We start from the raw sequence: 57,671 nt of genomic DNA on the forward strand, positions 1-57,671 counted from the left end.
AAAACACCTTGCCAAATAGGAGCGTCAGGACGCAAGAAGCCCTCGCCGCACGAACTGCGCAGCGAGGGCTTCTTGCATGTCCGAGGACACCAATTTTGATTTAGCGTAGTTCCCTAAAGGGCGACAACGCAGGAGACCCGGCAAGGCCGGGAGCACTTTGCCTCGCAAACATTCCGCAGCCGCGAAGCGGCGAGGACGTTTGAGAGGCAAAGTGCGTAGGCCTTACCGGGTCTCCGGTGGGAGTTGAGTCCCTTTAGAACTTGTCGTGGAAGGTACGCGAAATGACCTCGTCCTGCTGCTCCTTGGTGAGCGTGTGGAAGTTCACGGCGTAGCCGGAAACGCGAATGGTCAGCTGCGGGTACTTCTCGGGGTGAGCCTGAGCGTCGAGCAGCGTCTCACGGTTGAAGACGTTGATGTTCAGGTGGTGGCCACCCTTCTCGGCGTAAGCGTCGAGCATGTGGACCAAGTTATCGGCCTGAGTCTCGGAAACTTCAGAAACCTTCATAATGTGTCTCCTTCGATTAATAGGCGCCGGCCGAAACCGGCACGCTAATCAGTAATCGTTATTGTTAGTATAGCACTAACAATAGTTACTCGCCCAGCTGATCAAGGTCGATATCGCCAAAGAACACCTGGTCCTCCTTGCCGAGCGCACTCGGGATGATGGAGAAGGTGTTGGAGATGCCGTCCTGAGCATCGCGGAACGGGAGCTTGGAAACCGAAGACAGCGAAGCGATGGCGCCGTGGCTATCGCGCTTGTGCATGGGGTTAGCACCCGGGGCGAACGGCTGGCCAGCCTTGCGGCCGTCGGGCGTGGAGCCGGTCTTCTTACCGTACACGACGTTGGAGGTAATGGTCAGAACCGAGGTCGTGGGCACGGAGTTGCGGTAGGTGTCGTTCATGCGGATGTACTCCATGAACTGGTGCACAACGTCGTGAGCGATCTGGTCGACGCGGTCGTCGTCGTTGCCGTACTTGGGGAACTCGCCCTCGGTCTCGAAGTCGACGATGATGCCGTTCTCGTCACGGACGGGGTGGACCTTGGCGTACTTGATGGCGGACAGGGAGTCAGCCACGACGGAAAGGCCAGCGATACCCGTAGCGAACCAGCGGTGCACGTGCTTGTCATGCAGAGCCATCTGGATGCGCTCGTAGCAGTACTTGTCGTGCATGTAGTGAATGATGTTCAGCGAGTTGACGTACACGCCAGCGAGCCACTTCATCATATCGTTGTACTTGGCCACAACGTCGTCGTAATCGAGCGTATCGCCCTCGACGGCGCGATACTTGGGGCCGACCTGCTTCTTGGAGACCTCGTCAACACCGCCGTTGAGTGCGTACAGCAGGCACTTGGCCAGGTTGGCGCGGGCGCCGAAGAACTGCATCTCCTTGCCAATGCGCATGGAGGACACGCAGCAGGCGATGCCGTAGTCGTCGCCGTGGTAAACGCGCATGAGGTCGTCGTTCTCGTACTGGATCGAGGAGCTGGCGACAGAAGTCTTGGCGCAGAACTTCTTGAAGTTCTCGGGCAGACGGGTCGACCACAGAACGGTCATGTTGGGCTCGGGGCTGGTGCCCATGTTCTCGAGCGTGTGCAGGTAGCGGTAGCTCATCTTGGTAACGAGCGTACGGCCGTCAACACCCATGCCGCCGATGGACTCGGTGACCCACTGCGGATCGCCGGTAAACAGGGCCTGGTACTCGGGGGTACGGGCAAACTTGACCATGCGGAGCTTCATGATGAAGTGATCCACGAACTCCTGGATCTGCTCCTCGGTGAAGGTACCGTTGGCAAGGTCGCGCTCAGCGTAGATGTCGATGAACGTAGAGGTACGACCGATGGACATAGCGGCGCCGTTCTGCTCCTTGACGGAAGCGAGGTAGGCGAAGTACATCCACTGGATGGCCTCCTGCGTGTTGGTAGCAGGGTTGGAAATGTCGAAACCATAGGTCTCGGCCATCATCTTGAGCTCGCCGAGGGCGCGGATCTGCTCCTGCAGCTCCTCGCGATCGCGGATGTTGTCGGCGGTCATAACCGTCGGGGTGGAAGCCTTCTGGGCCTCCTTGTCCTTGATCAGGTAGTCGACGCCGTACAGGGCAACACGACGGTAGTCGCCGATGATGCGGCCGCGGCCATAGCCATCGGGCAGACCGGTGATGATGTGAGCCGAGCGGCAAGCACGCATCTCGGGGGTGTAAACATCGAAGACGCCGGCGTTGTGGGTCTTGCGCTCGAAGGTGTAGCGCTCGACAACGTTCTCGTCGACCTTATAGCCGTGCTGGCTGGCAGCCTGGCAAGCGATGCGGATACCACCGTTGACGTGCAGAGCGCGCTTGAGCGGCTTGTCGGTCTGGAGGCCGACGATGGTCTCCTTCTCGCGGTGGGCGTTATCGATGTAGCCAGCGGGGTGGCTCACGATACCCGTGACGGTCTTGGTGTCCATATCGAGGACACCGCCCTGCTCACGCTCCTTAAGCAGCAGGTCGAGAACCTCGCCCCACAGCTCCTTGGTACGCTCGGTCGGGCCGGCGAGGAACGACTCGTCGCCCTCGTAGGGGGTGTAGTTCTTCTGGATGAAGTCTCGGACGTCAACCTCTCCCGTCCAGATGCCTTCCTTGAAGCCTTCCCATGCCTCCTGCATTGTGTAACCACGCTCCTAGTTACGTGTAATGCGGCGCTCTCTCACACCGCTGCTTATTGAATTCTTGAATTATCGGCTTGCACTACCGGCTTCTTCCGTTCTTCACCACACGTTGGTGCAGAGAAAAACGTTTGTCCACCTTGGAACTGCAACCCAAAACCCAAGATTTCACCCGTTTGAGAAGGATAACATAGCCACCCCCTTCATCAGGGCTGTTATATGTTTCTTTTTTTATACCATTAGGGCGTTTTTAACAAATCCGCAGGAAATGCGAGCGCGAACAACTACCGTTCACCGATTTCTTTGGTATTTTTCCTTGCCTTTGTACGACGTTCACTCTAGCTGTTATGTCAGCTTTATCAGGGTAAAGTACCCCAGAGACCCTTCAGAAACTGAAGGGCGGCCACGGGATTTCCCCCGGGGCCGCCCTATGGCGTGGCTAGTTATTTAGCTTTGATTGCCGTTTGGCATTAGGCGACTGAGGCGGCCTTGTCGGTTGCTGCCTTGCCGTTGCCCTGGCCCTCAAAATGCTTGTAGCACCAACTGGTGACCAGCGGGGTCAAAATAGCCGTCACGATTGCGCAGGCAGCAACCTGTGCCGTAGCCGTCGCGAGCACAGCGCCACCGTACATGGCCCCGTTGACGCTTGCCATGGCAGCAGGCGTGGCCACATTGGCTCCGGCGCAGCTCGAAATGGCCGCACCTGCGACACCCGTGCCGCCCGTGAGCTTATCGACCGCGATGACGGGAATTGCAAAGACCACCGAGCAGATCACGCCGAGCAGAATACCGGGAAGACCGCCATTAATGAGCTGGCCAAAGGTCATGGTCGAGCCCATGGCAAAGAAGACGAGCACGATGACGGCGGAAAGTGCCGGCGCCATCATCTTCTTAAAGCTGGGGAAGAGGTTGCCCAGAATAATGCCGACGACGATCGGCAGGATGGCACCCACGAGCGACCAGCCAATCGGAGCCTGGCCGGCAGCGCCGAGCACGATCATCGTGACCGGAGGGCCGACAACGAGCGTGGTGATTGCGACAGCGCCGCGCTCGGCCTCATTGCCCATGGTGCCCATCAGACCAGCGTACATAGCGTTGTTGGCGCCGGTGCAAGCCGCCAGCATCACCATGGCAGAGATGCCAAACAGGTTGTCGTTGAACACATAAAGGATGAGCAGCGACACGGCAACGACCACGATTTGCTTGACGGCGATGATGATGGCACCGCGGGCAGCGGCGGCAGGGGCGCTCTTAAACGAAATCGTCGTACCGACGATAAGCAAAAAAGCGCCCACGAGCGGGCCTGCACCCTGCTGGGTCATGCCAAGCGTAAAGCTGCCGAGCGTTTTGAATAGGTCGGGGAATAGCGTGTTGAGCAGGCAGCCCAGCAAAAGCGGCACCAAAATATTGGCACCCGGGATGGAGGACATCTTAAAGAACGGCTCCTTTGCCGCCGGCGCCTCCACCGCAGTCGATTCACTCATATATATCTCCTTTGGATGCATGCGAATCGTAGCCGCACGCGCCTATGTCAGAAAGAAGGCGACGGTCCCGAGTCGCAGGAGCCGTCGCCGAATAATCGTCGTGGGGTATTACCCGTCCAGGACGATGCCGCCGTCGCAGTCGCCGATCTCGCCGTTCACGAAGCTGGCGAGGTCGGAAGCGAAGAACAGCACCATCTGCGCAGGCTCGCTGGCCTGGGCGGCGCGGCCCAGGGGGATACCGTTGATGATGCGCTGAGAGTTCTCGTCAGAGAGAATCGAGGTCATATCGGTAAGGGTGAGCGACGGGCATACAGCGTTGCAGCGGACGCCGAACTTGCCGCCCTCCTTGGCGACTGCCTTGGTTAGACCGTTAACACCGGCCTTGGAGCTGGCGTAGGCAGCGGTGCCGAGCAGGCCACCACCGATCTTGCCAGCAACAGAGCTCACGTTGACGATAGTGCCGGCATGGGCCGCCTTAAAGTGCGGGTACACGGCGTTCATCATAGTGAAGGTACCGTTGAGGTTGATGTCGATGGTGCGACGCCACTCGGTGTCATCGATCTCGTCGAACTTCTTGGTGCTGATGACGCCAGCGCAGTTGATCAGGATATTGGTTTGCGGCAGGTCCGTAAAAATCTGCTCGACGGTCTCGCGCGCCTTGGGTGCATCGGCGACATCGAGCTGATAGAACTTGTTGCCCTCGCCAAGCTCGGCCACCGCGGCCTCGCCCTTAGCAGCGTTCCTTGCGATGAGCGCGACATGTCCGCCGCCCGCGACGATGCCCTTGGCGATCTCGAGGCCAATGCCCTGAGTGCCGCCGGTAACGATCGCGGTTTTGCCCGTGAAGTCAAATGCCATGACTCCAACCCCCTTGATTCAGGTGTCTCCTTGCGGGAAGTTGGAGCATCGCACGTGGCGATAAATGAGTCCCAGTCGTCATGGTGGTGACAACCCCTCGCCTAACCGCGTGCATAATAGTTCTTTGAAACGCTTCAGCAATTGAATGATTTTAAGTCTTTATGCGCTCTTTATATTGCCTAGCGGCCAAGTAATTTTTTGGGACATGTCCCAAAATCTACCGCATAGGGTACGCGTGCAAGGGTATCATCTTTCACCGAAAATAGTTTCTAGTGTTAGGGGTTTTCGGTGGAAGATACCGATTTCCATGAGCTTGGGCGTCAGCTCTTAACTGAGTTTGGCAGCATGCATCAGCGCATTTCGCGCTTTGCGGACAAAGCTCTCGGCGGCGAGATGGCTGTCATGCGCGCTCTCATGCTCGCCGGCGGTTCGCTCACGCCGAGCGAACTCGCTGATCGCGCCTGGGTCTCGAGCGCCCGCATCGCTAACATCCTGCGCGCCCTCGAAACCAAGGGCTGGGTCGAGCGCGAGCACTCAAAGACCGACCGTCGTCGCGTACACGTCACGGTGACCGACAAAGGCCGACAAGATCTCGAAATCAAACGTCGGGAATTCGAGAAACGCACCGCGGCCTTCCTCGAGCAGCTCGGCGAAACAGATACCCAAGAGATGGTGCGCCTCCTAAGGCGTGCCAACGAAATTATCGATCGCAATCAAGAAAGGAGAGATGCCGAGTGAGGATTCTCAAGCTCTTTAAAAAGCATATCCTGGCGCTACTCACGGCTATCGTGCTTATCGTAATCAGCTGCAATGCCGACCTGGCGCTACCTACCTATATGAGCGACATCGTCGACGTGGGTGTGCAGCAAGGCGGCATCGCCTCACCCGTGCCCGACACCATTCGCGCCGAATCGCTCGACGACCTTGAGCTCTTTATGAGCGCCAAGGATGCCAAAGCGGTAGAGGCCGTGTTTAGCAAGGCAGACAACAACGGCATTCGGACGTACAAGGGCACCGAGGAAGAGCGCACCGATGGCGGCAAGATTGCTGACATTATGAGCCTGCCCGAGACCGTCGTCCTTTCGCTCAACCAGGGCATCGACGCTGGCTCCATGGGCGACATGATGGGCACGTCCAACGAACAAGACAACAGCACCGCCCAGGCCATGCCCTCCCCCGAGCAGATGGCGGCGATGACGCCCGAGCAGCTCGCCGAGATGCAGCAGAAGGCCGCAGCGGCGCAGAACATGCAAAAGCAAATTGATGCCGACGGCGGCAAGATCACCATGAAGAGCCTGCGTCTGGGCATCGAGGGCGGTCTGGTAGACCAAAGCAAGCTCGTCGAGGGTGCCAACGAAATGGCAGACAAAATGGGCTCTATGTCGGGCTCCATCGTCACTCAGCGCGCCGTGAACTATGTGCAGGACGAGTACAAGGCGCAGGGCATCGACCCCGCCGACGTGCAGAACGCCTACCTGGGCCGCATGGCGACCACGATGTTTGGCCTGTGCCTGGTGTCGCTCGTTGCCACCATCCTGACCGGCGCCGTGGCTTCGCGCACCGCCTGCTCCATCGCCCGCGACCTGCGCCGCGAGACCTTCAACAAAGTTATGCACTTCTCGCCGGCCGAGGTGGGCAAGTTTAGCCAGGCCTCGCTCATCACCCGCTGCACCAACGACATTCAGCAGATCCAGATGGCCGCAACCCTATTTATCCGCATGTGCCTGATGGCCCCCGTCATGGGCATCGTCGCCGTCATGCGCGTCCTGGCCAACCACACCGGCCTTGAGTGGACCATCGCCGTGGCCATCATCGCGGTCTCGGCCGTCGTCGGCGTGCTCATGGGCCTCACCATGCCAAAGTTCAAAAAGATGCAGAGCTTTGTGGACCGCGTGAACCTTACCGCCCGCGAGCTGCTCGACGGTCTTATGCCCATCCGCTCGTTTAACCGCGAGGAGCATGAGCTCGAGCGCTTTGACAAGGCCTCGCTCGATCTGATGACCACGCAGCTCTACACCAACCGAGCCATGAGCTTTATGATGCCGCTCATGATGCTCGTCATGAACTGCATCACCGTGCTTATCGTCTGGTTTGGCGCGCAGGGCGTCTCGGACGGCGTGATGCAGGTCGGCAACATGATGGCGTTTATCTCCTACACCATGCAGATCGTCATGGCGTTTATGATCCTCACCATGGTTTCGGTCATTCTGCCCCGCGCCGAGGTCGCCGCCGAGCGCGTGGAAGAGGTCATCACCTGCCCCACGAGCATCAACGACCCTGCCTCGCCCAAACTGCCCGCAGCCAGCGCGCCGCGCGGCGAGCTCACCTTCCGCGACGTGAGCTTCCAGTATCCCGATGCCCGTGCCGACGTCATTAGCGGCGTAAACTTCACCACGCACGCCGGCCAGATGCTCGGCATCATTGGCTCCACGGGCTCGGGCAAGTCCACGCTCGTGCAGCTGATTCCGCGCCTGTACGACGTCACGGGTGGCAGTATTTCGCTCGACGGCATCGACGTGCGTGACATGACCCTTTCCGAGCTGCGCCGACGCATTGGTTACATCCCGCAGCAGGGTCGCCTGTTCTCGGGCACCGTCGAGAGCAACCTCAAGTTTGCCGGCGACATGGTAAGCGACGAGGACATGCACCAGGCTGCGCGCATCGCACAGGCCGAGGACTTTATCGCCGAGCGCGAGGGCGGCTACGACTCCCCCATCAGCCAGGGCGGCTCCAATGTTTCGGGCGGTCAGCGTCAGCGCCTGGCCATCGCCCGCGCGTTGGCCAAAAAGCCCGAGGTCGTGGTGTTCGATGACTCGTTTAGCGCCCTCGACTACAAGACCGACGCGCGCCTGCGCGAGGAGCTGGCCAAAAACGTTACCGACGCCGCACTCGTGGTCGTGGCCCAGCGCATCGCGACCATCATGCACGCCGACCAGATTATCGTGCTCGACGACGGTCACGTGGTGGGCACCGGTACGCACGAGGAGCTGCTGCACAGCTGCCCAGCGTACCTGGAGATCGCACAGTCGCAGCTTTCCGCCGAGGAGCTGGGGCTTACCCAAGAAGAAATTGCAGCCGTTATGGAAGGAGGCGAGCACTAATGGCGGACGAGACCAAAACTCAGATTCCCAAACCCACCCGCCGGCGCGGTCCCATGGGCCGCATGGGTGGCATGGGCCGCGGCGAAAAGGCCAAGGACTTTAAGGGCACCATGAGGCAGCTACTCGGCTATATCGGTCAGCACAAGATTGCCGTGTTTGCCGCCGTCGCCTTTGCCGTGTGCTCGGTCATCTTTAACATTGTGGGACCCAAGGTGCTCGGCCAGGTTACGACCAAACTGTTCGAAGGCCTGGTCTCCAAGGTCAATGGTACCGGCGATGTCGACTTTGCCTGGATCGCCAAGACGCTCGGCTTTTTGCTCTGCCTGTACCTGGCAAGCTCTGCCTGCAGTCTGATCCAGGGCTGGCTCATGACCGGCGTCACGCAAAAGATCTGCTACCGCATGCGCAAGGAGATCGCCGCCAAGATTGCCGTCGTGCCGATGAGCTACTTTAACGGTCACAGCAAGGGCGACGTACTCAGCCGCATCACCAACGATGTCGACACGCTGGGTCAGTCGCTCAACCAGAGCGTGACGCAGCTTATTACGTCCGTCACGCAGATTATCGGCGTGCTCGTCATGATGCTGTCGATCAGCCTGCCGCTCACCGGCGTCACCGTGCTCACGCTGCCGGCAGCCGCGATTATCCTGACCGTAATGATCCACTTCTCGCAGCCGTACTTCCGCGAGCAACAGCAAGTCCTGGGCACCGTCAACGGCATCATCGAGGAAGACTTTGCCGGCCAGAACGTCATTCAGGTGTTCGACCGCGCCGAGGCCTCGATCGAGGAGTTCGACAAGGAGAACGACCGTCTCTTTATTAGCGGCTGGCGCTCGCAGTTCCTGTCGGGCCTGATGATGCCGCTTATGAGCTTGGTGGGCAACATGGGCTACGTGGGCGTCGTCGTGGTGGGTGCGCAGCTCGCGCTGACCGGCAATGCCACGCCTGGCGATATTCAGAGCTTTATCCAGTACGTTCGCAACTTTACGCAACCCGTGCAGCAGCTGGGCAACGTAAGCAACACGATGCAGTCGATGGCCGCTGCCACCGAGCGCGTCTTTGAGTTCCTGGCCGCGCCCGAGGAGGAGCAGAAGGCCGACGCGCAGATTCCCGAGAAGCGCCCCGGCCACGTGGAGTTTGACCATGTGAAGTTTGGCTACACGCCCGACAAGACCATCATCCACGACTTTAGCTGCGAGGCGCAGCCCGGCCAGACCATCGCCATCGTCGGTCCCACCGGCGCCGGCAAGACCACGCTCATTAAGCTGCTGCAGCGCTTTTACGACGTGGACGGCGGTTCGCTGCGCGTCGAGGGCGTCGACGTGCGCGACTGGGACCGCGCGGCGCTGCGCGGCGAGTTTGCCATGGTGCTGCAGGACACCTGGCTGTTTAACGGCACCATCCGCGAGAACATCCGCTACGGACGCCCCGATGCGACCGACGCCGAGGTCGAGGCCGCCGCACGCGCCGCACGCTGCGACCACTTTATCCATACGCTCGCCGGTGGCTACGACTTTATGATCAACGAGGAGGGCACTAACCTGTCGCAGGGTCAGCGCCAGCTCGTGACCATCGCCCGCGCCATTTTGGCCGACCGTCCGGCGCTGATTCTGGACGAGGCGACCTCCAACGTCGATACCCGCACCGAGGAGCTCATCCAGCGCGCCATGGATGCGCTGATGCAGGGCCGCACGAGCTTTGTCATCGCGCACCGCCTGTCCACGATCCGCAACGCTGACGTCATCCTGGTCATCCGCGACGGCGACATCGTCGAAAAGGGCACGCACGACGAGCTGCTCGCCCAGGGCGGCTTCTACGCCGACCTGTATAACTCGCAGTTCGACGAGGCGGCGTAGAATCGGCCGCAGGGAGCGGATGACGCCCGAGAACGGGGGCGCAGGACAACCTGCGCCCCCCTTTTTTGTTCTGCGGCCCCTCAAACCGCCTCCCCTGGGACCTGATTGACAGCTCCTCCCAGGCTCTGTGTGCAAAAAATGGCAATTATGAGTACTGTTACCTTTTTAGCAACAGCCACAACAGTCCCAAATGCCGTTTTCACGGCTTACACGCGTCCCTAAATTGATCAAACAGCCCTATAGCGGACTTATATGTGTTTGTATTAATGAACATATTTTGCTGTTATGTCTATTATTTTGCGAAGACAATATGCTACTAAGATGGCAACCGTACTCATATTTGGCATTTTTTGCCCACGGAGTGTTTCCTGGGGAACCGGCAACAGCCTTAGGGTTCCGCGTGGCGCAGCTCCCTCCCGGCATCCGCCGACGTTTGCCCAGATAAAACCTGCCAAAATAAACCTGTCCCTATTTGTTAGGTTTCGGGGTGACAAGGACTTGCACTTTAGCGTGCGACAGCGGATAATGCCGAGCATTCGACAATACGCTTATTGCTCTTTCTATAGATTGAGGAGGCCCCTATGGCCATGGAATTCAAACGCAAGTTGCCGATCCCCATGGAGATCCGCGAGGAAATGCCGCTTTCTGCCGAGCTTACCGCCAAAAAGCAGGCATTTGACGCCGAGGTCGCCAAAGTCTTTACCGGCGAGGACGCACGCAAGGTGCTCATCATCGGCCCGTGCTCTGCCGACCGCGAGGACTCGGTACTTGAATACATGAACCGACTGGCCAAGACCGCCGAGGAGGTCAAGGACAAGCTCATCATCATTCCGCGCGTCTACACCAATAAGCCGCGTACCAAGGGCACCGGCTACAAGGGCCTTCTGCACAACCCCAACCCCGAGGCTCCCGACGACCTGCTCGAAGGCGTCAAGGCCATCCGCCATATGCACCTGCGCGTTATTAAGGAAACGGGCTTCTTCACCGCCGACGAGATGCTCTATCCGTCCAATTACCAGTACCTCGTTGACCTGCTGAGCTATGTTGCCGTGGGTGCACGCTCGGTCGAGAACCAGGAGCATCGCCTGGTGTCGAGCGGCATTTCGGTACCCGTGGGTATGAAGAACCCCACCGCCGGCTCCACCACCGTTATGCTCAACTCCATTTACGCCGCGCAGGCGCACCAGAGCTTCATCTTCCGCAACTGGGAGGTCGAGTGCGACGGCAATCCGCTCGCGCACGCCGTTATGCGTGGCTACATCGGTCTCGACGGTCGTACCTACCCCAACTACCACTACGAGCACCTGGAGCGCCTGGCCGAACGCTACACCGAGCACGCCGGCTATGCCAATCCGGCAGCGGTCATCGACTGCAACCACGACAACTCGGGTAAGCGCCCGCTTGAGCAGTATCGCATTTGCAAGGAGGTGCTCGACAGCTGCCGCCGCAACGAGTCCATCTCCAAGCTGGTCAAGGGCTTTATGATCGAGTCCTACCTGGAGGACGGCAACCAGCCGGTCGACGGCGGCGTCTTTGGCAAGTCGATCACCGATCCGTGCCTGGGCTGGGAAAAGACCGACTACCTCATCCACGAGATCGCGGAACGGATTTAGAGTTACGGCGTTTTACCAAACGCTGTAACCGGCCGACGCTGCGCGGGCCGCACCTGTACAATCTGACGTTCAACCTCAAGGGCGCGACCAGAAGGTCAGCGCCCTTTCGTTTCACGTCACCTTGCCTCAAATGCGACCCGCTCGCTGTCTGTCCTCTACCTGCGGCGTTGTCTTGCTCCGGGGTAGTCGTTGGGGACGCTCTTGTTTGACTAGTCGTTTAGGAACGTCCCCAATGACTATCCTCGTGACCCCTCTTCCTCCGTCCCCGAGGGATCGAGGCTCGTCTGCCGAATGGTTGCTGCAGCGGCGGTGCGCCCATGTCACACTCAGAGGTGGCCTGACCCAACTTGGAAGGAGCCTCCATGAGCCTTGACAACGTAACTCTGCGCGCCGCCACGCTTGATGACCTGACCGGCATCGCCGCCATCTACAACCAGCTGTGGTGCAACACGCTGCGCAACCGCGGCGACGTCGAAGCTGCCGATTTCTGCGCGCGCTTTAACATCGCCATGCAGCTGCAGCGCTCCCCCATCGCGCTCGTCGCCGAGGCAGAGGGCCGCATTATCGCCGCCTGCTGCATCGGCATCTTCGAGGACGGCAAGCCTCGTACCAATCCCACGTGGGTACCCTGCTACGACGAGATGTTCGCCCAGGCAACCGAGATGGCCAAAACCGCCGACGCCAAGCTCGAGGGATCGCTCTTTGGCGATAGCCGCGAGAAGGCAACAGCCGACCGCTTCGCCGCCACGGGCAACGAGTATGCCCAGGGCCAGCTCAACCTGATCATCATTGTGCCCGAGTGGCAGGGCAAGGGGCTCGGCCGCGCGCTCATCGACTTTGCGCGCGCAGAGCTCGCCCGGGCAGGCTGCACCAAGTTCTTCCTGATGAGCGACTGCAACTCTGACTGGCAGTTCTACGAGCACCTCAACATGAAGCGCATCTTGGAAGATCACAGCCAAGACACCGGCGACGGTTTTATCGTCTACATGTACGGAGGCGACACGCAGGACTAACCCGCGTGCCGCCTCATGGGCTTTCTCTAAAACAGCCCAGACCAATCAGCCAAGACGAGCTAACAGGGCGCGCTCTCCTCGACAATAGGGACATTCACCCCGCGAAGCATGATATAGATGACCGCGCGGGCGCTCAACCGCCTCGGATGGATGCAGGTCGAGCAGGCGCGCCCATGTGCACGCATCAAGGCGCTCTTGTGCTTTACCAAAGAGCGACCGGCGGAAAGCCTCGCCCATAAGGTTGCCAAAATCATCGAGCTCAAGAGCGTACTTTGGGACAACATATCCAATCATCGTCCCCACTAATGGGCTACGCCCATTGCGCACGCAGCTGTTGAGCGACGGAGCGGGCGGAATGTCGTCGTCATCCGGGTCAAAAATGTCCAGGTCCAGTTCGCCAGAACTGTACGGATGTATTCCGCGGTTGAGCATCTTGAAGATATGGACCGCGAGTCCAAAGTCATCCGTCTGAGGTGTAAACACCGGGGGCTTTCGCAGACGCCGCCAGGCTCTCGAAATCGCTGATGCCGGCTATCTCCATGAGCTAAAGCACTCGGAGGCAATATAGCCGGGAGCGGCGCATGCAGTCCTATGTGTCACATCCGAAAGCGTAAAGCTATACGAGCGCCTTGATCGTATCCATACCCGCACGCGCCGAAACCTCGCAGCCCTTCTGCCCGTTGAGCACGCACTCGAGCAGTTTATCGTATGCGCGCTGGGCTTCGGGGGCCAGGTGCGCCCCGTTAAACATGCCCTCGGGTCGCACGCTTCCCTTCGAATCGATCATACAAGCCCCCAATCCGTTTGGTTTCCCCAGATTGTGAGCCCGCACACCCAAGCCGCACGGCCCGCCGTTCAGGTGAAACTACCACACGAAAAGTCCGCCGACCGTTGAAGTCGGCGGACTTTCGTGTGCGGACAATCAAGCCCTGTTCACCATGGAACTGCTATTTACAGCGCGCCTTGGGCTGCTGCTGGGTGATACAGTGGATGTTGCCGCCGCCGTAGATGACCTCGCGGGTCATAATGCCGATAACTTCGCGGTCTGGGTAGGCGGCCTGGATGTCCTTGAGCGCCTGTGCATCGTTGGGGTCGCCGAACTGCGGCACGAGCACCGCGCCGTTAATGGGCAGGAAGTTGAGGTAACTGGGCTCAAAGGCGTCCTCGGGCGTACGCGGCAGCACGCCCTCGACGGGATCGATTGTAGAAGCCTCCTCCTCGGTCATGTATACCGAGGTCGCCGGCATAATTACCTTGTGCACTTTGAGCTTGCGGCCCTTGGCGTCGGTTGCCTCGGAAAGAGTCTTGTAGGCCTCCTGGCACTCCTTGTAGAACTTGTGGTTGGGATCGTCGGTCCACATGCAGCAAACCTCGCCAGGCGCGCTAAAGCACGCAACGTCGTCCACATGACCGTTCGTCTCAAACGGGTCGATGCCGTCCTTGATCCAAATAACCTTCTCGATGCCCAGGTACTCGCTGAGTTTTGCCTCGATCTGCTCCTTGGTGTACTGCGGATTGCGGTCCTCGTTGAGCAGGCACATCTCAGTGGTCACCACGGTGCCCTGGCCGTCGCAGTTAAACGAGCCCCCCTCGAGGATGTAGTCCTCCGGACGATAACGGTTGACCTGCTCGAGCTGTGCCACCTGTAGGCCGATGCTCGCATCCTTGTCCCAGGGGAAGTACAGACCGTCAATGAAGCCGCCATACGCGTTGAAGTGGAAATGCGATAGCGCCACATCGCCCTTGTCATTAACGATGAACGCCGGACCGGGGTCGCGAATCCAGGAGTCGTTGTACTCCATGTGGATTACGCGCACGTTCTCCACGCCGTCAAAGATCTCGCACACCGCGGGGAAATCCTCAGCGTTGACGCCCACCGTAATGGGCTGGAAGCGTGCGACCGTTTTAATGATCTCGGTAAAGACCTTCTGAGCGGGCTTGGCACCGCAGCGCCACACGTCGGAGCGATGCGGCCAGAGAATCCAGGTGCGCTCCTGCTCCTCGTACTCTCCGGGCATATAGAAACCGTCTTTTTTGGGCGTTGATTCGCTCTCGTAAATGGTCTTCATGTTGGCTCCTCACTTTGGGTCGAACCTGTTTGATGACACCCCCATTGTGCTGCGGCGACAACGGCGTCTCAATGGGCCTTGGGTACCCATTCGGCAGCCAAAAGTCGACCGTTCACTGACCTAAAGTTCTAGTGGACCGGCACGCATGCCATACTGGCTAGATGGCACGAAAGGACTCCCCATGACACATGCGAACAACGCAGATAACCAGAACGTTGAGCTCTTTGCTCAAGATTGGGCCGCTCTCAACGAATGCGCACTGTGGACACATGAGCAGGGGTCGCTCAGTGCACTGCAGGAAGGCCTACTCAAACGCATCGCAGACGTGATTGTGCACCGTGTCTCGATGTTCGATATCGCCCAGACGGGGGCTCACGGACAAACGCAATTTGTTCGCCCCGTCGCATACGGAATGTCCGCACAGGCGCTTGATGATTATTACGAACGCTACGCCGCGTATGACTACACCATTTGGAGCTTTGACACGCGGGTGGTCGATGTATATCGCGATCTGGACCTGGTGGATGTCGAGCGCCGCAATGGCACGCCCATCTACCTGGAATGGATGCAGCCCCTGGGAATTTATTATGGCTGCACGGCCACACTGGCGCACAAGGCCACGCCGCTCGGCTCGATTACGCTGTTCCGCGCCGAGCAAGACGGCGACTTTACCGATTCGGAGCTCGAGATCCTCCACCAGATTGCCCGGCACCTGAGCTTGCATCTGCATCAGCTGCTCCCACACGGGTATGCCGAGGGCGCAGATGAAAGCCCCGCCAGCGTGCTTGCCATCAAGGCCGCTCTGCTCCCCCGCGAAGCCGAGGTCCTCAAGTTCATACTCACCGGCAAGACCAACCACGAGATAGCTGTTGAGCTCTATATCTCCGAGTCGACCGTCAAAAAGCACGTCAACGCCATCTACCGCAAACTCGGCGTCAAAAACCGCATGGGTCTCATGGCGCTGCTGCAGCCGTAGTGCACTCCCCCTCGGGACAGCATGGATCCACTTTGGTTTACAAACGGCGGATGAGCCAGTTGTAAATGACTTGGCCGATAACAGATGATGTTGACCAACTGTTATCGGCCAAGCGGATATCAACATGCAGCCTTTGTTTGCAGAAAAACCTGAGACCCTAAAGGGATGAAATCTAATAAAAGGTCCTCGGTAATTACCATAATCTTGTAGTAGTGTTTTCCACAATCTTATAGTAGCCCAGTTCAGAAGCGTTATTTATAGAACCGATATCTCGGACCCTAAATAACAATAACCACCACAATGGGAACTGTCCCCATTGTGGTGGCTTGCAGGCGAGTTGACTTATTCGACTATCGCGCGCCGGCCGTGTCCGAGTCTAGAGCGTGGCAAGTCGCTTGGATTCGCGGACGGCGAGGGCGATGGAGATAAGACCAGTGATGGCGTCAGCCGCCACCAAGGCAAACCAGACACCCTGAACGCCCATCATGTTGCCAAGCAGGTACATAAGCGGCACGGAGCAGATCACGTAGCGGAGCAGACCGGTGAACGTGGCGATACCCACCTTCTCAACCGCCTGGAAGTACATCGACATGGTCATGGCAAGATAGCCCAGAGCCACGGCCAGGATAACGATGCGCGTGGCGTTGGCGGCAACCTCGACGAGCGCCGGGTCGCTACCAGCAAAAAAGGCGCAGACCGGCGTTGCGGCCACCCATAGCACAGCAGACACCGCAGCAAGCGTCACGACCTGGTACTTAAGCGTGCAGGAGAGTGTTTCCTTGAGGCGCGCCCACGCCTTGCCGCCGGCGTTGAAGGCGGCAATGGGCTGCAGGCCGTACGAGAAGCACTGGGCGACCATCATGGTAATGTAGAGGATGTAGCCGTTGATCACACCAAAGGCCGCGATGTAGAGCGAACCCATGTCGCCGCCGAGCTGGCCAAGCAACGAGTTGGCAACGGTGTTGAAGATGAACGTGGCAGCTTGCACCAAAAAGAACGGGAAACCAATCTTGATGATCTGGCCGCAGATGGCCATGTCGAGTTTGAGGTCGGCGGCGCTGATCTGGAGCTGCGACTTCTTACCGCCGATGAACCAGAAGATACCGATGGCCCAGATACCGATGGAAAGACCGTAGTACACGCCAGCTCCCATAACGCCAAGCTTGAGCACAAACGTGGAAAGCGCAAGCCAGCAGATAGCGACGATGGCAGACACGGTCATGAGGTTGGCCTGGATCTGAACCTTCTCGTCCACACGCATGACGGCGGTGACCATCTGACCAATGACCGTGAGCGGTAGCAGCACGGAGAAGGTGCGCACGCCGGCAACGGTATCGGCCATGATGTCGGGCGTGGCGCCGAAGAATGCGCAGATGGGCTCGGTAAACACAGCCATCACCACAGCAAGCAGCACACTCACAATCGTGGTAAGCCAAAAACCCTGGCTAAACGCCTTGCTGGCGCCCTTAATGTCGCCGGCACCCAAAAGGTTGCCCACCACGGCGGGCACGCCGGTGCCAAACAGGTTGCCAAAGGCCAGGTTAATGTACTCGACCGACATGATGATCGAGACACAGGCCAGGCCGTGTGCGCCCAGGCCCCAACCCATCACGAGGCCCTCAAGGACCACCATGATAATCTGGGCGAGCATACCCTGGCCGGTGATGATGGTGTACTTGCGCACCAGGCCGGGAATCGGCTGCGAGGCAAGCTCACGCTCCTCCTCAACAGCGGCGGTTGCTTCTTCTGCCATTGTTCTCCCCTTTCCATGAGAGATTGATGAATGGATGAATGAATGGATGGGCGGCACGCACGGGCTGTGGCACCGCCCGGCGATGCAGCAGCCCCGCTAGGCCTCGTAGACCACCTTGCCGGCAATCATCGTGAGAGACGCCGTGGCCTCGAGGACCTCAGCCGGTTCGCAGTCAAAGAGGTTGCGGTCGAGCACACAGATATCAGCCTGTTTGCCGCATGCGAGCGTACCGATGCGATCCTCGGCATGCATGGCGTAGGCGCTGCCGTAGGTGTAGGCGCGCAAGGCCTCGGCCATGGTGATGCGCTCCTGCGGGAACCACCCTTCTGGGTTGGAACCGTCCTCGAGCATGCGGAAGGCTGCGCCGTACACCTCCTCCATGGGCTCCAAGCCCACAACGGGGAAGTCGCTGCCCAAGTGCACCACGGCACCGCTGGCAAGCAGGCTGTGCAGGGGCCACGAAAGCGCTGCACGCTCGGGGCCCACGGCATCGTCCTTGGCAAGGTCAGCCATATCGAGCAGCATGTGCCACGGTTGCATGCCGGGGCATATACCAAGCTCTGCGTAGCGCGGCAGATCCTCGGGCTGAACCGTCTCGTTGTGCTCCATGGAGTGGCGGCAACCCCGCTTACCATGCAAGCGCTCGCCCTCCTCAAAGCAATCGAGCACAAAACGCACCGAGCGATCGCCGATCGTATGGACGCGCGTGTCAACGCCCCATTCCTGCGCCCTGACAATGGCGGCACGGATGCGCTCTGGATCCTCCGCGGGCTCACCGCAGGTATCGGGCGCGTTGGAATAGGGTTCAAGCATCCAAGCGGTGTGGTCGGAGCACACGCCATCAAGAAACCGCTTAAAGCCGTGCCACTCGACCTGCGTGCCAGGGAAGTTGTACTTGGCCTTGATTTGATCGAGCGTCATGCTCTCGTTCTCAAACAGATCGGTGTACAAAAAGACGCGCAGCGGCAATTCGTCCTTGGCATTAAGATCCGCAAGCACTGCATACGGGTTTTCCATGCTCACAAACGTAGGATTGACCATGCCGACAGTGGTGATGCCAAAGCTGTTAGCGCGCTTTGCCGTCTTGGTAAACGAAGCTTCCGCAACGTCCATCGCGGGGTCGTAGACCTCATCCATAAAGAAGGAGCCGGCATTGTTGGAAAACACGCCCGTCAGGTTGCCGTCGGCATCCTTAAGGATCTTGCCGCCTGCGGGATCGGGCGTCTGCGAAGTCACTCCCACCTTGTTGATGGCACAGGTATTGGCGCTAAAGGTATGCAGGTCAACCTGCTGCAGGAAGACCGGGCGGTCGGAGATGTATTCATCGATCATCGCGGCCGTGGGCATCTCGGGGATATCCCACTGGAACTGAATGATTTGGCAGCCCAGAATCCACTCATTATCGGGATGGGCGTTCGCAAACGCTACAACACGCTCCATCGCCATCTCAAAACTGGTGCAATCGATAAGGTTGACGGCAAAATCGGGGTCGGTCATAAACGCACCCTGAGCAAAATGCGTGTGCGAGTCAATCAGGCCAGGCATAACGAGCTGGTCGCCAAAGTCGCGCACCTCAGTATCGGGGCCGATAAACGGCGCCAAGTGGGCATCGTCACCGCAGGCAACGATCTTATCGCCACGCACGGCAACGCCGCCCTTAAACGGTTCGATCCCATCGCCGGTAAAAACGGCATTGCTCTTGATTACTACATCAGCCTTCTCCATGTGAGCCTCCTCAGACGTTTTAGGATGTAACGCGGGTACACCGCCCGCGCTGGCTTTCGGTCGGGAGCAAAGCACTCCCGCATCGGCGCGTGCCTGTAAGCCGTACTCAGATGTCTGTCTCACGTCCGCGGCTTCGCGCTATATCCATTGATACACAGGGGCAAACCCATGCCAAGGTCAGGGGCCGCAAACGGTCAGTTTAAGCCGGTTTACACTTTTTACCTGCGGGTTTATTGTCTGAGATTAATGCCGCTTCATTACGCCCAACGGCGCCCGCCTTATCGGCAAGGCTCGCATTCAAGGAAAAATAGGGCTAGGAACGCCAAAAGGCATCTATGAGGTCATCTCGGTTGGAGACACCGCTTTTAACGTAGATGCGATGCAAGTGCGCCTTGACAGTGCCAGGGCTGATGACCAACTCGCTGGCGATGTTTTGGGCGTCGTTGCCCTTCAGCACCAGCGTGAGCACCTCCTGCTCGCGCCGCGACAGCTTATGGGCATCGGCATAGATCACAACGCGTGATGCTAGATCGTCCCCAGAGCGTGCGCTCTCGGCCGCCACGTCCTCATCGGCACGCGGATGACGGGCATACACGCGCAGGATATGGCTAAACTGGCAAAAGAGTTGGACCGCGCATACCACGAGCAGCACGTTTTCGGAGATATTGCGCTCGGACAGATACCACAAAAAGAGGCTGATGACGGGGTTTTGAGAGTCGGGGCGGCAGAGCAAAATCATGTAGGTGTCCTCGGCGATTACGCAAAACGCAAGAACGAGTGCCACCTTCCAAAAGAGCTTTGAGCGGTCGAGGTCGAGTTTCTCAACACGCGTGGCCCTGTGCCGGTAATGCCAGGCGGCATAGGCAAGACATCCTACATTGCCCAGGTCACGCGTGAGCCAAAAGAGATACTGCTGCACCTCTCCGGCAGCACCGCTGCGAGGCACCAGCACCAATTGCAAGATTGAAAACGGCACGATAGCAAGTCCGAGCATGCGCGACGTCGGTCTTTTGCGCAAGCGCGCAAACATCCACAGTACCACGCAGGCATAGATGGCAATACCGAGCACGCAGCGCAGCAAGGGGTGCTGCAACGGCTCGCTAAAGGTAACAGCGTATTCGTATTTGAGCCGATTGTACTCGTCAAAAAAAATGACCGACATATCGAGCATGTAGAGCAAAAAGCCCGCCGCGGCCACCAGGCTGTCGCGACGGCGCGTCATGAGCCAAACCACCAATGCCACGGCACTGGTCACCAGAGCCACACCCATGATAATCGTGGTGTAGATATAGAACGCGAAACTCATGCCCGCCTCCCCTGTCTAGATGCCGTGAGGATGTTGACAGATTCTTTGCCGCAAGATTAGACTCACCGATTAAACGTACTGTATCGTTTAGATAAACAAGCTGTGTCTCACCGATGAAAGGAGATGCCATGGCGCCTATCGCACCGCTCAAAATACTCGTTGCCCCTGCCGCCAAGGCCATCGTCCACCTGTGCGACTCACTTACCTACAATGACGTCCCCTGTGTCGTCGAAGAGCGTTCGGACAGCTGCCCCTATCTGGGCCACGTCCCCTTCTTTGCGCCCAAGCTCGTTTCCGATTCTGAGCGCCACAAGCAGTAATCCAACATACAGCAGACACCGCGCAGGTCGCGGCGTTACCGCTTTGGCGCAACGTAACCTGACCCCCTTGCACCAACGCCGGGATTATCGACACTGCGGCCGCGACGCGATATGAGGCGCGAGACCTCGCCCAGCAACACGCCGATCACCACACCCATGAGGATCGGCAACTTTGACATCTCGGCGGGCGAGCTGTTAAGCGGCACGATTGTCGCAACAATCGAAAGCACGAGTTCTACCACCGGCACCGCAAGCGTTACCGCAAGCACCTTGCCCTCGAAGGGCGCGCGAAACACACGCGGGCGGTCGTCGTATTTACGCAGGCGCCAAAACGCCGGGAACATCGGGATATAGCTCATGAGCAGAAAGACGACGTTCATCGAGAAGAAGACCCAAAAGACGTCGGAACCCTCACCCAGCGGAATCTGGAGCAGCAGCACCAGGCTGGCGAAACAGCCGTTAATGAGCGCCGAGCCGTTGGGCATGCCGGTCTTTTTGGACACCAACGCAAAGGGACGCGGCATGTTGCCATGGCGCGCGGCATAGCTCGCTACGTTGTTAACGCCAAAGCTCCAGCAGATCATATTGGCGGACAGCGTCACCAAAAAGGCCACGCCCACGACCATCGTCAGCGGGTGGGTGCGCCCCACCATAGCGGCGACTGCGTCCACAATGCCCGAATCGAGTGAAAGCTGCTCGGTGGGAACCGCGGCTCCAATGCCGATGCCGCAAATGATGTAAATTGCCGCAATGGCAACGCCACCGGCAATAACCGCCTTGGGGATATCGCGCGAGGGGTTCTTCATCGTGCTGGCAAAGGTCGCGACCACCTCAAAGCCCATAAAGTTGAACAGGATAATCGATAGGTACGTCAACGAATTGGTGTCGCCCAGATCTGGAATGAAGGTCTTAAACGACATGTCGTTGGCAAAGCCGTTATTGCAGGCAAACCAAATACCGACGATTCCCACCACAGCGGTAATGAGCACCTTGATGACGGCGCCGCCGTCCATAACCCAATCGGCCTCCGCCACCGGCTGCATTGCCATGACCGTGACGCCCCACACAAAGGCAATCTCGATGGCAATTCGGATCCCGAGTGAAAACTCGATACCCCACACCGCATTAATGACACTGGGGAACATGCAGGCGATACTTGCCACCCACAGCGGAAAGTTAACCCAGTAGCACCAAGAGCAACGGGCGCCCCAACGGTCGCCCAGGCCCAAGCGAACCCAATCGTACAGGCCGCCCTCGGAATCAAACGCCGTACCCAGCTCGGCCACCACCAGACCATAGGGAAGCAAAAACGTAATGATAAGGAAGATCCACCAGAAGAACTGCACGTTGCCCATGGCAGATGCCGGAGCCGACGCCTCGATGGTAAACACGACGCAGATAACCGAAAGGATAACCTCGATCAGGGAGAACTTTTTACCTGCCATGGCGCGCTCCCCCTGCAGCAAAAAGGATGGCATCTGTACCGAAGGCGCAGCCCAAGGTAGGGTTGCAGGCCGCGTCACCGGTACAGGTGCCATCCCAAAGAAAGGAGAGGATGCAGATGTTGGACCAACGCTCGCGGAACAGGCGCGTGTAGATGACGATACGCTGGTACATAGATACTCCGATCAAAACGGCCGCGTTCGCGACCGGGAACTTTCGGCAATTGAAGACGCGTCTGACCTGGGAAATTCAAGCGAACAATTGGCCTAACCCGCAAAAAATCCCAGGCCAGACGCGTATTCAATCAAAGAAAAAGGCACTCCGATGTGGAGGCAACGGAGTGCCCAAAGAAAACCCAACCGACCAAGACATCAAGCAGCAGCCCATCAATGCCCCGAGATGGGATGACACGCCACCTGTCCGATTGATCGGCTGGATTTCCGAGGTGCGGCAGATTGCCCTGAAAGAGGAGGGCATTGACCTTAAGGGTCATGCCCGACGATTGGAGGGCAAGGTGCCGCGCCTCGGGAAGACAGACAGTTACGCCGAGGGCTCCTGCTGCGTAATGCAGTGGATATTGCCGCCGCCGAAGACGACCTGCTCGGACTGAACGCCGACGCACTTGTAGACACCCTCGCCCCAGACCTCGTCATAGATCTTCTGGAGCGTGTCGACGGCCAGCTGGTCGTTCTCGTCGCCGTACTGCGGGACGATAACGCCGTGGTTGGTGACCAGGTAGTTCATGTAGGAAGCGATCAGCGGCTCGTCGGGAACGCGCGGCTCGGCGTTCTCGTCGGCGTCGATGGTGTCGCAGGAAGCCTGGTCCATGAACAGCGGGTTCACGGGCATGCAGAGCTTGTAGACCTTCATCTTGCGGCCCTTGGCGTCAACGGCGTTGGAGAGGGTCTCGTAGGCAGCGTGGCACTGCTCGTAGAACGGATACTCGGGATCGTCGGTCCAGATGCAGGCCATGACGCCCGGGGCGATGAACGTGGCGACGTCATCGATGTGGCCGTTGGTCTCCTCGGGGTCGATGCCCTCCTTGACCCAGATGACCTTCTCGACACCCAGGTAATCCTTGAGGTGCTCGTCCATGTAGGCGCGAAGCTCCTCGCTCCAGGGCTCAAACTTCTTGTGGTACTTGGGCCAGATGGACTCGGGATCCTCTTCCTCCTCCAGAACCGCAGAGCAGGTGCGGCCCGGGGAAAGCAGGCACTGGTCAGTCACGACAAGGGTGCCCTCGCCGTCGACGGTGATGGAGCCGCCCTCGAGGATCATGTCATCGGGACGATAGCGACGGCAGCCGGAGAGCTCAGCCATCTTAAGGGCGATCTGCTCGTCCTTGTCCCACGGGAAATAGAGGCCGTCGACGAGACCGCCGTAGGCGTTGAAATGCCAGTGGTTGGCGCGCTTCTCGCCCTTGCCGTTGATGACGTAGGTGGCGGCGGTGTCGCGGAACCAAGCGTCGTCGGTGGTCATCTCGATAACAGTAACGTTCTCGTCGTCCTCGAAGACGGCCTTGCAGTTGGCGTAGTCGGCCTGGTTGGCGCACATGGTGACCGGGGTGAACTCGGCGATGGCGCGAGCGATGGCGGCATACTGCTTCTGAGCCGGCTTGGCGCCGTGGGCCCAGGTGTCGGTGCGGTGGGGCCAACCCATCCACACGCGATCCTGCGGGGCGAACTCAGCAGGCATAAAGAAGCCGTCGGCCTTGGGGGTGGACTCGGACTCGGTGATCGTACGCATAAGATTTCCTCCAAATCGAACGATCGCTTGCCGCGGGCGGGTTACCCGCGGCCTAAAACCAAGAGATAGTGGGCGCCCGTCCCCCGGCAAAGGTCGGGGCGCCCGGTGCCAGTTTTCACGGAGTCGCACCGGCAAGCGACGACGTAGCCAAGTGCGCGGAGACAAACGCACGAAGGATACGAAAGAGAGATTGGAGCGGGCGGTGGTTACCGGAGCTATCGCTCGCACCCGCCCCAAGGAATGGTTAGCAAATTTGTCGCTTTGGGCACGCCCCCGAAGAGGCTAGAGTGCCCGGAGTCGGGAGCGACAAGCCCGACGAAGCGTACTTTGGTACGCGAGGAGGGTTGGAGCCCCGAATCCGGGTGCTCTAGTCCTCTTCGGCCTCGGCGGCCTCCTCAGCGAGACGCTGAGCAGCCAGCTCAGGGGTGAGACCCTTGTACTCGGTCTCGCGACCCTTGGCGCTGACGACGCGGACGACCTCGCCGATGAGCACAAGCACGATGAAGATAACGATCATCGGGACCTTGTCGCCAATTTCATCGACGGAGAACGGAACCAGCGTTGCAACGATGGCCAGGATCAGCTCGATGCAGGGGATGGCCAGCATAACCTTCATCATGGCGCCCTTAAACGGGAACGTGAAGATGCGCTCGCGGTTCGGGTCGTTCTTACGAAGGTTGAGGAACGCCGGGAACATCGGGATGTAGGTGAGCAGCAGGAAGACGACGGAGGTGCCGAAGAGCATCCAGAAAACACCGTTGGAGATGGCGTCGATGGGAACGAGCTGCAGGCAGAGAACCAGGGAGGCAACGACAGCGTTGACCAGGTTGGCGCCGTTGGGCATGTCGTCATCCGAAATCATCGAGGCGAAGACCTTGGGCATGTTGCCATGCTCGGCAGCGTAGCGAGCGACGGAGTTGACGCCGAAGGACCAGGCGGCCATGTTGGCGAACAGGGTGATCAGGAAGGCGATGCAGATGACCTTAAAGATCATGGAGTCGCCCACCATGGTCTGGACTGCGACGATCATGCCGTAGTCGGGATCGATGGAATCGGCCGGCACGGCGGCGCCGATGCCGAAGCCGGCGAACAGGTAGATGACGGCAATGGACAGGCCACCGACGATGATGGCCTTGGGGATATCGCGAGCGGGATCGGCCATATCGTCGGTCATGGTGCAGATGACCTCGAAGCCCATGAAGTTAAAGATGATGATCGACAGGTAGCCGAGAGCGTTGGTGTTGGTGAGCTCGGGCAGGAAGGTGGCAGCGGACATGTCGTTCGCAAAACCGTTCTCCATGGCATACCAAATGCCCAAAGCGCCGACGATAACGGCGACGGCGACCTTGATGATGGCGCCACCGTTAAGGACCCACTCGGAGTCGGCCGCCTTGGAGCGACCCATAAGGTAGACAATCCACACAAAGGCAAGATCGATACCCATCTTGGCGATCAAGTTGAACTCGACGCCAAAGACCATGCCCAAAATGTCGGGGAACATGGTAGCCAGCGAGGCGATCCACAGCGGGTAGTTGACCCAGTAGTAGTACGAGATGCGGGCGCCCCATTTGTCGCCCAGGCCATCGCGTACCCAGTCGTAAATGCCGCCCTCGCCGTCATAGGTGGTACCGAGCTCGGCGACAACCATGCCGTAGGGAAGCAGGAAGGTCAGGATCAGGAAGATCCACCAGAAGAACTGCTGGTTGCCAATGGCAGCAGCAGGAGCGGCGGCCTCGCAAACGAAGACGACGCAGATGATGGTCGAAATGACCGTCAAGAAGGATAGCTTTTTCTTTCCGTCGCTCATGATGAGCTCCTTCGCTCAGTCTTGGACAGATCCGAGGCCCTAAGGTATTAAGGCAATTGCTTGGGCCTCGGTGAGCGGGCGACAGGAGACGAGCATCCGCCGCCCGCAAACGTGCTTTTAGAAGCCTTGAGGCTTAGAGCTGCTCGAGAGCCTCGAGAGCGGCGTGGAGCTCAGCCTTGGCGGAGTACTCGACACCCTCGTCGTTGAGCGGGGTGCGCTTGCCCAGGGCGGCAAGGAGAGCACGGATGGAGTGCTTGCGGTTCTCGGCCTCGACCCAGCACAGGGAGCGCTCGGGATCGTCCATGACCTCGTCGACGACCTCCTCGTTGCGGGTGGCCGGCAGGCAGTGCATGAACTTGGAGCCTGCGCCGGCGAAGTTCATCATGTCCATGGTGACCTGATACTTGGGATAGAACACGTCCATGTAGTTCTCGCCCGAGACCTCCTCGTCGTACAGGCCATACCACACGTCGGTGTAGATGAAGTCGGCGCCCTTGATGCACTCGATGTCGTCGGAGATGACGACCGAGCCGCCGGAGACCTTGCAGTTCTCCTCGGCGATGGCCATCATCTGCTTGCCGAACTCGGCGCGCTCCTCGACGGTGCCAACGTGCAGGCCGCCGTCGGGGATCTGGTGGCCCTTAGGTCCAAACTGGACAAACTTCATGCCGACCTTGGAAGCGATGAACATGAGGGAGACGCAGACCTGGGTGGCGTCGCCGATGAAGGCCAGGGTGCAGTCCTCGATCTTCTTGCCCTCGGGGAGGTTCTCGAGCATGGTCATGAGGTCGCCCATCTCCTGCGTGGGATGGTTGAACTCGGACATGCCGTTGATGACGGGCACAGCGGAGCCCTCGGCGAGGCCGACGACGTCCTTGTGACGGTCAACGCGAGCCATCATGATGTCGAGCAGCGAGCCCATAACGCGAGCGGTGTCGCCCAGGGACTCGTGACCGCCGAGCTGGATGGTGCCAGGGCCATAGAACTGAGCATGGCCGCCGAGGTCGGTCATAGCGGTCTCGAAGGAAAGACGGGTGCGGGTGGAAACCTGCTGGAAGATCATGCCAAGGCTCTTGTTGCGGAGCAGGTGCGGATAATAACCGTCAACCTTGATGGCCTTCTTCATTGCCAGGCCAAGATCCTCGATAGCCAGGATCTGCTCTTTGGTGAAGTCGTTGGTGTCGATGAAATCCTTAGGCAGTGCCATGTCGATTTCCTTTCCGCCGGTCTTGCCGACTATTACTATGAGGCGCTCGAACATCACGCCTCGTGTTGACAAGACCATCATTCACCCGTATGCAATTTTTACCTAGTTTATTCGGGATTAAAGACCGTTCACGGAGTTACACCCCCTCTAAACCAATATAAACCCGCAGGTAGCCAGCTTGCAGGGGGTTTACTATCTAGAACCGCGAACGGTATACGGCTATGCTGTATCTCGGCGCCTAATCCGCAATGTAACGAAGGGTTGAGACGTCTATATCCCACAAGATATACAGGACTCGGCCATAGATAAATGAGATGGGACGGTGGCAGATGAACACTCTGATGTTCTTCTATACCCTAGCGATACTCCTGATTTGTATTGTGACGGCAGTGCTTTCGCTTGCCGCCTATGCCTCGTCTCGTCGACGGTTCTTTATCTATGGCAGCGGCGTATTTATCTGCTATGCCATCGAGATGACCGAGATCTTCTTTTTTGAATACACGTTGCAAAACCAGAGTTTTCCAGCCAGCGACTATTACTCAATTACCATGCCTGTGTTGCGGACCCTTGTGGCGACCGCTTCACAAGCTTTTATCTGGCTCATTGCCATGGACTTGCTCGACAAACATTCAAAAAAGCAGTTTGTTATTCCCGTCGCAACGTTCTTCCTAAGCGAGCTGCTGATCATTGTCGCTGTCCCCTACGGCCCCATGCATCAATGGCTCTACTACACGATCCGTCAGGCATTCCTTGTATTTGTGGGGCTCTATATCTTTTGGACGGCGCATAAAAGCACGCAGGTCGAGCTTAAGGCGCGCGTCAACAATCAACGAAAGCACCTCATTATCGGCGCCATTCTGGTCGGGTGCATCGTTGCCGAGGATTTCTACAACATCCTTGTTGTTCCCATGAGCCTGGCACCCTCCTGGCTGCAACTGTACCTATCCGAGCGCAACTTTAGCGAGAACATCTTTGCGTGCTACTTTGCGATTCTGCTGATTATCTATGCCTATCACGTGCTTTCGATCCGCATGCAGGAGGCACCCGAGGAAAAGAACGTCAGCGATCTTGATCGACACATCGAAGAGCAGATGCCCTTCTATCGCAACGCCTACAAACTCTCCAACCGCGAGACCGAAGTCATGCGCCTGGTTGTGCTGGGCAAATCGAACCAAGAGATAGCCGACGAGCTATTCCTTGCCGTGGGCACCGTCAAGACCCACATCCACAACATCCTGGTCAAAACCGAGCAGCAAAACCGCACGACGTTGATCCTCCACTTTTGGAAGCGATAACCTGCCAAAAAGGGACAGGTTTATTTTGGCAGGTTTTATCTGGGCAAACGCCAACCGCCGCGAGAGAGCTGCCTTCTCTCGCGGCGGTCTTCTAGCAGAAAAACCAAGTGAGTAGGCTTTTTGCAGAAGCCCGAGCACACGCCAAAACGATATAGCTCTGACCTGCGGTTTTATTGAGTATTTGTCGCGATGTGCTCGGCAGGTTCAAAAAAGTCTGCTCACTTGTATCTGAGACGCACCAGGTTGGCAAAAACCGCCGCGAAAGGGTCCCTGGTCCCTTCGCGGCAGTCATACACCTCCGATTTTGCGACGATTTTGCCCGCTTGTTACTCGCTGTAACGGGTAGCAATAGCGGCTCGCACCATGCCGGCGCTCATGAGGTACGTCACCAAGAAGTAGCCGCCGTAGGCTGCCAGGAAGATTGCACAGGTGAGGCCCACGGTGCCGCCGATGCTCATATTTCCGAATATGCTCACCAGCTCGATGATCACCTTAAGTGCCACAAAGGAGTGCGCCAGGCCCACTGCCAGCGGGAACAGGAAGAATACCGCTTGCTGCGCCATCACCGAATGGCGAATCTGGCGGTCGTCACAGCCGATCTGTGCCAGCACACGATAGCTGCGGCTGCCGTCGGCCACATTGGAGAGCTGCTGGATCGACAGAATCGCTGCACATGCAACGACCAGCACAAAGCCAATGTAGATGGCTAGATAGCTAATCATGCCGTTCATCTGCGCTGCTTGCGTGTACATCTCGGAACGCTTGATGAAGACTCCCCATCCCCCGGCTCCTTGCCGTCAACGAGCAGAATGTCGAGCATGGTGTATTTAATGCTCTCGTCTGCCTTGGTCACATCCATCCCCTGCTTGTAGTTAACGAGCAGATTACTGGAATACGGCTGCAGATTAAGCTGGGACAGCAGCTCATCGGCTACGACCACGGTACCGGGATTGCTGCCCATCGCCGAGTTGGCGATGGCAGCCGTATCCTCGTCCGACTTGTCGCCAGCGGGCTTGAGCGTATGCCCGCCCAAGGTAAGGGCATGGCCGCCAGCCATATACTTGGTGTACAGGTCGCCCAGCTCACCGCCCATATCACACGTGAGCAGATACTGGTTCCGGCCAATGCTCACCGGCTCCTCGCCCATCATCTGGCGCAGTTTGTTGTACTGGCTCGCCGGCGTCACAAACAGACCCATCGCATCGGCGTTGCTTCCCTCGAGCGCCTTGGGAAGCTTTTTGCCCATGGCCTTGCACATCTCACCCGCCACCACCGAGGGGCCCGAGCCGCCAAGCGGATAACTCAGATACGAATCGATCTGCACATGCTCACCGGCAACATCGGCAATATCGACCTTTTTGCCGGTCTCGTCGTTGTTGTCCGCCGACTTGCGCTCGCCATGCCACGCAGCGTACAAATCGACCGTTGCATCGGCCAGCACCATGCGATCGGCCTCAGACGGATTGGCATACTCCTTGTAGTAGTCGAGCGTTTCGGGCGTGTAATAGACATACGTCTGAGACACGTCAACAGGGTTATAGCGCTCCAGGTTTTCATTCATCACGTTGGCAATTGACATACCGCACGTCACCGAGGTGATGGCCAAAAACAGGAGCATCGCGATGACACCCATCGAAAAGCACACCGCGTTGACCTTGGCCGCAAGCTGGCGCACGGTAAACATGTTGAGGCCGCGCCAATACACGCCGCGCAGGCTCTGCAGCAGCTTGATGAGCATGCCCGAGAGTCCCCAGAACAGGGCAAAGGTGCCCACGGTAACCATAGCGGTCGTAATACCAAACTGGTTCATGGCCTCTTGCAGCTTGCTGTCCGTCGCGGTTAGCGGGAACCCATCACGTAGCAGACGGTAATAGGCCACGCCCACAAGCACCGCACCCACGGCAAAGATGGCAATCGCGATCCAGGGGTTGCGTGTCTTGATGCTCTCGTTGCGACGCTCGGCACCCATAAGCTCGATGAGTTTGGTACGACGCACGGCGCGGAGGTTCAGCAGTAGCGTGAGCACAAACATTACGAGCATGCAGGCAAGGGTCAGATTGAACGCATGCATCGAGAAAAAGAAGTGGAAATCGGCGATCTGCGTCTTAAAGAGCGAGGCCGTAAAGAACGTCATGAGCTGGGAGAGTCCCACACCCAGCACAATGCCGGCGACAAAGGCCACCACCGAGACAATCACCGTCTCGAGCGCCATGATCGTGGCGACGCGCCCGCGCCCCATGCCGAGCACCTGGTACAGGCCAAACTCCTTTTTGCGGCGTTTCATGATGAAGTTATTGGCGTACACCATCAAAAAGGCCATGACACCGGCCAAAAAGTACGTCAGGTCGCCGAGCATACTGCCCATAACCTGCGCCAAGCCCTCTTCATCAATTCCGGCGATGTCGACCTGCATCGAGATAGTGTTAAAGGCATAGAAGACCGTGACGCCCAGGGTGAGCGTCAAAAGGTAGACGAGGTAGTCGCGGCCGGCGCGGCGGACGTTGCCCCAAGCGAGTTTACAGAGCATCGGAGCCCTCACCGCCCATCATGGCAACGACCTCCATAATGCGGTCGAAGAACTCTCGGCGGTCGGTGTCGCCGCGGCGCAGCTCGGTGAAGATCTTGCCGTCGCGGATAAACAACACTCGGCTCGTGTAGCTGGCGGCAAAGCTGTCATGCGTGACCATGAGCACGGTGGCGCGCAGGCGGCGATTGAGGGCCTCCAGGCTCTCGAGCAGCAGGCGGGCGCTCTTGGAATCGAGGGCGCCGGTGGGCTCGTCGGCCATGATCATGGTGGGGTCGGTGACGAGCGCGCGAGCCGCGGCAACGCGCTGCTGCTGACCGCCGGACATCTGGTAGGGATACTTGTCGAGCACCTGACTGATGGACAGGCGCGCTGCCACATCCTGCACGCGGGTCGAGATCTCCGCCGAGTTCATGCGGGCGATGGTGAGCGGCAGGGCGATGTTCTCGCGTGCTGTGAGCGTATCGAGCAGGTTGGAGTCCTGGAAGATAAAGCCGAGCTCCTCGCGGCGGAACTGCGAGAGCTTGGCCTGCTTCATGCGCGTAACGTCCTGCCCGTTGATGCGAATGGTACCGCTCGTGGCACTATCGATGGTCGACACGCAGTTGAGCAACGTCGACTTGCCCGAGCCCGAGGCGCCCATGATGCCCACAAATTCGCCGCGGTTGACGGTAAAGCTAACGTCGTTGAGCGCGCGGGTCACATTGCCCAGCGCGCCATATACCTTTTCGAGATGCGCGACCTCCAGTACCGGGGTCGCCATGTGCGTGGTTTGCATACCGAGTCCTTTCTTGCGATTAGTCTACGGCATCTATAGTCGCAAGAAGCCGAGTCGGCTACCATCGATATGGCTTACGCTTGCCTTACCGTTGTGTAAGGTACGGGTAGCTACCCTGTCACGTGTTGATGTTGAGAGAGGACTCCTGTTGAAGACTGTTCATGTTGCCGCTGGGATCATTCGCAAGGAAGGATCCGATGAGCTGCTTGCCGTGCAGCGCGGCTACGGCGACATGCAGGGACTTTGGGAGTTCCCGGGCGGCAAGCTCATGCGCGGCGAGACGCCCGAGGACGCCGTACGCCGCGAGCTCATGGAAGAGCTGCAGGTCAAAGTCACCAACCTGCGCGATTTCTACACCGTTGAGTATGACTACCCCGATTTTCATCTCTCCATGGAGTGCTACTACTGCTCGCTGGCCGATGAATCCGATGAGCCCCAGAAGCACGACCGCCAGCTCGATATCCGCTGGATTCCGCGCACCTCACTTGCCACCGTTGAGTGGATGCCCGCCGACAAAGGGCTCATTGATGCCCTGATTGAGCTGAAGGAAGACCGGCTTGAGGCCAACAGCACTGCCAACGACGCCAAGGCCACCGCGACCGACAAGCCCGCCACCAAGCCCAAGCGCGCACCTAAGCGCCGCAGCAAAAAGCGTCCCAAGCCCGGTCTGCTCGACGGCATCGACACCTCGGACCTCTCCGCTGACGAGCGCGAACTGGTCCGCCGTCGCGCCGCCATCAAAAAGTCCATGAAAGGCAACAAACGCGCCAACACCAAGCCCGAGCTGCTCGTACGACAGCGCCTGCGTGCAGCGGGCCTTACGGGTTATCGCTTGGAATGGAAGGTTCCTGGCAAGCCCGACATCGCCTTTCCCGGCCGCAAGATCGCCATCTTCGTCAACGGCTGCTTTTGGCACCGCTGCCCCAAGTGCAACCCTAGCCAGCCCAAGCGCAACGTTGAGTTTTGGGAGGCAAAGTTCCGTCGCAACGTCGAGCGCGACCGCGCTGCCGTGGCAGCACTCACTCAAATGGGCTGGACACCCATAACCATCTGGGAATGCGAGCTCAAAAAAGACTGCATCGACGCCACCATGGAAAAGGTCATCGAGCAGGTGCGCGCCGCAGAGCCGCAGCGCTAACAGCGAGCATTCACACGCTCCGCACGTCCGCGCCACGTCTACGCCACAAACCTTAGAAAGCCCTTAAGCTCAAAACCTTTCAAGAGTGTTACTCGATAGCTTTTACCTGCGGTTTCATCGGAACACCAAACCAGATTAAGCCTTTCTTTAGCGCTTCTTTGCAGCAGCCGCGGCATAATACTGCCAACGCACGGGACCTAGCAGCACACCCCGTGCGCAACCTTTTGGTGGACATCGAGGAGGCCGCATAAGCATGCATTCTTCCAATGACGCAACACAGCAGCCATCCCTAAAACATGCAGACCTTTTCTCCTTCCCCCCGACACAGAGAAACGGTCTCCTCGACTCCCCAACCACAAAAGCCAAACGCTCAACCAACCAGAGCCACAACTTGCGAGCATCGTTCGAAAAGCTCCAAGCATCCCTAAACAAGGCGTTCCCCGAACAGGCAAGAGCAATCTAAGCCCATCGCGCTTTATACTGATGCCATGCGAAACATGGATCACATAGAATTGCACCACGGAGGACGCGAGGAAGCGTTTCCCGAGACCGCCGAAGACTGGCCCTATATTGCCGAACGCGCAGAATTCGCTCGCTATCCGGGCAATTCCGTCCCCTGGCACTGGCATTCCGAAGTTGAGCTTTTCTACATGGAACAGGGAGCGATTGACTATCGAACGCGCGCGGCTCATGAGCATGTACGCTTTGAGGAAGGGTCCGCCGGCTTTATCAACGGCGGCGTTTTGCACAGCACGCTGCAATCACCCAATTCGGCACCAGCCATTCAAATGTTGCATATCTTTCAGCCGTCGATGCTCGGCGATCCCGCGGGACGCCTTCAAAAGCGCTATATCAATCCTTTGCTGCAATGTCGAGGCGTCGATGTGCTCAAATGGTCGCCCACCAACCCCGACGATATGCCCTTTATCGATTTGCTAAAGAGTTCCTTTAACCACGACCTTCAACGGCCGCAGAACGAGATGGCGCTTCGGAATAGCTTGTCAGAGCTCTGGATTCAGATTTACGCCAAGGCCGAACCGCTCTTTTCCTCCGACAACGCCTCTTGGATGACCAACCGCGACGTACAGTTCAAGGCAATCCTGGACTATATCCGCGCAAACTATGCAGCCGCTGTAGATGTGCCCCAGATGGCATCTGCAGCCGGCGTAAGCGAAAGAGAGTGTTACCGCATTATCGAAGCTTGCGCAGGAACGACCCCGGCGGCATATCTGCGCGCATACCGCGTAAACCGTGCTTGCGAACTTTTGGCACACACCACGCGAACGGTCCAGACAGTCGCGCGCCAATGCGGCTTTGCGACAGCAAGCCATCTTGGCCAGGTATTTAAAGAACAAATGGGATGCACTCCTTCGAGCTATCGAGCAGCGAGGCAGAATCTCGATAGCACCAGGCAGAAATCCCGCTAGCCCTTCTTCTGTCACTGCATCAAACTTGCAGGCAAACAACAGAGAGGAGCAATCATATGAAGCACTTTGACCATATCGTATTTGACGTTGATGGGACATTGGCAGATACAGAAGAAAGCGTTCTATCATCGCTTGTCCAGATTGTCCAAGAAGAGACCGGCAAAACGCTCCCCCGACACGAGCTTGAATTTGCCCTCGGCATACCCGGCAAGGATGCCCTTGAGAAACTTGGAATCTACTCGCAGGCAACGTTGAATCGCTGGTGCCAAGTTGCCGCCAGTTTTAAAAGCACCATCAGCGTGTTTCCAGGCTTGCTTGAAGTCATCGCAACACTCGCCAACAACGGCTGCAAACTTGGCATCGTCTCCTCACGTGCGCGCGACGAATACACAGACGAAATTGCACCCCTTGGCTTCGATAAGTTTTTTGAACACATCATCCTTGTCGAAGACACAACCGAGCACAAGCCTTCGCCCGCACCCATGCTCGAATATCTCCGACGTACGGGCGCGAATCCTGGCAACGTCGTCTACGTTGGCGACACCGTCTACGACGAACAATGCGCAACTTCAGCAGGGGTCAGTTTTGCCAGAGCGGCATGGGGATCACACCAAGACATCCCAAACGCCACCTACAACCTCAAAACCCCCAACGACCTACTAACCATAACAACCAAGTAACCCCCGCGCCCCACCCTTTCAGCCCCAACGCCACAAGGGCGATTGAACAGGACAGCTTGGGCGGGCCCCGCACTTAGTTTCCAAAATCATTCCGCAGCGCGAAGGCTTCTTATTATTTTCCGCCCAACGCCACAAGGACGACGACCTCGAGTAGGTCAACCTGGGAGGGACGAGGGCTTAGTTCCCCAATCTTTCCGCAGGGGGCAAAAAGCCTCGCCGCACGAAGTGCGAAGCGAGGCTTTTTGCATGCCCGAGGACGATTGGGGAACTAAGCCCTCGTCCCTCCCCGGGATATGTAGCGAGTCGGAGTACCCTTGCTGTTACTCTGCTTTGCCCACAGAGTTGAGGTTGGTCATGCGGATCTTAACCAGCTCGGTGATCTCACGCATGCCCTCCTTGGCCGGCTTCTTGGGGTCGAAGCAGGCAGGGTTCTCGGCCATGTAGGCCATGAAGCCCTTGGTGTAGGCCTGACGCAGCTCGGTGGCGTAGTTAACCTTGCAGATGCCGTTCTTCACGGCCTCGGCAACCTGCTCATCGGGCACACCAGAGGTGCCGTGCAAGACCAGCGGCACGTCGACGGCGTCGCGGATGGCCTTGACCACGGACTGCTCGATGTGCGGATCGCTCGTGTACACGCCGTGGCTGGTGCCAACGCCAATGGCCAGCGAAGTGCAGCCGGTGCGCTCGACGAACTCCTTGGCCTCGGCAGGATCGGTGTAGGGGCTCTCGCCCTCAACCGCGGGACCGTCGTCCTCCTTGCCGCCAACCTTACCGAGCTCGGCCTCGACGGGCACGCCCATGGCGCGGCCAGCGTCGGCAACGGACTTGGTCAGGGCGATGTTGTCCTCGAAGGACTCATGCGAACCGTCGATCATGACAGAGGTGTAGCCAGTGCGGAAAGCCTGCATGCAGCGGTCATAGCCATCGCCGTGATCGAGGTGCAGGGCGACGGGCACGGAAGCGCGCTCGGCGGCAGCCTTGACCATGCCGTAGAAGTAGTCCAGGCCAGCGGTCTTAATGGTGCCCGGGGTGGTCTGCATGATGACGGGGGACTTGGTCTCCTCGGCAGCGGCTAGAACGGCCATAACAAACTCGAGGTTCTCGACGTTGAAAGCGCCAACAGCGTAGTGGCCGGCCTGAGCGTCCTTGAGCATCTTTTCGGTGGTAACAAGTGCCATGAGCGTTTGCTCCTCTCCCTCGCCCGCATCTGGACATCGGGCGTACGTGTCCGCAAAGCCTATTCCTTGCGTTTTGCTGCGCCCATTGTATGAAAATCAGTGGCTTTGCACGTGCGAGATATTGAGCCCATGCAGGTCAATACAGTCATTTTTGAAAAGTAAACGGAAGGAATTGGAGCCGAGTGGGCGTGTTCGATATTGAGTTTTGAGCCTTGAGCGTCTTTCTTTTATAGAAAAGATAAGTAATCGAAAGGCGTTTTCTTACTTAAAAAGAAAATGAACGAAAATAGATTCAACACAATTCCTGCAAATTAATGTGAGAATGGAGCAGCTATGGCCCATGCGACAACCCGAGCCTTCGCCGATGAGCGTCGTGCCGCCATCATGGAGATGCTCGAGCATAACGCCTCGGTGCAGGTGGCAGAAATCGCCCAGACCTTTGGCGTGTCCTCCGTCACCGCCCGCGCCGACCTGGACGCGCTCGCCGAATCCGGCAAGCTGCGTCGCACGCATGGCGGCGCCGTGTCGCTCCACAAACGCCTAACTGTCTCCACGCAAGATCGCCGCATCAACGTAAATGTCGCCGCCAAGCAGGCCATCGCACAAAGTGCCATCGAACTCGTCGGCAGCGGTGACACCCTGCTCGTCGACTCGGGCACCACGGCGCTCGAGTTCGTCCGGCTCCTCGATCAGCGCGATGGTATCACCGTCATCACGGCCGACATTACCATTGCCGATTACATCGACGAGAGCATGCCCTCAGTCGATGTCGTCATGCCGGGCGGGGCGCTGCGCAAAGGCCATCGTTATCTGTACGGACCGCTCACTATGCAGGCGCTCCAAATGGTCCACGCCGATCTTGCCGTCATGTGCCCTGGAGCTTTTGTTCCCGGCTGCGGCTTTACGACCGACTTTCCGCAGATGGCCGAGACCAAAACTGCCATGATCTCCGCCGCCCGTCAAAGCGTCGCCCTCATGGACGCCAGCAAGGTCAACGGACGCGGCATGTACCGTTTTGCCGAGCTTGCCGACGTCGACACCATCGTGATGGATAGCGACTCCGATACCGCCGTCGCCACCTCAATCGCCGAGGCCACCGACGACGCCCGCCCAAATCTCATCATCGCCGGCGCTTAAACAAAAACCACCACAAAGGTCTCCTTTGTGGTGGTTGAGCATCAAAAGTGAACGTGTCGCTACTTGGAAAGCTCGTCGGCGAGGGCCTCGATCTGAGCGCGCGAGGCGTCGTTGAGCGAACCCAGGACGGTCACCTTATTCTGCGTCAGCGTGATGTCTTTCATGCCCTCGAGCTCCTTGGTCATAACCTTAGCGGCGGCAGGTGCCCAGGAACCGGCCTCGACGAGCGCCACGGTGCGGTTCTGGTAGGCATGCTCGGCGAGCGTGTGGATGAAGGTGCTCATAAACGGGAAGATCTCGCCCTGATAGGTGATGGAGGCGAGCACCAGACGGTCATAGCGGAACGCGTCCTCAACGGCCTCGGCCATGTCGTCGCGAGCCAGGTCAAAGACGGAAACCTTCTGGCCGCGAGCCTCAAGCGCAGATGCAAGCTCCTCAACGGCAGCCTTCAGATGGCCGTAGACGCTCGCGTAGGCAATGGTGATGCCCTCGTCCTCGGGCTGATAGCTCGACCAGGTGTTGTAGGTGTCGAGGTAGTAGCCCAGGTTCTCGGTCAGCACGGGGCCGTGGAGCGGGCAGATGATCTGGATGTCCAGATCAGCGGCCTTCTTGAGCACGGCCTGCACGAACTTGCCGAACTTACCAACGATGCCAAAGTAGTAGCGGCGAGCCTCGCAAGCCCAACCCTCGGGATCCTCGATGTCGTTAGCGCCAAACTTGCCAAAGCCGTCGGCACTAAAGAGTACCTTGTCGGTAGCCTCATAGGAGAAGAGCACCTCGGGCCAATGCACGTTGGGGGCGCCGACAAACGTTAGGCTGTGGCCACCCAGGTCGAGCACGTCGCCCTCTTTGACGACCATCTTGCGCTCGGGATAATCGGTACCAAAGTAGTTGACCATCATACGGAAGGCGCCCATGCTGGCCACGATCTGGGCCTGGGAGTAGCGCTCCATAAAGGCGGCGATGCCAGCGGAGTGGTCGGGCTCCATATGATGAACGACCAGGTAATCGGGCGTGCGACCGTCGAGCACGGCTTCGATGTTACCGAGCCACTCGTCGACAAAACCGCCGTCGACTGAATCGGCGACAGCAATCTTTTCGCCCAAGATAACGTAGCTGTTGTATGCCATACCGTTCTCGGACACATCGTACTGGCCCTCGAACAGGTCAATGTCGTGATCGTCGACGCCAACGTAGCGGATATCCTTGGTGATCTCCATCAGGCAAAGCCTCCTAGATAGACAAAAGAGCCCGTCTATCATAGCACTCGGCTACATCCCAACAGCTATCTACCGACATCCTTACCGATTGTTATTGATGTTCAACATATCACCGTTGACCTGCAGAAACTATGCGCGCGGTGCCGCCGTACTATGTCGAACGATGAGCTGACCGGGAATACGAATGGCAACAGTTTTGCCCGCCGTACCCGCCTCGGGAACCGCATGCTCGAATACCTCGCGTCCGCGCTGATGTAGATCGAACCGCACGGTCGTGAGCTCGTTATGCGCGACAAAATCATCGAGCGAGTCATCGACGCCCACCACGCTCACGTCCTCAGGCACGCGCAGACCGCTATCACGCAGCGCGGCAATCGCGCCATTTGCCATCTGATCGTTTGCCGCGTAAATCGCCGTCATGGCGCGGTCATGCTCGGCCAGGTACCTGCCGGCCTCGTAGCCGCTGTTGGCAGACCAGTCGCCCTCGAGCGGCTCTGCCGGCTCGATGTGTTTACGCTCGAGCGCATCCTGCCAACCGGCGCGACGAAATTGCTCGTCGACCGAGAACGACGGGCCGCCAATATAGCGAATCTGCTCGTGCCCCAGCTCAAACAGATGGTCCATAAGCAACAGCGAGCAGCCGTAATGGTCGGAATCGACTGTGGTCACGCGCGGATGCGCATACATGGTAACGATGACCGTGCCAATGCCCGGCAGTGGATCAAACGTCTCAAAATCGGGCGCCATGCGGCTCATGCCGATGATGATGCCGTCCACGGGCAGCGCAGCCATACGACGCGTTGCCTCGGCAAGCGAGAATTCCTCGGTCTTGGACATCTCGACCAGCGTGATGGCACAATTATGCTCGCGAGCAGCGCTGGCGATGCCGTCGATCATTGAGAGGTTGCCAAACTTGGTGACATCGTTGATGCACAGGCCGACCGAATGGTAACGGCCATCGCGCAGCGAGCGACCGGCATAACTCGGACGAAAGCCGAGCTCTTGCATAGCGGCCTGCACGCGCTGGCGCGTCTGCTCGTTGACGTTAGGGAGGCCGTTGGCAACGCGCGAAACCGTCTGCTGCGAAACACCGGCAGCGCGGGCGACGTCGGCCATGGAAACCGGACGCGTACCTGTATCGTTGGACGGACGCCTTGCCACAGGATCACCTTCACCCTTGCGAGATCTGAATAGCGTGAATGCCAGCCCGGGCAGAAATACATCCCGCGCCGAGGCCCGCTATCGTCGGACGCATGTTAACGTACTCTACTTTTTCTATCTGCATCTCTTCTGCTTTATAAGTCCATACGGCAGTACCGTTCACGGCTGAATTTCTACCGATTACCAGATTCTCAAAAAGTGATAAGTGTTGTGTTATGAGTACGTTAACATAGCCCGTAACGTGCGGCATCGTAGATGCTGAGTTTATGCCGCTTCAGATTGTTAACGTACTCACTACGACGGAAAACTCGTCAGTATGCGCCAAGGAAAGGACCCTCATGACCACCCCCGACGAAAAGACACTCGCCACGCTCACCAAGCTGTTTGAGGAGGAGTTTGGCCCCATCGGCGATCGCCAGGTGCTCTATGTGCACGCGCCCGGCCGCTCCGAGATCAGCGGCAACCACACCGATCACGAGGGCGGTCACGTTATCGCCGGCTCGCTCGATGTCGCCGTCGACGGCATCGCCGTGGCAACCGATTCCAACAAGATTCGCGTCGCCGACGAGGGCTATCCTACGTTTGAGATCACGCTCGACACGGTAGACATTCAGGTGTCCGAGAAGGGCACGTCCGCAAGCCTCGTGCGTGGTATGGCCCATGAAATCGCTGCTCTGGGCGTTGAGCCCCACGGCTTCGACTTTGCCTTCACCTGCTCCGTCCCCTCGGGCGGTGGCCTTTCCAGCTCTGCTGCCGTCGAGGCCGCGTACGGCCGTGCCATGGAGACGCTCTGGGGCGCGCCCGCCATTGAACCCGTCGCACTCGCCCAGATGAGCCAGCGCACCGAGAACAACTACTACGGCAAGCCCTGCGGTCTGATGGACCAAGCTGCCGTGTGCCTGGGCGGCCTCGCCTACATGGACTTTGAGGACCAGGCTCAGCCTAAAACCCAGAAGCTCGAGCTCAACTTTGAGGACCACGGCTATGCGCTCGTGCTCGTTAAAGTTGGCGCCGACCATGTGGCAGCCACCGACGACTACGCCGCTGTTCCGCGCGAGATGCAGGACGTCGCCGCCGAGTTTGGCAAGGCACGCCTGTGCGAGGTAAACGTGGCGGACTTTGACGCCAAGCTCCCCGAGCTGCGCGCCAAGCTGGGCGACCGCGCCTGCCTGCGCGCCGTTCATTACTGGTACGAGAACGGCCTAGTCGATAAGCGCTGGGCGGCCCTGAACGTCGGCGACATTGACCAGTTCCTGGTCCTGACGCGTGAGTCCGGCGCCAGCTCCGCCATGTACCTGCAGAATGTTGTTGCCAAACTGGGTGCCGAGCAGCCTTCCATGTACGCGCTTGCTCTTGCCGAGCATGTGCTCGACGGCCGTGGCGCCGTTCGTATCCACGGCGGCGGCTTTGGCGGTACCATCCAGGCCTTCGTGCCGCTCGAGCTGGTCGACACCTTCATTGCCAAGATGAACGGCTGGCTTGGCGAGGGCTCTGCCCGCCACTACGCGATTTCTGACAAGGGGGCTTACGCGGCATGGCTGTAATGACTGATGTGCGCGAGGCCGCGCAGGGCCTGATTGAGTATGCCATCCACCGATCGATGATCGGACAGGACGACCGCATCTGGGCCTACAACACCATTTTGGAGTGCATCGGCGCTACGGGACCGGCGCTCGATATGGCCTGGGCGCTGCAGAACGAGAAGCTCTCGCTCTTGCACCCCGATACGCTCCCCGATTTTGACCTGGAGGGCACGCTTGCCGCGCTTTCCGAGGCCGCCGTTGCCAACGGTGCTGCCGAGGATACGGCATCGGGCCGCGATCGCATCGCCATGCGCATCATGGGTGTGCTGATGCCGAGGCCTTCGGTTGTAAACGAGGAATTCAACGGCCGTATGGGCGTCAACGAGCCCCGTGCCGCGACCGACTGGTTCTACGGCCTGTGCTGCGACGCCGGCTACGTGCGCCGTGCCGCCATCGCGCGCAACATCAAATGGAGCACCCCCACCAACTGGGCCGATCTTGAGATCACCATCAACCTGTCCAAGCCCGAGAAGGACCCGCGCGACATTGCCGCGGCCGGCGCCGCAAAGAACACGGGCGAGAAGTATCCCGCCTGCCAGCTCTGCATCGAAAACGAGGGCTATCCCGGACGCTCCGCCGCAGCCGACGGTGGCGCTCACCCCGCCCGTCAGAACCTACGCGTTATTCCCATTCAGCTTAATGGCGAGCGCTGGGGCTTCCAGTACAGCCCGTACGCATACTTTAACGAGCACTGCATTGCCATGAGCTCCGAGCATCGCCCGATGCACGTTGACCGCAAGGGCCTGACATGCCTGCTCGACTTTGTGGACCTGTTCCCACATTACTTTATCGGCTCCAACGCCGACCTGCCCATCGTAGGCGGCTCAATCTTGTCGCACGACCACTTCCAGGGTGGCGCGCACGAGTTCCCCATGATGCACGCCGCCGAGGTCTCGCAGTTTAGCGTGCCCGGTTTTGACCAGGTCAGCGGCACCGTGCTGCAGTGGCCGCTCTCGGTGCTGCGCCTGCGCACGCATGACCGCGCTCAGCTGCTCGACGCTGCCGAGAAGATTATCCTCGCCTGGCGCGAGTGGACCGACGAGTCGGTGGGCGTCATCGCGCACACAGCCGATGGCGTGGCGCACAACACCGTGACGCCCGTCATCCGCCGCGTGGACTCCCGCGGCAACGCCGGCGGCGAAATTTACGAGGCCTACCTGGCGCTTCGCTGCAACATCACGACCGACGAGCATCCGCTGGGCGTGTTCCATCCGCATGCCGAGTACCACCATATTAAAAAGGAGAACATCGGCCTGATCGAGGTCATGGGCCTGGCAATTCTGCCGCCGCGCTTGGTTCCCGAGCTCGGCGCTGTCCGCGAGCACCTGCTGGCGGCCAAGGCCGATGCCAGCTACGATCTCGCCGGCTCGCTCGAGGGCGATGATCTTTGCCGCAGCCACGCCGCATGGGCGGAGGACGTCTTTGCTCGCCGCGCGAACGAGCTTACGGCGGATAACGCCATCGACATCCTGCATGAGGAGGTCGGCGTGGTGTTTAGCCACGTGCTCGACAACGCCGGAGTCTTTAAGTGGGACGAGGACGGACGCGCCGCCCAGCAGCGCTTTATCGACTCACTGTAATGATCCCTTGGGGACGGAGGAAAACAGATCATTCCGCCTGCAAGACAACGGCGCCCGCCGGCAACATCGCCGACGGGCGCCGTTTTATTGGCTAGTCATTGGGGACGTTCTTAAATGACTAGTCAAACAAGAACGTCCCCAATGACTACTTGCGACCAAGGCAACGCCGATGTCTTGGCATTGTCAGCGAAAACGCCCCTAAGCGAGCAAGGTGACGTGAAAGAGGAGGGCATTGACCTTCTGGTCATGCCCGACGATTGAACGTCAGATTGCCGCTTAGGGGCGTTTGCAGCGTCGAGCCGCTACGGCGTTTGGTAAAACCGCGTAACCCTACAGTTCAGTCACGACAACGTTGTTGTAGATCTCGTCCCAGCGGTCCATGACCAGGTGGCCGGTCTTGGGATCCATGGCGTTAAGCTTGCCGCAGGTATTGGCGGTCTTGAGCACCGTGACGTCGTCGGCACCAGCAGCAATGGCATGCGCAAAGCCGGCGATGGTCGAGTCGCCGGAACCCGTCGCATTCACAGCCGCAATCGCGGGCGTCTTGGCGCGGAACGCGCGACCCCCATGGAAGCCCACCGAACCGGCAGCGCCCATCGAAACGACAACCCAGGGGATACCGGCAAAACGGTCATCGGCGGCAAGCGCCTCGCGTAGGGCATCGACATCTTCGGTCGTAAAGGACGTACCCAGCAGGCCGTTAATCTCGGTCAGGTTGGGCTTTACGAGCTCAGGCTTAGCGTCGGACTCCAGCGCGGCCTCCAGCGATGCACCCGAGGTGTCGAGCAGCACCTTGGCGCCCGCCTCCTCGGCGATCTTGACGAGCTCAGCATAGTAGCCAGCATCGACGCCACGCGGCAGCGAGCCCGAAAGCGTCACAACGTCCGCCTTCGCTGCAAGCTCGGCGAACTTGGCCGTAAAGGCCTCGAGCTCGGCCGGGGCGATCTGCGGGCCGCTCTCCAGCAGCTCGGTCTGATTACCCTCGTGCAGAATATTCAGGCAAATGCGCGTCTCACCGGCGATGGGCACAAAGTCGTTCTTGACGCCGTCGGCATCCATAAGCTCGGCCATATAGGCACCCATGTGGCCGCCGAGCAAACCGGTCGCGAGCACATCGTCGCCCAACTGCAGCAGAACACGGCTCACGTTGAGGCCCTTGCCGCCAGCGGTCTTTTCGGGCGTCACACGGTTAACGTCGTCGATGATCAGCTTGTCGAGCTGATAGCACGTATCGATCGACGGGTTCATGGTAACGGTCAGAATCATGTTGAACTCCTGTTCCGGGGCGGCATGACCCGCCCCAAACATACGATAGCTCGTTAAAGGATCTCGATCTCAAAGCCGCGGGTAACGGTCTCCCCCGGCTTGGCCACCAGGCAGCCACGCTTGTGCTCCAGAATATCGTCCTCGTCGGAGCAGGTGGACAGGCCGCCCCACGGTTCCACGGCCACAAAGTCGCCCTCGGGCTTGCTCCACACAATCAGGTACGGCATATCGGGGAACGTCAGGCGCACGCCCTTGTCCTCGGTCTTCTTGGTCAGCGTAACCACGCGGCTCTCGAGCACGTCGAAGATGGTCTCCGCGAAGTCGAAGAGTTCGTGGGTCAGCGGCAGGTTCTGGCCGATCATGGGGTTCTTGCTGCGATGCTCAACATCAATCAGGCCCGTCGAGGGAACGGCAGTACAGAGCTCGGCGGCCTCGCGTTGCTCAAAACGGAGCTCGTAGTCGTCATAGGACTCACCCTCGTCAAGCGGGCACTTAAAGCCAGGGTGACCGCCCACAAAGAACGGCATGTCCTCGGTGCCCTCATTGGTCACCTCGTACGACACGGCCACCTTTGCCGCATCGATCGTGTAACGAGCAACGATCTTAAACGGATACGGGTACTGCTCGAGCAGCTCGGCATGGTCGGCAGAGCTTAGGCTCAGTGCAACCATGTTGTCGCTCTGTTCCTCGAGCTTCCACTCCTGTTTGCGCGCAAAGCCGTGGCGGGCGAGCCTAACCTCGCGGCCGCCCATGGTCATTGCGTGACCGTCGCGAAGGCCGCCGCAGATCGGGAAACAAATGGGTGCCTGGCCCGACCAGACCGCCGGGTCACCCTGCCACAGGTACTCACGGCCGTTGGCCGCAATAGAAGTGAACGATCCGCCAGCCGTGCTCAGTGCTACGCGGATAGAACCGTTATCAAGAACAAACTCCATAGGAGCCTTCCCTTTCTTACGACAGCCCGCCAAGTCAGTGGGGCTGATAGAAAACCGGCCCGCGCCCCCTCACAGAAACGCGAGCCGTCAATTGAAAAGCTGCAGAATGCCGGGGGCCGCCAAAACGAAGCACTCAAGCCAAGCAAGCAAACGTGTTATCGGAGCAACTTGCCATACCAGAACGCTTCGCAACAACAGCGGTAACCCCACAGGTCACTCAGACATCAGCGAGAAGCCAGCTGGCGAGGCAAGGTGCCGTGAAGCGAGACGGCATTGACCTTCTGGTCATGCCGTCGAAGCTGAGCGGCAGATTGCCCGCCAGATGGCTTCGCAGCGTCGACCGGTCCGGCGTTTGTTAAAACGCCGGAACCCCCTTAGTCGTGATACTCGCCGCGGTCCCACTTCTCGAGGAACTCGTCAAAGAAGTGCGGGTCAGCCTGAGCCTCGGCGTCGGCCTTATTGCAGGCGTCGATCTTGGCAATCAGGGCGTCGTGCTCGGGAGTCTTCTCGTAGGGCTCCTCCAGGAAGGCAAGCATGATATCGGCCATCAGGAACTCGCCGGTGATCTTGCCGCCAAAGCCCACGATGTTGGCGTTGAGCTCGCGACGGGCATACAGGGCAGAGGTCATGTCGCGAACCAGGGCGCAGCGAGCGCCGGGAACCTTGTTGACGGCGTTGGTGATGCCGATGCCGGTGCCGCACAGGGCCACGCCAAAGTCGGCCTTGCCGCTGGCAACAGCCTCGCCCACGGCCTTACCGTAGATGGGATAGTGCGTACGGGTGTGGCTGTAGGTGCCGCAGTCGAGCACCTTGTAGCCAGCCTGCTCCAGGCGGTCGGCCAGATAGATCTTCTCGTCCGTAACGATATGGTCGCAACCGATTGCGATGGTCTTCTTCATCAGAACGTCCTTTCGTCTGAATTCACAAGTTGAGATAGAAGTTCGAGTTCTCGGTGGCTCTCGTTAGGCCATCTTGTTGAGCATGTCGACACGGATCTGGTGACGGCCGCCGGCGTACTGGGCGCGCAGGAACTCGCGGGCGATCTTCTTGGCGACCTCGGTGCCCACAACGCCCGGGCCCATGGTGACCATGCGCGAGCCGTTGTGCTCGCGGGTCATGTAGGCGGAACGCTCGTCGGAAATGTTGGCGACGACCATGCCCTTGATCTTGACGGCGGCCATATAGGAGCCGACGCCGTACTTATCGAATGCGAAGCCCTGGGAATCCTTGTGCTCCAGCAGGTCCTTGGCAACGGCGGTCGCGGAATCGACAAAGTCCGCAGCAGGGGTCTCGGAATAGTCGACGACCTCGTGACCGTCAGCGATGAGCATCTCCTTGATGGACTCCTTCATCGACATACCGTCGGCATCGGAAGCGATTACAACCCTCATGACATCCTCCTTGAGAGATACGCAGGTGCGTAGTTTCTGTTTGGAAGTGTTGAATCGCGCTCAGGTCCGGGCATCTGAATGTGCGGTTCTTCACTGTTCATGTTTATTTGAACACATTCGAACATAGGTTGCAACCATTATTTGTTTAACTTTGTTCTTTTTTGAACAAATACCGTTTACGGTTGATTGCCGACCGTTTGAGCCCGGCGCAGACGTAGCGACCATGTCTTCAACAAACAAAAGGGCGGCCGAGAACGTGTCTCGGCCGCCCTTCTTACGGTTGATCTTCCAAAGATCGCTTTGCCGCCTACTCAGACTGCCCGCTCTTCTTGGCATGTTTGGACGGAGCGCTCAGAAAACGTCCCGTTAAATAGTTCGCCGGGCCGGAAATATCGATCCCCAGCAGCGTGTGCCCCAGCCACAGAAACGCCGCGAGCACCAGCAATGGAATAACGCACGAAGTCACAATCATCACGATGACGCCTTCGATCAGATCGGTCACCTGTTGCACAATCTCATCGGTCATCTGTTTGGCGCCGTTGGTCACCGACGCGACAAGACCCGAGGCACCGTCGGCAAGCTGCTCAAGCACGTTCTTGGATTCTGTGGACTCGGACTTTTTCTTGCTCGTTTTGGAGCTATTGCCGTCTGCCGCACCCGCAGCGTCGGCCGCCTTTTGCTCGGCCGCTTCGATGCTCACCCGATACGTCTCGTCGACCTTTTGCGACACCCATACGCTTGCAGGCACCAAGGCCATGCCGATCACGGCAACCACCAGCACGCGGGTCGCCACGCGGCGCAGGACAGCGCTCGTGCTCCAGCGTCCGTGAATGCCAAGCGAGACCGCAAAGAGCACCAGCGCAAACGGGATTAAGATGCCCAAGCCAACCGACCACAAAATCGTGAGCAAGTATTTCTCGAGGTATAGCACGGCAAGCACGATACCAAGGTTGCCTGAAAGCTGTGCGAGCTGCTCAGCGACCGGCGTACCCGTATCACCCGGCAGCGCGGTAATGCCCGCAGACAGCGCCACGCACGAGGCCGTGAGCGCCAGTACGTTACCTTTCTTTTGGTCGATAACCTCGATGGTGGAGTCCCAAGTCTTGGTATCGGCAAAATGCGGACGAGCCACAAAGCCCGACAGCAAGGCCAGTACCACGAGCGCAACGATGATACCGATCTGCAGCTTTTTGTTTGCGCACACGACATCGGACAGGCTGGGCTGCAGCTCGGTTACCGTCGTGTGCTCGGTTATCTGGACAGGACGCCCATGAGCCATCTCGTGCGCGTCTCTTTTTTGTATTGACCCGTTATCCGGCATTTGGATACCTCCTCAGTCCGGCGTTTAATGTGAAAGGAAGTATACCCACCCAGCGAAAAACCGAACGGCAAGACGAACGGGCACCAAGACTGTCCCCAATGACTATTTCGGGATGAGTTGCGGTGGAATAGGGATTGTTTTGCGCCCGCCGGTCCCTATTCAGTCCCTATTTCACCGCAACTTGGAGGAGTACAGAAAAAGCCCTGCCGCGGGTAGCGGCAGAGCTTTTGGAAGGGGACTTGGTTGTGAGAGCTCGTTAGGCGAGCTTAGCCTCGAGTGCGGCGATGCGCTTATAGGCATCGATGGTAAAGCGGGTCTGCTTCTCCAGGATCATGGTGGTCATGAGAGTGTCCTGAGCGTGAGCCATGATGAAGGTCATCTCCATCTCGCCGCCGCCGGCCTCCTGCGAAAGCAGCTTGGTCTGCGTGTCGTGGGCGCCGATAAGTGCATCGCTGGCATCCTTGTGCAGCTGCTCGGCCTTCTCAAAATCACCCTCGCGAGCAGCATCGAGCGCTGCAAGCAGATCGGTCTGGGCGTCGCCCGCGTATGCGACAATCTCAAATCCAACCATCGAGATTTCTTCTTTGGTTGCCATATTGCGTTCCTTTCACATATGAACCAACGGAGAGCATCGCGTCCGGGCATACGCGCTGCGCTGTGTATGGCAGGAACATTAACATTCAAACAAAAAAGAACAGCGCAAAACGTAATTTCGAGCTATGAACGGTTGCTTTTCACCCGTGAACGGTTTTTAAACCAATCTGAACATTCTCAAACACAATTAGCGGCAACCCAAACAGGTCCGCACCCTAGCGTATATCGCGCACCGTATCGCCCTCGACGAGCACACCCGGAAACAGCATGTGCTCCACACCGGGTGCAGCGCCCTCGGCGCCGGCAATCTTGTCGACCGCCCACATGCCGACGCGCTTGTTGTCAAAGCGCACCGTAGTCAGGCGACGATCGGGCACGATATCGCCCAAACTATCGTCAACACCCACCACGCTTACGTCCTGGGGCACGTGCTTCCCGCGCGACTCGAGCCCGCGAATGCAGCCGTAGGCCATGGCATCGTTGGAAGCATAAATGGCTGTGCAGTTCGAATCGTCCGCAAGCACCTGGCCGGCGGCATATCCGCTCTGTGCCGTCCAATCGCCACGGACGAGTCGCGGCGGCTCAATACCATGCGCGCGCAATGTCTCGCGCCAGCCCTCCTCGCGACGCATGCCCGAAAGCGAGCGCTCGGGGCACGAGATAAAGTGCACGGTCTTGTGCCCCTGCTCCAGCAGGTACTCGACCACCTGGCGCGAGCAATCGAACTGGTCGTTATCGACTGTTGAACAGAGCGGGTGCTCCAGCATGGTAACGAGCACCGTCTGCATACCGGGCAGCGGCTCGAAGGTGCCAAAGTCCGCCGGCATGCGATTCATGATCACAACCATGCCATCCACCGGCAGCGCGCTCATGCGCGACGATGCGCTCTCGAGGGTATACGGATGCCCGTCTACTTTAGTGAGGGTGATGGCATAGCCATGTTTGTCGGCCGCGGCGGCAAAGCCCTCCATACGGTCGAGGTTGCCGGTGCCGGTAATGTTGAACATGGCGACGCCGACGGTCTTAAACTTGCCGCGGCGCAGCGATCGACCGGCAAAATTGGGGCGATACCCCAGCTCGCGCATGGCGGCGCGCACGCGCTCCTTGGTCTCGAGGCGCACGCTGGGCGAATCGTGCACCGTACGCGAGACTGTCTGCTCCGAGACGCCCGCGAGACGCGCCACGTCCTTAACGGAAACCGATTTTTTAACAGCGGCCATAGGTCGATCTTTCTATGTCAACGATGCCATTGAAGACATCCTGCGCAGTCATTTTGAACACCTTTAAGTATATCCAACGCCTCCCCAACGATACGCTTACCACCCAAAACCTACCGTTCACCGACAATTCTGCTTCCCCGAGCGGCTTTTGTCGCCCAAATGTTAACGTTGCCATTGTGCAAACACAGAGCCACCGGGCGGCTCAAACGTTTACGCGCAAGGAATCGACGGTCCACAGGCACAAGGGCCACCGGTTCGCGTCTTTTTTTGTGCCGCAAAATGGCAACGTCAACATTTTGGCAACCGAACGTCAAAAGCTACCATCGTTGCTAACCCACCGACTCTTAGGAGCATTGCATGGAGCAACTCATCGCCATCATCGAAAAGGGCCAGCCCTTTTTCAACGCGATCGCCCGCAACAAGTACCTCAAGGCGATCCGCGACGGCTTTATCTCCGTCATCCCCATCATCATCTTCTCGTCCATCTTCTGCCTGGTAGCCTCGGTCCCCAACATCTGGGGTTTCTACTGGCCCGATGACATCAACAACGCCCTGTGGAAGTGCTACAACTACTCCATGGGCATTCTGGCCATCGCCTGCGCCGCCACCACGGCCAAGCACTTCGCCGACGCCCAGAACCGCGATCTACCCAAGAACAACCAGATCAACTTCATCTCGTGCATGTGCGCAGCCATCATCGGCTTCTTGCTCCTTTCGAGCGACACGATCGCCACGGATGCTGCCAGCGGCTTCAACACCACCTACCTTGGTTCCAAAGGCCTGTTGATCGCCTTTATCGCTGCGTTTGTGACCGGCATCATCTACAAGTTCTTCATTAAGCGCAACATCACCGTCAAGATGCCCGAGCAGGTTCCGCCCAACATCTCGCAGACCTTTAAGGACATCATCCCCTTCTCCGTCTGCATCACCGTCTTTTGGGTCTTTGACATCGTCTTCCGCGCTGCCTTTGGCTTCTGCTTTGCCCAGGGCGTCATCCAGGTGTTCCAGCCCCTGTTCACCGCCGCCGACGGCTATATCGGCCTCGCTGTGATCTACGGCGCTATGAGCCTCTTCTGGTTCGTCGGCGTCCACGGCCCCTCGATCGTCGAGCCCGCCATCGCCGCCGCTCTCGTTGCCAACATGACCGACAACCTGGCTGCATTCCAGGCCGGCGAGCACGCCACCGCCGTCCTGACGCAGGGAGCCCAGTACTTCGTCGTCTGCATGGGCGGCACCGGCGCCACGCTCGTCCTGGTCTTTATGTTCTGCTTCCTGGCCAAGTCCCAGGAGATGCGCGCCGTCGGCAAAGCAGCCATCGTCCCCGTGTGCTTTGCCGTCAACGAGCCGCTGCTGTTCGCCGCGCCTATCGTGCTCAACCCCGTCTTCTTTGTCCCGTTTGTCTTTGCCCCGATCGCCAACATCTGGATCCTCAAGGTCTTTATCGACTTCTTGGGCATGAACGGCTTTATGTACACCCTGCCCTGGACCGTCCCCGGCCCCATCGGCACCATCATGGGCCTGGGCTTCCAGCCGCTCGCCTTTGTGATGCTCGCCATCATCCTAGTCATCGACTTTGCCCTGTACTACCCGTTCTTCCGTGCCTATGACGCCCAGAAGTGCGCCGAGGAGGCCGAGATCTCCCAGGAGGAGCTCGCCGCCAAGAACGCCGAGAAGGCCGCCAAGCTCAACGACGCCTTCCAGGGTAAGGCCGACGCCAAGAGTGTTGCCGCCGGCGCCGCTGCCGAGGTCGTAAAGACCGACGCTGCCCCCGCTGCTGCCGCCACCGAAGCTACGGCCGCCAGCGACCTCAACGGCAAGCGCGTACTCGTGCTCTGCCAGGGCGGCGGCACTTCGGGCCTGCTCGCCAACGCACTGGCCAAGGCCGCCAAGGAGCGCGGCATCGATCTTGAGACCGCCGCCGATGCCTATGGCAACCACGTGGACATGCTTCCCGACTTTGACCTGGTCGTCCTGGCCCCGCAGGCCGCCAGCTACCTGGCCGACCTGCAGAAGGACTGCGAGCGCGTGGGCAACAAGTGCGTCGCCTGCCGCGGTAAGCAATACATCGAGCTCTCCCAGAACGGCGACAAGTCTCTCGCCTTTGTGAGCGAGCAGCTGTCGAAGTAAGTAACGCTTAGGGCCAGCCGACTATCCAAGACCGGCTGGCCCTTCGATTTAAACGATTGGATCATCATGTCCGTTAACCCTGCCAGCGTCACCAACCCGCCCGCGCAGTTTCCCGAGGACTTTGTCTTTGGCGGCGCCACCGCTGCCTACCAGGTAGAAGGCGAGACCCGCACCCACGGAAAGGGCAAGGTCGCCTGGGACGACTTCCTGGAGGCCCAGGGCCGTTTCTCCCCCGACCCCGCCTCCGACTTCTACAACCAGTACCCCGTCGATCTGGAGCTGTGCGAGGAGTTCGGCATCAACGGCATCCGCCTCTCCATCGCCTGGAGCCGTATCTTCCCCGAGGGTACTGGCAAGGTAAACCCCGAGGGCGTGCAGTTCTACCACGATCTCTTTGCCGAGTGCCACAAGCACCACGTTGAGCCGTTTGTCACGCTGCATCACTTTGACACGCCGCTGCCCCTCTTTGAGAAGGGCGACTTCCTCAATCGCGAGACCATCGACGCCTTTGTGGACTTTGCCACCTTCTGCTTTAAGGAATACGCTGACCAGGTGACCTATTGGTTCACCTTTAACGAGATCTGGGCTGACGCCTCCAACACCTACATCGAGGGCACCTTCCCCGGCGGCGTCAAAGCTCATCTGGCCGAGGCCTTCCAGTGCGAGCACAACATGATGCTTGCCCACGCCAAGGCTGTGCTGGCCTTCCACAACGGCGGCTTTAAGGGCAAGATCGGCGTCATTCAGTCGTTAGAGTTCAAGTACCCGCTCAACGAGAACGACCCCGCCGACATCAAGGCCGCCAACAACGAGCACGTGCTGCAAAACCAGTTCCTGCTTGACGCCACCTTCCGCGGCGACTATGCCCCCGACACCCTCGAGTGCGCCAACCGCCTGGCTGCCGTCTCGGGCGGCACCATCGAGATCCTGGACAAGGACCTCGAGATTATGCGCGAGGCCGCGCTCTACAACGACTACCTGGGTGTCAACAACTACCAGTGCCGTTTCCTCAAGGCCTACGACGGCGAGAACGACCTGCACCACAACGGCACGGGCGAGAAGGGTACCGGCCGCTGGCGCGTCAAGGGCATTGGCGAGCATGTGAACAAGCCCGGCATCCCCACCACCGACTGGGACTGGATCATCTATCCCGAGGGTCTGTTCGATCTGCTCGTCTACATTAAACAGCGCTACCCCAACTACAAGCAGATTTTCATTACCGAAAACGGTATGGGCTACAAGGACCCCTACAAGGACGGCTTTGTGGACGACCAGCCGCGCATCGACTACATCGAGCAGCACCTGCGCTGGCTGCTTAAGGCCATGGAGGTGGGCGTCAACGTGGGCGGCTACTTCCTGTGGAGCCTGCAGGACCAGTTCTCCTGGACCAACGGCTACAACAAGCGCTACGGCTTCTTCTACGTAGACTTTGAAACCCAGAAGCGCACGCCCAAGGCAAGCGCCTACTGGTACAAGCACGTGGCGCAGACCCGTCGTCTGGACTAGTGGCTTGCAGTTGGCGTAATTGCCCTGCTCACATAACTTGTCCCCATTTCTCAGCCGGGGGCGGCACGTCACACGGCGCGCCGCCCCCGGCCTTTGTGTTTGGGCGGACCGGGAGCCGTTTGTCTCGATCTGTAACATCTGACCCGCGGTTTCGGCCCCAACTGTTACAGATCGAGATGAACACACAGGGCAATCCTCTCAGTCTCAATCTGTAACATCTAGCTAAGTTTTTGGGTCCTAGTTGTTACAGATCAAGATGAACGCACGAGCCAACCCTCTCAATCTAAATCTGTAACATCTGGCGGGTTATTTCTCCCCTACCTGTTACGGATCGAGATGAATAGATTAGACCTAGCCTAAAAATCTCAACCTGTAACACGTAGCCGAGTTTTTCAGTCCTAACTGTTACAGATCGAGACAAACAGGCCGAGCAAGCTACACCCGTAGGTCTTTCACGCTGGAGCATTCGACCAGCACGCCCGAAACAAGCGTACGGCTTCTGGAGCTCGGGGCTTCTAGGCACGCAACGACCTCGTCGGGCGCACGGACACCCAGTCCGCGGTGACTGAACTTCACCGACATATCCCGAAAACTCGATCCCCGGCTTAGCTTGCGCGCATTATCACAATAAACCCCCAACGATACACGGTCCTGCGGTTCAATGAGCCACAGGACCGCATGCCGTCGATCAGATAAAGATCGTCATATACAGAGGTAGATATATCCTATGCCCTTCAGCCCTGAGCTGTTTTGGGTGAAGAACTATCTCTTCTCCGACTCGTCGTTCGAATCGTCTGCCGAAATCGTCAAGCGAGATTGTTGAATACGATTTGGAAGATTTAACTTCAACAGGAGTGACCCGCGGTTTTCCAGCCGCGTCTTCAAAGCCGCGCGAAACAAGAAAATCAATTTCACGCGTTCTGGGCCGACTCCCCTCTGTTTTGGAAGGCTCCTGCCAGCTGTAATAAAAAAGCGAATGCCCCAGACTCTTAAGCTGCTGCGCCACGATGTTCTCGATTAGCATTCCTTTATTAATTGAAATTCTTCCAAATTGAATGTCTCTATGAACATCCATAAGGTCCGGACCATCATCAAACGCCAAGCTCACGAGCAATCCCGTGTCCGCCATATAGCATTTAAGCGAAGACGCGTCCTCGTGCAGGCGGTAACCCACGCTCGGATCACTGCATAAATAGCAACGGTTAATCAGTCGCGCATCCTCAAGCCAGATTAACGCCGACTCATATGTCTCAAAACGGGACCCCTTCTCCAAGCTGTCAAATTTGAACCGTTTATTTGCCGCAGATAATTGACCCGGAATATCGTCATAAACCGCCCGCGCACGTCTAGCGTCCGAACCTCCAAACTTGGCAATGTCCTCCCTGTACAGTGCGATAATCTGCCGTTTAACCCTGTCGCATCCTCTAAAATCATTCTCTGCCACAAAGGAGTCGACCGACTGAGGCATACCACCGACAAGCATATACTCATCAAATAATCTCATGCACGTCGCATGAACGCCGTCCGGAAGCGCGGTCCGAGATTCGCGCCCTTTACGGATCTCTTCTGCATAAAGATCTTTTCCGGTCGCCCAAAGATACTCCTCAAAATCGAGGGGCTCGAGAGGGATCCTTTCTTCCTCTGACGGTATGACAATGCTATCGACATTCTTTTTGATGGAGACAAGAGAGCCTGTCTCGATGTAATCAAATCTGCCGTCTTCTACAAGATGCTTTATGTATTCGCGCGCGATGGGAAACCGCTGCACTTCATCAAAAATGACCAGCGACTCTCTCGGTTCGAGGGCCTTACCATACTGCAGCTGAAGCATGCGTAAAAAAAGATCGACATCTTCACGATGGTTCAGAAATATATCGAGCGTGGCTTTGCTAGCAGCCGAAAAGTCAATGTACAGATAATCCTTGTATTCATTTTGCGCGAAGCACTTGACGAGCGTCGTTTTGCCAACGCGTCTTGCACCCTCAATAAGCACCGCAGTGCGCCCTTGCGAGCGTTCTTTCCACTCCTGCAGACGATCATATGCCTTCCGTTTAAACATAATCTCACCTCAGCATAATTTACGTGCTAGTTTACAAAAATACCGACCTTCAGATATATCTAATAATACAAAAATACCGAGCTTTAAATGAGCTTATAGCTACAAAAATACCGACCATTGCAATGGTTGAGACATACAGTAATACCGAGCTTTACGCATAACGGATGCTATGCCTCACCGTCTCGATCTGTAACACTAAACCCGGTTTTGGACGTCTACCTGTTACAGATTGAGACAATTCAACGATGCCGACTATTCGATACGGCGTGGTACAATTATGTCCCAATGCGAAGGAGATACCTATGCCCATCTGTGTGCCCGTCCGAGACATGAAGGACACTGCCACATTCACCGCGCTTGTTGAGTCCGAGCACGACGTCACCGTAACCAAGAACGGCTACGAGGCCATGCACTGCATCAGCAGCGACCAATATCGCCTCATGCAAGACGAAATCGCCAAAGCCAAGCTGCTGTCTCGTATAATGCTGGCAGAAAACGAGATATCGCAAGGCGACTATAGCGACTATGACACCTTCGCGACCTCGATACGAGACAAATATGGCCTATAACGTCGTAATACTCAAAAGCGCGCGATATGAGTACGAGAGTATCGTCGGATACCTTGCCCAAATCCTCAAGAATCCGCGCGCAGCGGGCAATTTTGTCACTGAGTTTGAATATCAACTTGATTTGCTTCGCGAGCAGCCGCTCCTACGACCTCTCTCACACATGCAAGAGCTGGCGGCACGTAATTACCGATCGTTTCCCGTCAACAACTACACCTGTCTTTACAAGTTTGAGCGCGAAACAATCTATATCGCCCACGTCTTTCACCAGTCACAGGACTACGCCCGCCTGGTCTAGCACGGCGGCACTCGCTAGCAAATGACTTGCGTGTGCTCCTCGATGGCAGTGCGGTCCTCGGCGGCGATACCCGGCTCACACACCACAGCGTCCAAATTGTCCAGGCGGCAGAAGGTGTAGAAGTCGCGCTTGCCGATCTTGCTGGAGTCGGCGATCAGGTAGCGCGAGTCGGCCTTGCTAAAGGCGAGCTGCTGGATACGGCCCTCGTCCATGTTGGACGTAGACACGTCACCGTCCAAGATGCCGTTGGCGCCGATAAACGCCGCATCGATGCCCAGCGCGCGCAGGGTATCCTCGGCCGTTGGTCCCACAAAAGCGGCGGTGCGGCGACGGTACATACCGCCCACGAGGCACAGCTCGCAGTCTTCGCGCGCCTCGAGCAGGTTAAACACCGAAAGCGAATTGGTCACAATGCGCAGGCGAAACGTCGGCAGCATCGAGGCCATCTGCTCAACCGTGGTGCCCGTGCCCAAAAAGATGGTCGAGCCCTCCTCGATAAGCTCCACAGCACGGCGCGCAATCTGCAGCTTTTCCTCGGCATGCTTCGTGCGCTTTTCGGTGTGCGAATACTCATGGCGCAACATAGCGTGGGGACGACCCTGTGCACTGCGGGCGCCGCCGTGCACGCGCTCGATCTCGCCCAGGCTCGCAAGCTCCTCAAGATCGCGACGAATCGTCATGTCCGAGACGCCCAGCGCATCCGAAATCTCCTTGACCGAGACCGTGCCCTGCTCTTCGAGCAGCTGACGAACCTTATCCTGTCGCTCCGCTTTAATCACGATGAATCCTCGCCGTTCTGTGCGCGCATATCATTCAAACAGTAACGAACAAATTGTATCAGACTCATGCGCGTCAAAAATGAACGCCCGCACAGCTCCAATCATCACTTTTTTGAGAAAAATACCCCCTGCTTTAGTGGGGTGTAGTGATAATCTCGCCTGTTCGCGCTACAGTTTGTCGGAAATACCTCGATGTTAGGAACCAAATGATCACTTCCGAGCTTTTCGGCACCGCACCGTGCGGTACCCCCGTTCATCGTTACACCCTCAACGGGCCCGAGATCTGCGTTCGCATTATGGACTATGGCGCCACCGTGCTGGGTATCGATGTGCCCGACATTCCCGGCAACGTGCGCGATGTGGTGCTGGGCTTCGATAAGCTCGAGGATTACTTTGACAACCCCGCCTGCTTTGGCGCGACCATCGGACCTGTGGCCAACCGCACTGCAGGTGCCACGATCACCATCGCCGGCACGGACTGGCATATGCCCGCCAACGAGGGCGCCAACAACCTGCACAGCGATCTTGAGTACGGCCTGCACAAGCGCGTGTGGGACGTTGAGCTCGACGAGGTCCACAATGCTGTGCGCATGACCACCTCGCTTGAAGATGGCGAGCTGGGCCTGCCCGGCAACCGCACCTTTACGGCCGTGTTTACCGTGACGCGCACCGGCTGCTTCCGTATCGAATATGGCTGCGAGAGCGACCGCGCCACGTACGTGTCCATGACCAACCACACGTACTTTAACCTTGCCGGTCATAACGCCGGCATGGACTGTGAGCATTTCTTTGTTGCTAACGCTGCCCACTACCTGCCCATCGACGACCAGAACATTCCTACCGGCGAGATCGCTCCCGTCGAGGGTACGCCGTTTGACTTCCGCGAGCTGCGCCCCGTTGCACCCGGCATGGAGGCCGACGACCCGCAGATTAAGCAGGCCCGTGGCTACGATCACTGCTTGTGCATCGATGGCTATCAGTACGGCCGT

The 57,671-nt window shown here is 58.4% G+C and carries 48 protein-coding genes (1 of these 48 running past the window's edge); 19 read left to right on the plus strand and 29 right to left on the minus strand.

The genetic code is table 11. The annotated features are described in order from the left end of the window. Window positions 1-253: 253 nt before the first annotated feature. The 4 genes from grcA3 to DW913_RS02525 all read right to left on the minus strand — a co-directional run bounded on the left by grcA3 (window position 254) and on the right by DW913_RS02525 (window position 4,984). Complete coding sequence (gene grcA3, locus DW913_RS02510) at window positions 254-505, minus strand: autonomous glycyl radical cofactor GrcA3 (protein WP_117583521.1); 252 nt, start codon at window positions 503-505, stop codon at window positions 254-256. An 85-nt stretch (window positions 506-590) separates the two neighbouring features. After that, window positions 591-2,642 (minus strand): formate C-acetyltransferase, encoded by a 2,052-nt coding sequence (gene pflB, locus DW913_RS02515; RefSeq protein ID WP_117797476.1) that lies wholly within the window; start codon window positions 2,640-2,642, stop codon window positions 591-593. Window positions 2,643-3,112: 470 nt separating this feature from the next. Next, the gene (locus tag DW913_RS02520; RefSeq protein ID WP_233541973.1) at window positions 3,113-4,126 is read right to left on the minus strand and encodes a 2-keto-3-deoxygluconate permease; all 1,014 of its coding nucleotides are present in this window, start codon (window positions 4,124-4,126) and stop codon (window positions 3,113-3,115) included. Window positions 4,127-4,234: 108 nt separating this feature from the next. Next, window positions 4,235-4,984, minus strand: a complete 750-nt coding sequence (locus DW913_RS02525) for an SDR family NAD(P)-dependent oxidoreductase (RefSeq protein ID WP_006234857.1) — start codon at window positions 4,982-4,984, stop codon at window positions 4,235-4,237. A gap of 288 nt (window positions 4,985-5,272) precedes the next feature. Here DW913_RS02525 and DW913_RS02530 point away from each other — a divergent pair, with 288 nt between their 5' ends. The 5 genes from DW913_RS02530 (at window position 5,273) to DW913_RS02550 (ending at window position 12,567) form a co-directional block, all read left to right on the plus strand. Further along, the gene (locus DW913_RS02530; RefSeq protein ID WP_117736111.1) at window positions 5,273-5,722 is read left to right on the plus strand and encodes a MarR family winged helix-turn-helix transcriptional regulator; all 450 of its coding nucleotides are present in this window, start codon (window positions 5,273-5,275) and stop codon (window positions 5,720-5,722) included. Beyond that, entirely contained in the window at window positions 5,719-8,085 is a 2,367-nt protein-coding gene (locus DW913_RS02535) for an ABC transporter ATP-binding protein (RefSeq protein ID WP_117797478.1), read from the plus strand. Before DW913_RS02530 ends, DW913_RS02535 begins: the two co-directional genes overlap by 4 nt. Continuing rightward, entirely contained in the window at window positions 8,085-9,941 is a 1,857-nt protein-coding gene (locus DW913_RS02540; protein ID WP_117797479.1) for an ABC transporter ATP-binding protein, read from the plus strand. Before DW913_RS02535 ends, DW913_RS02540 begins: the two co-directional genes overlap by 1 nt. A 581-nt stretch (window positions 9,942-10,522) precedes the next feature. After that, window positions 10,523-11,554, plus strand: a complete 1,032-nt coding sequence (locus tag DW913_RS02545) for a 3-deoxy-7-phosphoheptulonate synthase (RefSeq protein ID WP_117797480.1) — start codon at window positions 10,523-10,525, stop codon at window positions 11,552-11,554. A gap of 362 nt (window positions 11,555-11,916) precedes the next feature. Continuing rightward, entirely contained in the window at window positions 11,917-12,567 is a 651-nt protein-coding gene (locus DW913_RS02550) for a GNAT family N-acetyltransferase (protein ID WP_117797481.1), read from the plus strand. Window positions 12,568-13,183: 616 nt separating this feature from the next. Here the strand turns inward: DW913_RS02550 and DW913_RS10010 are convergent. After that, window positions 13,184-13,354, minus strand: coding sequence for a hypothetical protein (locus DW913_RS10010; RefSeq protein ID WP_158566175.1), 171 nt, complete (start codon window positions 13,352-13,354; stop codon window positions 13,184-13,186). Window positions 13,355-13,514: 160 nt separating this feature from the next. Then, complete coding sequence (aguA, locus tag DW913_RS02560; protein WP_117797483.1) at window positions 13,515-14,636, minus strand: agmatine deiminase; 1,122 nt, start codon at window positions 14,634-14,636, stop codon at window positions 13,515-13,517. A gap of 181 nt (window positions 14,637-14,817) precedes the next feature. On the opposite strand from aguA, the gene DW913_RS10250 reads away from it, so the two are divergent. After that, the gene (locus tag DW913_RS10250) at window positions 14,818-15,612 is read left to right on the plus strand and encodes a helix-turn-helix transcriptional regulator (RefSeq protein WP_304999770.1); all 795 of its coding nucleotides are present in this window, start codon (window positions 14,818-14,820) and stop codon (window positions 15,610-15,612) included. A gap of 376 nt (window positions 15,613-15,988) precedes the next feature. Here the strand turns inward: DW913_RS10250 and DW913_RS02570 are convergent, their stop codons facing one another. From DW913_RS02570 to DW913_RS02580, 3 genes are all read right to left on the minus strand, one after another. Continuing rightward, the gene (locus DW913_RS02570; RefSeq protein ID WP_117797485.1) at window positions 15,989-17,365 is read right to left on the minus strand and encodes an MATE family efflux transporter; all 1,377 of its coding nucleotides are present in this window, start codon (window positions 17,363-17,365) and stop codon (window positions 15,989-15,991) included. 96 nt (window positions 17,366-17,461) lie between these two features. Next, on the minus strand, window positions 17,462-19,090 hold the full coding sequence (locus tag DW913_RS02575) for an amidohydrolase (RefSeq protein ID WP_117797486.1): 1,629 nt from the start codon (window positions 19,088-19,090) through the stop codon (window positions 17,462-17,464). Window positions 19,091-19,403: 313 nt separating this feature from the next. Beyond that, complete coding sequence (locus DW913_RS02580; protein WP_117640167.1) at window positions 19,404-20,396, minus strand: helix-turn-helix transcriptional regulator; 993 nt, start codon at window positions 20,394-20,396, stop codon at window positions 19,404-19,406. 128 nt (window positions 20,397-20,524) lie between these two features. Here DW913_RS02580 and DW913_RS02585 point away from each other — a divergent pair, with 128 nt between their 5' ends. Further along, window positions 20,525-20,716, plus strand: a complete 192-nt coding sequence (locus tag DW913_RS02585; RefSeq protein WP_117797487.1) for a hypothetical protein — start codon at window positions 20,525-20,527, stop codon at window positions 20,714-20,716. Window positions 20,717-20,751: 35 nt separating this feature from the next. Here the strand turns inward: DW913_RS02585 and DW913_RS02590 are convergent, their stop codons facing one another. The 5 genes from DW913_RS02590 to ptcA all read right to left on the minus strand — a co-directional run bounded on the left by DW913_RS02590 (window position 20,752) and on the right by ptcA (window position 26,919). Next, the gene (locus DW913_RS02590; protein WP_117797488.1) at window positions 20,752-22,161 is read right to left on the minus strand and encodes an APC family permease; all 1,410 of its coding nucleotides are present in this window, start codon (window positions 22,159-22,161) and stop codon (window positions 20,752-20,754) included. Beyond that, window positions 22,151-22,333 (minus strand): hypothetical protein, encoded by a 183-nt coding sequence (locus DW913_RS02595; RefSeq protein WP_117797489.1) that lies wholly within the window; start codon window positions 22,331-22,333, stop codon window positions 22,151-22,153. The genes DW913_RS02590 and DW913_RS02595 overlap by 11 nt, the downstream gene beginning before the upstream one ends. 366 nt (window positions 22,334-22,699) lie before the next feature. Then, the gene (locus DW913_RS02600; RefSeq protein WP_117797490.1) at window positions 22,700-23,905 is read right to left on the minus strand and encodes an agmatine deiminase family protein; all 1,206 of its coding nucleotides are present in this window, start codon (window positions 23,903-23,905) and stop codon (window positions 22,700-22,702) included. Window positions 23,906-24,272: 367 nt separating this feature from the next. Beyond that, complete coding sequence (locus tag DW913_RS02605) at window positions 24,273-25,712, minus strand: APC family permease (protein ID WP_117797491.1); 1,440 nt, start codon at window positions 25,710-25,712, stop codon at window positions 24,273-24,275. A 133-nt stretch (window positions 25,713-25,845) separates the two neighbouring features. Beyond that, window positions 25,846-26,919 carry a putrescine carbamoyltransferase gene (gene ptcA / locus DW913_RS02610; protein ID WP_117646253.1) on the minus strand — a complete coding sequence of 358 codons (1,074 nt, stop codon included), beginning with the start codon at window positions 26,917-26,919 and terminating at the stop codon, window positions 25,846-25,848. A 329-nt stretch (window positions 26,920-27,248) separates the two neighbouring features. On the opposite strand from ptcA, the gene DW913_RS02615 reads away from it, so the two are divergent. Then, entirely contained in the window at window positions 27,249-28,214 is a 966-nt protein-coding gene (locus DW913_RS02615; RefSeq protein ID WP_158566176.1) for a response regulator transcription factor, read from the plus strand. A gap of 326 nt (window positions 28,215-28,540) precedes the next feature. Here DW913_RS02615 and DW913_RS10140 read toward each other — a convergent pair whose 3' ends face one another. The 3 genes from DW913_RS10140 to DW913_RS02625 are packed head-to-tail and all read right to left on the minus strand — an operon-like array spanning window position 28,541 to window position 31,516. Further along, window positions 28,541-28,945: an FtsX-like permease family protein gene (locus DW913_RS10140; RefSeq protein ID WP_233541974.1), complete on the minus strand. Its 405-nt coding sequence runs from the start codon at window positions 28,943-28,945 to the stop codon at window positions 28,541-28,543. Further along, window positions 28,942-30,741 carry an FtsX-like permease family protein gene (locus DW913_RS02620; protein WP_233541975.1) on the minus strand — a complete coding sequence of 600 codons (1,800 nt, stop codon included), beginning with the start codon at window positions 30,739-30,741 and terminating at the stop codon, window positions 28,942-28,944. The genes DW913_RS10140 and DW913_RS02620 overlap by 4 nt, the downstream gene beginning before the upstream one ends. Next, window positions 30,731-31,516, minus strand: coding sequence for an ABC transporter ATP-binding protein (locus DW913_RS02625; protein WP_304999771.1), 786 nt, complete (start codon window positions 31,514-31,516; stop codon window positions 30,731-30,733). The genes DW913_RS02620 and DW913_RS02625 overlap by 11 nt, the downstream gene beginning before the upstream one ends. Before the next feature lie 148 nt (window positions 31,517-31,664). On the opposite strand from DW913_RS02625, the gene vsr reads away from it, so the two are divergent. From vsr to DW913_RS02645, 3 genes are all read left to right on the plus strand, one after another. Continuing rightward, the gene (gene vsr, locus DW913_RS10145) at window positions 31,665-32,654 is read left to right on the plus strand and encodes a DNA mismatch endonuclease Vsr (RefSeq protein WP_233541976.1); all 990 of its coding nucleotides are present in this window, start codon (window positions 31,665-31,667) and stop codon (window positions 32,652-32,654) included. A gap of 497 nt (window positions 32,655-33,151) precedes the next feature. Then, the gene (locus tag DW913_RS02640) at window positions 33,152-34,081 is read left to right on the plus strand and encodes an AraC family transcriptional regulator (RefSeq protein WP_158566177.1); all 930 of its coding nucleotides are present in this window, start codon (window positions 33,152-33,154) and stop codon (window positions 34,079-34,081) included. 56 nt (window positions 34,082-34,137) lie between these two features. Beyond that, window positions 34,138-34,761: an HAD family hydrolase gene (locus DW913_RS02645; protein WP_117797494.1), complete on the plus strand. Its 624-nt coding sequence runs from the start codon at window positions 34,138-34,140 to the stop codon at window positions 34,759-34,761. A 320-nt stretch (window positions 34,762-35,081) separates the two neighbouring features. Here the strand turns inward: DW913_RS02645 and DW913_RS02650 are convergent, their stop codons facing one another. Further along, window positions 35,082-35,939, minus strand: a complete 858-nt coding sequence (locus DW913_RS02650; protein ID WP_022095149.1) for a class II fructose-bisphosphate aldolase — start codon at window positions 35,937-35,939, stop codon at window positions 35,082-35,084. Between the two features lie 333 nt (window positions 35,940-36,272). Between DW913_RS02650 and DW913_RS02655 the strand changes: the two genes are divergently transcribed. Then, complete coding sequence (locus DW913_RS02655; RefSeq protein ID WP_117797495.1) at window positions 36,273-37,076, plus strand: DeoR/GlpR family DNA-binding transcription regulator; 804 nt, start codon at window positions 36,273-36,275, stop codon at window positions 37,074-37,076. Window positions 37,077-37,135: 59 nt separating this feature from the next. On the opposite strand, the gene DW913_RS02660 is transcribed toward DW913_RS02655, so the two are convergent. Both DW913_RS02660 and DW913_RS02665 read right to left on the minus strand, forming a co-directional pair. Then, window positions 37,136-38,296 carry an FprA family A-type flavoprotein gene (locus tag DW913_RS02660; protein ID WP_233541977.1) on the minus strand — a complete coding sequence of 387 codons (1,161 nt, stop codon included), beginning with the start codon at window positions 38,294-38,296 and terminating at the stop codon, window positions 37,136-37,138. Between the two features lie 129 nt (window positions 38,297-38,425). Next, complete coding sequence (locus tag DW913_RS02665) at window positions 38,426-39,412, minus strand: LacI family DNA-binding transcriptional regulator (RefSeq protein WP_117797497.1); 987 nt, start codon at window positions 39,410-39,412, stop codon at window positions 38,426-38,428. 383 nt (window positions 39,413-39,795) lie between these two features. Here DW913_RS02665 and DW913_RS02670 point away from each other — a divergent pair, with 383 nt between their 5' ends. Together DW913_RS02670 and DW913_RS02675 are read left to right on the plus strand one after the other, a co-directional pair. Next, window positions 39,796-41,001 (plus strand): galactokinase family protein, encoded by a 1,206-nt coding sequence (locus DW913_RS02670; protein WP_117797498.1) that lies wholly within the window; start codon window positions 39,796-39,798, stop codon window positions 40,999-41,001. Next, a complete protein-coding gene (locus DW913_RS02675; protein ID WP_233541978.1) occupies window positions 40,992-42,620 on the plus strand; it encodes a UDP-glucose--hexose-1-phosphate uridylyltransferase in 1,629 nt (542 codons plus the stop codon). The genes DW913_RS02670 and DW913_RS02675 overlap by 10 nt, the downstream gene beginning before the upstream one ends. Before the next feature lie 330 nt (window positions 42,621-42,950). On the opposite strand, the gene DW913_RS02680 is transcribed toward DW913_RS02675, so the two are convergent. From DW913_RS02680 to DW913_RS02710, 7 genes are all read right to left on the minus strand, one after another. Further along, window positions 42,951-43,886, minus strand: coding sequence for a hexose kinase (locus DW913_RS02680; protein ID WP_117640276.1), 936 nt, complete (start codon window positions 43,884-43,886; stop codon window positions 42,951-42,953). A gap of 53 nt (window positions 43,887-43,939) precedes the next feature. Next, on the minus strand, window positions 43,940-44,821 hold the full coding sequence (locus tag DW913_RS02685) for an aldose 1-epimerase family protein (RefSeq protein ID WP_117640152.1): 882 nt from the start codon (window positions 44,819-44,821) through the stop codon (window positions 43,940-43,942). 374 nt (window positions 44,822-45,195) lie between these two features. Continuing rightward, entirely contained in the window at window positions 45,196-45,720 is a 525-nt protein-coding gene (gene lacB / locus DW913_RS02690) for a galactose-6-phosphate isomerase subunit LacB (protein WP_006234831.1), read from the minus strand. Window positions 45,721-45,783: 63 nt separating this feature from the next. Then, window positions 45,784-46,212: a galactose-6-phosphate isomerase subunit LacA gene (lacA, locus tag DW913_RS02695; protein WP_006234830.1), complete on the minus strand. Its 429-nt coding sequence runs from the start codon at window positions 46,210-46,212 to the stop codon at window positions 45,784-45,786. A 307-nt stretch (window positions 46,213-46,519) separates the two neighbouring features. Next, on the minus strand, window positions 46,520-47,491 hold the full coding sequence (locus DW913_RS02700; RefSeq protein ID WP_117797500.1) for a hypothetical protein: 972 nt from the start codon (window positions 47,489-47,491) through the stop codon (window positions 46,520-46,522). A 298-nt stretch (window positions 47,492-47,789) separates the two neighbouring features. Beyond that, entirely contained in the window at window positions 47,790-48,128 is a 339-nt protein-coding gene (locus DW913_RS02705) for a PTS lactose/cellobiose transporter subunit IIA (RefSeq protein WP_089572387.1), read from the minus strand. Window positions 48,129-48,342: 214 nt separating this feature from the next. Next, on the minus strand, window positions 48,343-49,347 hold the full coding sequence (locus DW913_RS02710; protein WP_117629880.1) for a LacI family DNA-binding transcriptional regulator: 1,005 nt from the start codon (window positions 49,345-49,347) through the stop codon (window positions 48,343-48,345). A gap of 357 nt (window positions 49,348-49,704) precedes the next feature. Here DW913_RS02710 and DW913_RS02715 point away from each other — a divergent pair, with 357 nt between their 5' ends. Together DW913_RS02715 and lacG are read left to right on the plus strand one after the other, a co-directional pair. Continuing rightward, window positions 49,705-51,474 (plus strand): PTS transporter subunit EIIC, encoded by a 1,770-nt coding sequence (locus DW913_RS02715; protein WP_117640150.1) that lies wholly within the window; start codon window positions 49,705-49,707, stop codon window positions 51,472-51,474. Window positions 51,475-51,540: 66 nt separating this feature from the next. Then, window positions 51,541-52,980, plus strand: a complete 1,440-nt coding sequence (gene lacG / locus DW913_RS02720; protein WP_117797501.1) for a 6-phospho-beta-galactosidase — start codon at window positions 51,541-51,543, stop codon at window positions 52,978-52,980. A 688-nt stretch (window positions 52,981-53,668) separates the two neighbouring features. Here lacG and DW913_RS02725 read toward each other — a convergent pair. Continuing rightward, the gene (locus DW913_RS02725; RefSeq protein WP_117797502.1) at window positions 53,669-55,039 is read right to left on the minus strand and encodes an ATP-binding protein; all 1,371 of its coding nucleotides are present in this window, start codon (window positions 55,037-55,039) and stop codon (window positions 53,669-53,671) included. 302 nt (window positions 55,040-55,341) lie between these two features. Here DW913_RS02725 and DW913_RS02730 point away from each other — a divergent pair, with 302 nt between their 5' ends. Both DW913_RS02730 and DW913_RS02735 read left to right on the plus strand, forming a co-directional pair. After that, entirely contained in the window at window positions 55,342-55,608 is a 267-nt protein-coding gene (locus DW913_RS02730) for a type II toxin-antitoxin system Phd/YefM family antitoxin (RefSeq protein ID WP_117640149.1), read from the plus strand. Further along, on the plus strand, window positions 55,598-55,903 hold the full coding sequence (locus tag DW913_RS02735; protein WP_158549313.1) for a type II toxin-antitoxin system RelE/ParE family toxin: 306 nt from the start codon (window positions 55,598-55,600) through the stop codon (window positions 55,901-55,903). Before DW913_RS02730 ends, DW913_RS02735 begins: the two co-directional genes overlap by 11 nt. 14 nt (window positions 55,904-55,917) lie before the next feature. Here DW913_RS02735 and DW913_RS02740 read toward each other — a convergent pair whose 3' ends face one another. Next, window positions 55,918-56,682 (minus strand): DeoR/GlpR family DNA-binding transcription regulator, encoded by a 765-nt coding sequence (locus tag DW913_RS02740; protein WP_233541979.1) that lies wholly within the window; start codon window positions 56,680-56,682, stop codon window positions 55,918-55,920. Window positions 56,683-56,888: 206 nt separating this feature from the next. On the opposite strand from DW913_RS02740, the gene DW913_RS02745 reads away from it, so the two are divergent. Beyond that, window positions 56,889-57,671, plus strand: the 5' portion of a protein-coding gene (locus tag DW913_RS02745; protein WP_117797503.1) for an aldose epimerase family protein. It continues 270 nt past the right edge of the window; only the first 783 of its 1,053 coding nucleotides appear in the window; the start codon lies at window positions 56,889-56,891; the stop codon falls past the right edge of the window.

It is taken from the genome of Collinsella sp. AM42-18AC (assembly GCF_003467965.1).
In the GTDB taxonomy this organism is placed as follows: domain Bacteria; phylum Actinomycetota; class Coriobacteriia; order Coriobacteriales; family Coriobacteriaceae; genus Collinsella.

Coding starts and splice junctions, on each gene's coding strand:
- DW913_RS02620 (WP_233541975.1), bottom strand. CDS start 30,741: ATGCTCTGTAAACTCGCTTGGGGCAACGTCCGCCGCGCCGGCCGCGAC.
- DW913_RS02600 (WP_117797490.1), bottom strand. CDS start 23,905: ATGCGTACGATCACCGAGTCCGAGTCCACCCCCAAGGCCGACGGCTTC.
- DW913_RS02605 (WP_117797491.1), bottom strand. CDS start 25,712: ATGAGCGACGGAAAGAAAAAGCTATCCTTCTTGACGGTCATTTCGACC.
- DW913_RS02680 (WP_117640276.1), bottom strand. CDS start 43,886: ATGATTCTGACCGTTACCATGAACCCGTCGATCGATACGTGCTATCAG.
- lacA (WP_006234830.1), bottom strand. CDS start 46,212: ATGAGGGTTGTAATCGCTTCCGATGCCGACGGTATGTCGATGAAGGAG.
- DW913_RS02670 (WP_117797498.1), top strand. CDS start 39,796: ATGACCACCCCCGACGAAAAGACACTCGCCACGCTCACCAAGCTGTTT.
- DW913_RS02520 (WP_233541973.1), bottom strand. CDS start 4,126: ATGAGTGAATCGACTGCGGTGGAGGCGCCGGCGGCAAAGGAGCCGTTC.
- DW913_RS02625 (WP_304999771.1), bottom strand. CDS start 31,516: ATGCAAACCACGCACATGGCGACCCCGGTACTGGAGGTCGCGCATCTC.
- DW913_RS02705 (WP_089572387.1), bottom strand. CDS start 48,128: ATGGCAACCAAAGAAGAAATCTCGATGGTTGGATTTGAGATTGTCGCA.
- pflB (WP_117797476.1), bottom strand. CDS start 2,642: ATGCAGGAGGCATGGGAAGGCTTCAAGGAAGGCATCTGGACGGGAGAG.
- DW913_RS02685 (WP_117640152.1), bottom strand. CDS start 44,821: ATGGAGTTTGTTCTTGATAACGGTTCTATCCGCGTAGCACTGAGCACG.
- DW913_RS02590 (WP_117797488.1), bottom strand. CDS start 22,161: ATGGCAGGTAAAAAGTTCTCCCTGATCGAGGTTATCCTTTCGGTTATC.
- lacB (WP_006234831.1), bottom strand. CDS start 45,720: ATGAAGAAGACCATCGCAATCGGTTGCGACCATATCGTTACGGACGAG.
- DW913_RS02675 (WP_233541978.1), top strand. CDS start 40,992: ATGGCTGTAATGACTGATGTGCGCGAGGCCGCGCAGGGCCTGATTGAG.
- DW913_RS02540 (WP_117797479.1), top strand. CDS start 8,085: ATGGCGGACGAGACCAAAACTCAGATTCCCAAACCCACCCGCCGGCGC.
- DW913_RS02550 (WP_117797481.1), top strand. CDS start 11,917: ATGAGCCTTGACAACGTAACTCTGCGCGCCGCCACGCTTGATGACCTG.
- grcA3 (WP_117583521.1), bottom strand. CDS start 505: ATGAAGGTTTCTGAAGTTTCCGAGACTCAGGCCGATAACTTGGTCCAC.
- DW913_RS02665 (WP_117797497.1), bottom strand. CDS start 39,412: ATGGCCGACGTCGCCCGCGCTGCCGGTGTTTCGCAGCAGACGGTTTCG.
- DW913_RS02570 (WP_117797485.1), bottom strand. CDS start 17,365: ATGGCAGAAGAAGCAACCGCCGCTGTTGAGGAGGAGCGTGAGCTTGCC.
- DW913_RS02710 (WP_117629880.1), bottom strand. CDS start 49,347: ATGGCCGCTGTTAAAAAATCGGTTTCCGTTAAGGACGTGGCGCGTCTC.
- DW913_RS02575 (WP_117797486.1), bottom strand. CDS start 19,090: ATGGAGAAGGCTGATGTAGTAATCAAGAGCAATGCCGTTTTTACCGGC.
- DW913_RS02655 (WP_117797495.1), top strand. CDS start 36,273: ATGGCCCATGCGACAACCCGAGCCTTCGCCGATGAGCGTCGTGCCGCC.
- DW913_RS10010 (WP_158566175.1), bottom strand. CDS start 13,354: ATGATCGATTCGAAGGGAAGCGTGCGACCCGAGGGCATGTTTAACGGG.
- DW913_RS02725 (WP_117797502.1), bottom strand. CDS start 55,039: ATGTTTAAACGGAAGGCATATGATCGTCTGCAGGAGTGGAAAGAACGC.
- DW913_RS02615 (WP_158566176.1), top strand. CDS start 27,249: ATGAACACTCTGATGTTCTTCTATACCCTAGCGATACTCCTGATTTGT.
- DW913_RS02660 (WP_233541977.1), bottom strand. CDS start 38,296: ATGGAGATCACCAAGGATATCCGCTACGTTGGCGTCGACGATCACGAC.
- DW913_RS02735 (WP_158549313.1), top strand. CDS start 55,598: ATGGCCTATAACGTCGTAATACTCAAAAGCGCGCGATATGAGTACGAG.
- DW913_RS02730 (WP_117640149.1), top strand. CDS start 55,342: ATGCCCATCTGTGTGCCCGTCCGAGACATGAAGGACACTGCCACATTC.
- ptcA (WP_117646253.1), bottom strand. CDS start 26,919: ATGGCACTGCCTAAGGATTTCATCGACACCAACGACTTCACCAAAGAG.
- DW913_RS02585 (WP_117797487.1), top strand. CDS start 20,525: ATGGCGCCTATCGCACCGCTCAAAATACTCGTTGCCCCTGCCGCCAAG.
- DW913_RS02700 (WP_117797500.1), bottom strand. CDS start 47,491: ATGGCTCATGGGCGTCCTGTCCAGATAACCGAGCACACGACGGTAACC.
- DW913_RS10140 (WP_233541974.1), bottom strand. CDS start 28,945: ATGAACGGCATGATTAGCTATCTAGCCATCTACATTGGCTTTGTGCTG.
- DW913_RS02525 (WP_006234857.1), bottom strand. CDS start 4,984: ATGGCATTTGACTTCACGGGCAAAACCGCGATCGTTACCGGCGGCACT.
- lacG (WP_117797501.1), top strand. CDS start 51,541: ATGTCCGTTAACCCTGCCAGCGTCACCAACCCGCCCGCGCAGTTTCCC.
- DW913_RS02645 (WP_117797494.1), top strand. CDS start 34,138: ATGAAGCACTTTGACCATATCGTATTTGACGTTGATGGGACATTGGCA.
- DW913_RS02580 (WP_117640167.1), bottom strand. CDS start 20,396: ATGAGTTTCGCGTTCTATATCTACACCACGATTATCATGGGTGTGGCT.
- DW913_RS10250 (WP_304999770.1), top strand. CDS start 14,818: ATGACACATGCGAACAACGCAGATAACCAGAACGTTGAGCTCTTTGCT.
- DW913_RS02650 (WP_022095149.1), bottom strand. CDS start 35,939: ATGGCACTTGTTACCACCGAAAAGATGCTCAAGGACGCTCAGGCCGGC.
- DW913_RS02640 (WP_158566177.1), top strand. CDS start 33,152: ATGGATCACATAGAATTGCACCACGGAGGACGCGAGGAAGCGTTTCCC.
- DW913_RS02545 (WP_117797480.1), top strand. CDS start 10,523: ATGGCCATGGAATTCAAACGCAAGTTGCCGATCCCCATGGAGATCCGC.
- DW913_RS02595 (WP_117797489.1), bottom strand. CDS start 22,333: ATGTACCAGCGTATCGTCATCTACACGCGCCTGTTCCGCGAGCGTTGG.
- aguA (WP_117797483.1), bottom strand. CDS start 14,636: ATGAAGACCATTTACGAGAGCGAATCAACGCCCAAAAAAGACGGTTTC.
- DW913_RS02715 (WP_117640150.1), top strand. CDS start 49,705: ATGGAGCAACTCATCGCCATCATCGAAAAGGGCCAGCCCTTTTTCAAC.